49 protein-coding genes (1 of these 49 only partly in view) are annotated in these 56,868 nt (G+C 71.5%); 26 read left to right on the top strand and 23 right to left on the bottom strand.

The annotated features are described in order from the left end of the window. The 4 genes in view from ACIBI5_RS46765 to ACIBI5_RS46750 are tightly spaced (each overlapping or abutting the next) and all read left to right on the top strand, a layout consistent with a single transcriptional unit that may run on beyond the window. Positions 1-2,368, top strand: partial view of an amino acid adenylation domain-containing protein gene (locus ACIBI5_RS46765; protein ID WP_397257142.1) — the 3' portion only. The gene continues 716 nt to the left of window position 1, outside the view; only the last 2,368 of its 3,084 coding nucleotides appear in the window; its start codon lies beyond the left edge, outside the window; its stop codon occupies positions 2,366-2,368. Then, a complete protein-coding gene (locus tag ACIBI5_RS46760; protein ID WP_397257140.1) occupies positions 2,365-8,736 on the top strand; it encodes an amino acid adenylation domain-containing protein in 6,372 nt (2,123 codons plus the stop codon). The genes ACIBI5_RS46765 and ACIBI5_RS46760 overlap by 4 nt, the downstream gene beginning before the upstream one ends. Beyond that, positions 8,733-12,599, top strand: coding sequence for an amino acid adenylation domain-containing protein (locus tag ACIBI5_RS46755; protein WP_397257138.1), 3,867 nt, complete (start codon positions 8,733-8,735; stop codon positions 12,597-12,599). Before ACIBI5_RS46760 ends, ACIBI5_RS46755 begins: the two co-directional genes overlap by 4 nt. Continuing rightward, entirely contained in the window at positions 12,577-13,848 is a 1,272-nt protein-coding gene (locus ACIBI5_RS46750) for an MFS transporter (RefSeq protein ID WP_397257137.1), read from the top strand. Before ACIBI5_RS46755 ends, ACIBI5_RS46750 begins: the two co-directional genes overlap by 23 nt. Before the next feature lie 44 nt (positions 13,849-13,892). On the opposite strand, the gene ACIBI5_RS46745 is transcribed toward ACIBI5_RS46750, so the two are convergent. From ACIBI5_RS46745 to ACIBI5_RS46730, 4 genes are all read right to left on the bottom strand, one after another. After that, positions 13,893-14,870, bottom strand: a complete 978-nt coding sequence (locus tag ACIBI5_RS46745) for an LLM class flavin-dependent oxidoreductase (RefSeq protein ID WP_397257135.1) — start codon at positions 14,868-14,870, stop codon at positions 13,893-13,895. Between the two features lie 288 nt (positions 14,871-15,158). Continuing rightward, a complete protein-coding gene (locus ACIBI5_RS46740) occupies positions 15,159-16,544 on the bottom strand; it encodes a hypothetical protein (RefSeq protein ID WP_397257134.1) in 1,386 nt (461 codons plus the stop codon). Positions 16,545-16,627: 83 nt separating this feature from the next. Next, positions 16,628-18,133: a hypothetical protein gene (locus ACIBI5_RS46735; protein WP_397257132.1), complete on the bottom strand. Its 1,506-nt coding sequence runs from the start codon at positions 18,131-18,133 to the stop codon at positions 16,628-16,630. An 83-nt stretch (positions 18,134-18,216) separates the two neighbouring features. Further along, a complete protein-coding gene (locus tag ACIBI5_RS46730) occupies positions 18,217-19,434 on the bottom strand; it encodes an MFS transporter (RefSeq protein ID WP_397257131.1) in 1,218 nt (405 codons plus the stop codon). Between the two features lie 72 nt (positions 19,435-19,506). Between ACIBI5_RS46730 and ACIBI5_RS46725 the strand changes: the two genes are divergently transcribed. Beyond that, positions 19,507-20,349, top strand: coding sequence for a LysR family transcriptional regulator (locus ACIBI5_RS46725; protein WP_397257129.1), 843 nt, complete (start codon positions 19,507-19,509; stop codon positions 20,347-20,349). Positions 20,350-20,428: 79 nt separating this feature from the next. On the opposite strand, the gene ACIBI5_RS46720 is transcribed toward ACIBI5_RS46725, so the two are convergent. From ACIBI5_RS46720 to ACIBI5_RS46710, 3 genes are all read right to left on the bottom strand, one after another. Then, positions 20,429-21,022, bottom strand: coding sequence for a 2-phosphosulfolactate phosphatase (locus tag ACIBI5_RS46720; protein WP_397257127.1), 594 nt, complete (start codon positions 21,020-21,022; stop codon positions 20,429-20,431). Between the two features lie 26 nt (positions 21,023-21,048). Then, positions 21,049-21,855, bottom strand: a complete 807-nt coding sequence (locus ACIBI5_RS46715; protein ID WP_397257125.1) for a hypothetical protein — start codon at positions 21,853-21,855, stop codon at positions 21,049-21,051. Between the two features lie 124 nt (positions 21,856-21,979). Continuing rightward, a complete protein-coding gene (locus tag ACIBI5_RS46710) occupies positions 21,980-23,002 on the bottom strand; it encodes a zinc-dependent alcohol dehydrogenase family protein (RefSeq protein WP_397257311.1) in 1,023 nt (340 codons plus the stop codon). A 180-nt stretch (positions 23,003-23,182) separates the two neighbouring features. Here ACIBI5_RS46710 and ACIBI5_RS46705 point away from each other — a divergent pair, with 180 nt between their 5' ends. From ACIBI5_RS46705 to ACIBI5_RS46690, 4 genes are all read left to right on the top strand, one after another. Next, positions 23,183-24,124, top strand: coding sequence for a sulfite exporter TauE/SafE family protein (locus tag ACIBI5_RS46705; RefSeq protein WP_397257124.1), 942 nt, complete (start codon positions 23,183-23,185; stop codon positions 24,122-24,124). A gap of 360 nt (positions 24,125-24,484) precedes the next feature. Continuing rightward, entirely contained in the window at positions 24,485-24,889 is a 405-nt protein-coding gene (locus ACIBI5_RS46700; RefSeq protein ID WP_397257122.1) for an RrF2 family transcriptional regulator, read from the top strand. A gap of 226 nt (positions 24,890-25,115) precedes the next feature. Continuing rightward, a complete protein-coding gene (locus ACIBI5_RS46695) occupies positions 25,116-25,427 on the top strand; it encodes a hypothetical protein (protein ID WP_397257120.1) in 312 nt (103 codons plus the stop codon). Positions 25,428-25,538: 111 nt separating this feature from the next. Further along, positions 25,539-26,975, top strand: coding sequence for a Gfo/Idh/MocA family oxidoreductase (locus ACIBI5_RS46690; protein WP_397257118.1), 1,437 nt, complete (start codon positions 25,539-25,541; stop codon positions 26,973-26,975). A gap of 20 nt (positions 26,976-26,995) precedes the next feature. Here ACIBI5_RS46690 and ACIBI5_RS46685 read toward each other — a convergent pair whose 3' ends face one another. Next, on the bottom strand, positions 26,996-27,751 hold the full coding sequence (locus tag ACIBI5_RS46685) for a BTAD domain-containing putative transcriptional regulator (RefSeq protein WP_397257117.1): 756 nt from the start codon (positions 27,749-27,751) through the stop codon (positions 26,996-26,998). A gap of 101 nt (positions 27,752-27,852) precedes the next feature. Beyond that, entirely contained in the window at positions 27,853-28,791 is a 939-nt protein-coding gene (locus ACIBI5_RS46680; protein WP_397257115.1) for a LysR substrate-binding domain-containing protein, read from the bottom strand. Positions 28,792-28,904: 113 nt separating this feature from the next. Here ACIBI5_RS46680 and ACIBI5_RS46675 point away from each other — a divergent pair, with 113 nt between their 5' ends. Further along, a complete protein-coding gene (locus ACIBI5_RS46675; RefSeq protein ID WP_397257114.1) occupies positions 28,905-29,822 on the top strand; it encodes an NAD(P)H-binding protein in 918 nt (305 codons plus the stop codon). Positions 29,823-29,840: 18 nt separating this feature from the next. Here ACIBI5_RS46675 and ACIBI5_RS46670 read toward each other — a convergent pair whose 3' ends face one another. From ACIBI5_RS46670 to ACIBI5_RS46655, 4 genes are all read right to left on the bottom strand, one after another. After that, positions 29,841-31,088: a serine hydrolase domain-containing protein gene (locus ACIBI5_RS46670; protein ID WP_397257112.1), complete on the bottom strand. Its 1,248-nt coding sequence runs from the start codon at positions 31,086-31,088 to the stop codon at positions 29,841-29,843. 120 nt (positions 31,089-31,208) lie between these two features. Beyond that, positions 31,209-31,535 carry a DUF1048 domain-containing protein gene (locus ACIBI5_RS46665; protein ID WP_397257111.1) on the bottom strand — a complete coding sequence of 109 codons (327 nt, stop codon included), beginning with the start codon at positions 31,533-31,535 and terminating at the stop codon, positions 31,209-31,211. 1 nt (position 31,536) lies between these two features. Further along, positions 31,537-31,896, bottom strand: coding sequence for a DUF1048 domain-containing protein (locus tag ACIBI5_RS46660; RefSeq protein WP_397257109.1), 360 nt, complete (start codon positions 31,894-31,896; stop codon positions 31,537-31,539). Next, positions 31,893-32,219 (bottom strand): PadR family transcriptional regulator, encoded by a 327-nt coding sequence (locus ACIBI5_RS46655; protein ID WP_397257108.1) that lies wholly within the window; start codon positions 32,217-32,219, stop codon positions 31,893-31,895. Before ACIBI5_RS46655 ends, ACIBI5_RS46660 begins: the two co-directional genes overlap by 4 nt. A 153-nt stretch (positions 32,220-32,372) precedes the next feature. Between ACIBI5_RS46655 and ACIBI5_RS46650 the strand changes: the two genes are divergently transcribed. Both ACIBI5_RS46650 and ACIBI5_RS46645 read left to right on the top strand, forming a co-directional pair. Further along, positions 32,373-33,485, top strand: coding sequence for an MBL fold metallo-hydrolase (locus ACIBI5_RS46650; RefSeq protein WP_397257106.1), 1,113 nt, complete (start codon positions 32,373-32,375; stop codon positions 33,483-33,485). A gap of 64 nt (positions 33,486-33,549) precedes the next feature. Continuing rightward, positions 33,550-35,682, top strand: coding sequence for a prolyl oligopeptidase family serine peptidase (locus ACIBI5_RS46645; RefSeq protein ID WP_397257103.1), 2,133 nt, complete (start codon positions 33,550-33,552; stop codon positions 35,680-35,682). Here the strand turns inward: ACIBI5_RS46645 and ACIBI5_RS46640 are convergent. Continuing rightward, a complete protein-coding gene (locus ACIBI5_RS46640; protein WP_397257101.1) occupies positions 35,597-36,568 on the bottom strand; it encodes a transcriptional regulator in 972 nt (323 codons plus the stop codon). The genes ACIBI5_RS46645 and ACIBI5_RS46640 overlap by 86 nt on opposite strands. A 58-nt stretch (positions 36,569-36,626) precedes the next feature. On the opposite strand from ACIBI5_RS46640, the gene ACIBI5_RS46635 reads away from it, so the two are divergent. Then, positions 36,627-37,808, top strand: coding sequence for an MFS transporter (locus ACIBI5_RS46635; RefSeq protein ID WP_397257099.1), 1,182 nt, complete (start codon positions 36,627-36,629; stop codon positions 37,806-37,808). Between the two features lie 3 nt (positions 37,809-37,811). Here the strand turns inward: ACIBI5_RS46635 and ACIBI5_RS46630 are convergent, their stop codons facing one another. The 5 genes from ACIBI5_RS46630 to ACIBI5_RS46610 form a co-directional block, all read right to left on the bottom strand. Continuing rightward, positions 37,812-37,940 (bottom strand): hypothetical protein, encoded by a 129-nt coding sequence (locus tag ACIBI5_RS46630; RefSeq protein WP_397257098.1) that lies wholly within the window; start codon positions 37,938-37,940, stop codon positions 37,812-37,814. 76 nt (positions 37,941-38,016) lie between these two features. Next, positions 38,017-38,415: a hypothetical protein gene (locus ACIBI5_RS46625; protein WP_397257096.1), complete on the bottom strand. Its 399-nt coding sequence runs from the start codon at positions 38,413-38,415 to the stop codon at positions 38,017-38,019. 72 nt (positions 38,416-38,487) lie between these two features. Continuing rightward, positions 38,488-38,871 (bottom strand): class I SAM-dependent methyltransferase, encoded by a 384-nt coding sequence (locus ACIBI5_RS46620; protein ID WP_397257094.1) that lies wholly within the window; start codon positions 38,869-38,871, stop codon positions 38,488-38,490. A 34-nt stretch (positions 38,872-38,905) separates the two neighbouring features. Next, on the bottom strand, positions 38,906-40,531 hold the full coding sequence (locus ACIBI5_RS46615) for an FAD-dependent monooxygenase (RefSeq protein WP_397257092.1): 1,626 nt from the start codon (positions 40,529-40,531) through the stop codon (positions 38,906-38,908). Positions 40,532-40,614: 83 nt separating this feature from the next. Then, positions 40,615-41,223, bottom strand: coding sequence for a TetR/AcrR family transcriptional regulator (locus ACIBI5_RS46610; protein ID WP_397257090.1), 609 nt, complete (start codon positions 41,221-41,223; stop codon positions 40,615-40,617). A gap of 96 nt (positions 41,224-41,319) precedes the next feature. Between ACIBI5_RS46610 and ACIBI5_RS46605 the strand changes: the two genes are divergently transcribed. Next, a complete protein-coding gene (locus ACIBI5_RS46605; protein WP_397257088.1) occupies positions 41,320-41,688 on the top strand; it encodes a DoxX family protein in 369 nt (122 codons plus the stop codon). Positions 41,689-41,859: 171 nt separating this feature from the next. On the opposite strand, the gene ACIBI5_RS46600 is transcribed toward ACIBI5_RS46605, so the two are convergent. Next, the gene (locus ACIBI5_RS46600) at positions 41,860-42,321 is read right to left on the bottom strand and encodes a hypothetical protein (protein ID WP_397257086.1); all 462 of its coding nucleotides are present in this window, start codon (positions 42,319-42,321) and stop codon (positions 41,860-41,862) included. 134 nt (positions 42,322-42,455) lie between these two features. On the opposite strand from ACIBI5_RS46600, the gene ACIBI5_RS46595 reads away from it, so the two are divergent. The 4 genes from ACIBI5_RS46595 to ACIBI5_RS46580 all read left to right on the top strand — a co-directional run bounded on the left by ACIBI5_RS46595 (position 42,456) and on the right by ACIBI5_RS46580 (position 46,463). Then, positions 42,456-42,728 (top strand): hypothetical protein, encoded by a 273-nt coding sequence (locus ACIBI5_RS46595; RefSeq protein ID WP_397257084.1) that lies wholly within the window; start codon positions 42,456-42,458, stop codon positions 42,726-42,728. 70 nt (positions 42,729-42,798) lie between these two features. Next, positions 42,799-43,386 carry a dihydrofolate reductase family protein gene (locus ACIBI5_RS46590; protein ID WP_397257082.1) on the top strand — a complete coding sequence of 196 codons (588 nt, stop codon included), beginning with the start codon at positions 42,799-42,801 and terminating at the stop codon, positions 43,384-43,386. Between the two features lie 10 nt (positions 43,387-43,396). Beyond that, positions 43,397-44,503, top strand: coding sequence for a serine hydrolase domain-containing protein (locus tag ACIBI5_RS46585; protein ID WP_397257081.1), 1,107 nt, complete (start codon positions 43,397-43,399; stop codon positions 44,501-44,503). Positions 44,504-44,618: 115 nt separating this feature from the next. Continuing rightward, complete coding sequence (locus ACIBI5_RS46580; RefSeq protein WP_397257079.1) at positions 44,619-46,463, top strand: M4 family metallopeptidase; 1,845 nt, start codon at positions 44,619-44,621, stop codon at positions 46,461-46,463. Here the strand turns inward: ACIBI5_RS46580 and ACIBI5_RS46575 are convergent. After that, positions 46,453-47,391 (bottom strand): GntR family transcriptional regulator, encoded by a 939-nt coding sequence (locus tag ACIBI5_RS46575; protein ID WP_397257077.1) that lies wholly within the window; start codon positions 47,389-47,391, stop codon positions 46,453-46,455. The two genes, ACIBI5_RS46580 and ACIBI5_RS46575, sit on opposite strands and share 11 nt — an antisense overlap. A 156-nt stretch (positions 47,392-47,547) precedes the next feature. Here ACIBI5_RS46575 and ACIBI5_RS46570 point away from each other — a divergent pair, with 156 nt between their 5' ends. Beyond that, a complete protein-coding gene (locus tag ACIBI5_RS46570; protein WP_397257075.1) occupies positions 47,548-48,894 on the top strand; it encodes a carotenoid oxygenase family protein in 1,347 nt (448 codons plus the stop codon). Between the two features lie 4 nt (positions 48,895-48,898). Here ACIBI5_RS46570 and ACIBI5_RS46565 read toward each other — a convergent pair whose 3' ends face one another. Beyond that, positions 48,899-49,420, bottom strand: a complete 522-nt coding sequence (locus ACIBI5_RS46565; RefSeq protein WP_397257073.1) for a hypothetical protein — start codon at positions 49,418-49,420, stop codon at positions 48,899-48,901. 125 nt (positions 49,421-49,545) lie between these two features. On the opposite strand from ACIBI5_RS46565, the gene rph reads away from it, so the two are divergent. After that, positions 49,546-52,092 carry a rifamycin-inactivating phosphotransferase gene (rph, locus tag ACIBI5_RS46560; protein WP_397257310.1) on the top strand — a complete coding sequence of 849 codons (2,547 nt, stop codon included), beginning with the start codon at positions 49,546-49,548 and terminating at the stop codon, positions 52,090-52,092. A gap of 85 nt (positions 52,093-52,177) precedes the next feature. Further along, complete coding sequence (locus ACIBI5_RS46555; protein ID WP_397257071.1) at positions 52,178-52,549, top strand: MarR family transcriptional regulator; 372 nt, start codon at positions 52,178-52,180, stop codon at positions 52,547-52,549. On the opposite strand, the gene ACIBI5_RS46550 is transcribed toward ACIBI5_RS46555, so the two are convergent. Next, a complete protein-coding gene (locus ACIBI5_RS46550; protein ID WP_397257069.1) occupies positions 52,485-52,805 on the bottom strand; it encodes a hypothetical protein in 321 nt (106 codons plus the stop codon). The genes ACIBI5_RS46555 and ACIBI5_RS46550 overlap by 65 nt on opposite strands. 21 nt (positions 52,806-52,826) lie before the next feature. Here ACIBI5_RS46550 and ACIBI5_RS46545 point away from each other — a divergent pair, with 21 nt between their 5' ends. The 5 genes from ACIBI5_RS46545 (at position 52,827) to ACIBI5_RS46525 (ending at position 56,520) form a co-directional block, all read left to right on the top strand. After that, on the top strand, positions 52,827-52,973 hold the full coding sequence (locus tag ACIBI5_RS46545) for a hypothetical protein (protein ID WP_397257067.1): 147 nt from the start codon (positions 52,827-52,829) through the stop codon (positions 52,971-52,973). After that, on the top strand, positions 52,970-53,338 hold the full coding sequence (locus ACIBI5_RS46540) for a hypothetical protein (RefSeq protein WP_397257065.1): 369 nt from the start codon (positions 52,970-52,972) through the stop codon (positions 53,336-53,338). Before ACIBI5_RS46545 ends, ACIBI5_RS46540 begins: the two co-directional genes overlap by 4 nt. A 340-nt stretch (positions 53,339-53,678) precedes the next feature. Then, positions 53,679-54,665: an ArsR/SmtB family transcription factor gene (locus ACIBI5_RS46535; RefSeq protein WP_397257063.1), complete on the top strand. Its 987-nt coding sequence runs from the start codon at positions 53,679-53,681 to the stop codon at positions 54,663-54,665. A 28-nt stretch (positions 54,666-54,693) separates the two neighbouring features. After that, positions 54,694-55,041, top strand: a complete 348-nt coding sequence (locus ACIBI5_RS46530; protein WP_397257061.1) for a hypothetical protein — start codon at positions 54,694-54,696, stop codon at positions 55,039-55,041. 480 nt (positions 55,042-55,521) lie between these two features. Beyond that, a complete protein-coding gene (locus tag ACIBI5_RS46525; RefSeq protein WP_397257059.1) occupies positions 55,522-56,520 on the top strand; it encodes an aldo/keto reductase in 999 nt (332 codons plus the stop codon). The last annotated feature ends 348 nt before the right edge of the window (positions 56,521-56,868 follow it).

Genomic DNA, 56,868 nt, shown 5'->3' with positions numbered 1-56,868 from the left:
GGACGAGCTCGAAGCGCTGGCCAAGCGGCGCGGCGCGACCCTGTTCATGGTGCTGCTGGCCGCGCTGAAGGCCCTGCTCTCCCGGTACGCGGGCCAGGAGGACGTGGCGGTGGGCACGCCGGTGGCCGGGCGCGACCTGCCGGAGTTCGAGCCGGTGCTCGGCGTGTTCATCAACACCCTGGTGCTGCGCGGCGACCTGAGCGGGGACCCGTCGTTCGGCACGCTGCTGGAGCGGGTGCGCGAGACCGTCCTCGACGCGCTGGACCACGCCGAGGTGCCGTTCGACCGGCTGGTCGAGGCGCTCCAGCCGGTCCGTGACACCAGCCGCACACCGCTCTACCAGGTGGGCTTCAACCTGCTGCCGATGAGCGCGCGCGGGCAGTTCCCGAACGGCACCGCCCAGCTGGACCTGAACCTGGACATCGTCAGGACGGCCGACGGCGCCGGCGTCTACTTCGAGTACAGCACCGACCTGTTCGACCCCGGCACGATCGAGCGCCTGGCCGGCTCCTACCGGCTGATCCTGGAGGCGGCCGCCGCCGAGCCCGGCACGCGGCTGTCGCAGCTGCCGCTGATGACGCCCGCTCAGCGGACCGAGCTGCTGACCGGGTGGAACGACACCGCCGCGCCGTACCCGGACAAGACCCTGCACGAGCTCGTCGGCGAGCAGGCGGCGCGTACGCCCGGCGCGGTGGCGGTGCGCGCGCCGGACGGTGAGGAGCTCACCTACGCCGAGCTCGACGACCGCACGGAAGCGCTGGCCGGGCGGCTGGTGGCGGAAGGCGTTCGGGTCGAGTCGCGGGTGGCGCTGTGCCTGCCGCGTGGCGTGCGCCAGGTCGTCGCGCTGCTCGCGGTGCTGCGGGCGGGCGCGTGTTATGTGCCGCTGGACGCGGCGTACCCGGTGGAACGGCTGGCGTATCTGCTGGCCGACTCCGGCGCCGCCCTGCTGCTCACGGACTCCGCCCACCTCGACCGGCTGCCGGCGCAGCGTCCCCCGGAGCTGCTGCTCGACCAGGTCTCCGGGAGCGCCGGGCCGCTGCCGCCGGTGCGGCCGGACCATCTGGCGTACACGATCTACACCTCCGGCTCCACCGGCCGCCCCAAAGGCGTGCAGGTGCCGCATCGCGGCGTGGTCAACCTGGTCACCGAGGTGATCCGGCGGCTGGGCGGCGGCAGCGCGCTGTACATGACCTCGCTCTCGTTCGACATCGCGGCGCTGGAGATCTTCACGCCGCTGCTGTCCGGTGGGACGCTCGTGATCGCTCCCGAGGACGCCGCCCGCACGCCCAAGGAGCTCCGCCGGGCGGCCGAGGACGCGGACCTGGTCCAGCTCACGCCGTCGGTGGCGAGCCTGGCGGTCGAGCACCTGCCGTCCGGGCTCCCCCGCGTGATCCTCGGCGGCGAGCCGCTGCCCCTCGGCCTGGCCGCGCGCCTGCTCACGGTCACCGACGAGCTGTGGAACTTCTACGGGCCCACGGAGACGACGATCTGGTCGACGGCGTACCGGGTGCCGCACTCCCCCGCCACGATGCTCATCGGCGCGCCGGTGGCCAACACGAGCGCGTACGTGGTCGACCGCGACCTGCGTCCGGTCCCGGTGGGCGTGCCGGGTGAGCTGCTGCTCGGCGGCGCCGGAGTGACCCGCGGCTACCACGGCCGGGCCGCGCTGACCGCCGAACGCTTCGTGCCCGACCCCTTCGGCCCGCCCGGCGGCCGCCTCTACCGCACCGGCGACCTGGCCCGCCGGCGCCCCGACGGAACCCTCGAATGCCTCGGCCGTCTCGACGACCAGGTGAAGGTGCGCGGCGTGCGCATCGAACTCGACGAGGTCGCCGCCGTCCTCGGCGAACACCCCACCGTACGACGAGCCGTCATAGCCGTACGCGACGACGCCCCCGGCGGACGCGGCCTCGTCGCCTACACCACCGGCACCACCCAAGAAACAGAACTCCGCGCACACCTGCGCGCCCGCCTGCCCGACGCCATGATCCCCACCGCCTTCGTCACCGTCACCGACCTCCCCGTCCTGCCCAGCGGCAAACTCAACCGCGCCGCCCTCCCCCCACCCCAAAACACCACCACCACCACGTTCACCCCACCGCGCACCCCGATGGAGGAGGGCATCGCCAGGATCTGGGCCGAGTTGCTCGGCCGCGAGCGCGTCGGGATGACCGACGACTTCTTCGCCCTGGGCGGCCACTCACTGCTGGTGGTCCGCCTCATCGGCCGGATCGACGAGGAGTTCGGCGTGGAGCTGCCGCTGCGGCGCTGCTTCGACGCCACGACCGTCGAGGAGCAGGCGCTCGCGGTGCTCGAAGAGGGACTCACGGATGCCGACCTGCTGGATCTCCTGGAGGAGGAGCAGTGAGCGACGGGAACGGGGTACGCGCGCGGCTGGCCGGGCTCAGCCCGGAACGGCGCGCCGCGCTGGAGGCCCGCCTCGCCCGCACCCGGGCGGCGGACAAGGGGGCGTCGTCCATCCCGCCCCGCCCGGCCTCGGACGCCGGGGCCCTGTCGGCCGCCCAGCGCCGCCTGTGGGTGGTCGACCAGCTCGACCCGGGCAACCCCGCCTACACCTTGTCGTGGGCGTACCGGATCGAGGGCGACCTGGACGCCGCCGCGCTGGCCAAGGCGTTCGACGCGCTCGTGGACCGGCATCCGATCCTCGGCCACGTGATCGAGACCCGCGACGGCGAGCCCCGCCAGGCTCCCGGCCATCTCCGCCCCGCGTTGAGCGTCGAGACGATGCCGGCCGGGGAGGCCGACGCCGTCGCCCGCGAAGAGGCCCGCTTCGCCTTCGACCTGAGCGCCGGACCGCTGACCAGGGCCCGCCTGGTGCGCGTGGCGCCTCGGGAACACCGTCTGTTCCTGACCCTGCACCACATCCTGGCCGACCGCTGGTCGGTGGAGATCCTGTTCGGCGACCTCTTCCGGCTCTACTCCGGTGAACCGATGCCCGAGCGGCCGGTGGAGTACGCCGACTACGTGGCCTGGCAGCAGGGCCGGCCGTCCGGGGAAGGCGACCTGGACTACTGGCGCAAGGCCCTCGACGACCTGCCCGACGTGCTCGACCTGCCGGCCGACCGGCCGCGCCCGCCCATGCAGTCGAACCGGGGCCGCCGCCTGGTGTTCGAGCTGGACGACACCCTGGCCACCGGGTTGCGCGAGCTGGCCGCCGGGCAGCGCGCCACCCCGTTCATGGTCCTCGTCGCCGCGCTGCAGGCGCTGCTCGCCCGCTACACCGGCCGGGCCGACATCCCGGTCGGCACGCCGATGTCGGCCCGGCCGCATCCCTCCCTGGACCAGACCGTCGGGCTGTTCCTGAACACGGTGGTGCTGCGCGGCGACCTGTCCGGCGACCCTGACTTCGCCGAGCTGGTACGGCGGACCAAGGAGCGGACGCTGGCCGCGTTCGAGCATGCGGGCCTGCCGTTCGAGACGCTGGTGGAGGAACTTTCCAGCGGGCGGGACCTGTCCCGCAACCCGTTCTTCCAGGTGATGCTCGCCTACCAGAACGTGCCGCAGGCGCCGCCCGGCGGTCCGCGCGGGCTGCGCCTGGAGCGGCTGGGCGTGCGCTCCGGGACCGCCATGTTCGATCTGGACTTCATCGTGGAGGAGCGCGCGGACGGGTCGCTGGTGTGCGTGCTCGACTACGCCACCGATCTGTTCGACGAGGACCGCGCGCGGCGCCTGACCACGCATCTGCGCACCTTGCTGGGGGCGGCGGTCGCCGATCCCGGCCTGCGGCTGTCGGAGCTGCCGCTCATGGACGCGGCCGAGCTCGGGAACACCCTGCGCGCCTGGAACGAGACCGCGCGGCCGTACCCGGAAGGCGGCATCCACCACCTGGTGGCCGAGCAGGCCGCCCGCACCCCCGAGGCCACCGCGGTCGAGGGCCGGGACGGCGTCTCGCTGACCTACGCCGAGCTGGAGTCGCGCGCGGACGACCTGGCCGCGGAACTGCGGGCGCTCGGCGTCGGCCGCGAGGACAGGGTCGCCGTCTGCCTGCCCCGGCACCCGGACGTGGTGGTGGCGTTGCTGGGCGTGCTCAAGTCCGGCGGCAGCTTCGTCCCCATGGATCCCGGCTACCCGCCCGAACGGCAGCGGCAGATCCTCGACGACTCCGGCGCCGCCCTGACGGTCACCGTCACCTCGCTCAGGGACAGTCTGCCGGCGGCCGCGCGCGTGCTCCTGCTCGACGAGGGCATCGGGAGGGCCGCTCCCGTGGCGGAGCCCGCGTTCCATCCGGACCAGTGCGCGTACCTGATCTACACCTCCGGCTCCACCGGCCGGCCCAAAGGCGTGGTGGTGCCGCACAGGGGTCTGGTCAATCTGCTCTGCGACCTGCGCGAAAGCCCCGGCCTGGCGCCCGGCGCGCGCTACCTGTTCCTGACGTCGGTGTCGTTCGACATCTCGATGGCCGAGATCTTCGGACCGCTGGTCAGCGGCGGCACGGTCGTCGTCGGCTCGGTCACCGCCATCGAAGACGTCCACGAACTCCTCCGGAACGGCGACCTGCACACCGTCCAGGCCACTCCCTCCGTGCTGGAGGGGTTGCTGCCCGCGCTGGCCCACCGGGTCCCGCGGGTGGTCAGCTCGGGCGAGGCGCTTCCCGGCCCGCTGGCCGCGCGCCTGCTCACCGTCACCGACGAGCTGTGGGACCTGTACGGCCCGACCGAGACCACCGTGTGGTCCACCAGGCTCCACGTCACCGACGGCAGGGGCGGCTCGATCGGCCGCCCGGTCGCCAACACCACGACCTATGTGGTGGACGACGATCTGCGTCCGGTCCCGGTGGGCGTGCCGGGTGAGCTGCTGCTCGGCGGCGCCGGGGTGACCCGCGGCTACCACGGCCGGGCCGCGCTGACCGCCGAGCGCTTCGTGCCCGACCCCTTCGGCCCGCCCGGCGGCCGCCTCTACCGCACCGGCGACCTGGCCCGCTGGCGCCCCGACGGAACCCTCGAATGCCTCGGCCGTCTCGACGACCAGGTGAAGGTGCGCGGCGTGCGCATCGAACTCGACGAGGTCGCCGCCGTCCTCAGCGAACACCCCACCGTACGACGAGCCGTCATAGCCGTACGCGACGACGCCCCCGGCGGACGCGGCCTCGTCGCCTACACCACCGGCACCACCCAAGAAACAGAACTCCGCGCACACCTGCGCGCCCGCCTGCCCGACGCCATGATCCCCACCGCCTTCGTCACCGTCACCGACCTCCCCGTCCTGCCCAGCGGCAAACTCAACCGCGCCGCCCTCCCCCCACCCCAAAACACCACCACCACCACGTTCACCCCACCGCGCACCCCCGCGGAACACGTCCTGCACGCCCTCTGGAGCGAACTGCTTGACCGCGGCGACTTCGGCGTCGAGGACGACTTCTTCACCCTGGGCGGCCACTCCCTGCTGGCCATGCGCCTGGTGGTCAGGCTCAGGGAGGCCCACGGCGCGGACGTGACGCTGCGCCGCTGCTTCGCGACCCCGACGATCGCGGGCCTGGCCCCGCTCCTCCCCTCCGGCGGGGCCGTCACCGGAGGCATCCCCCTCGCCGGGCAGGCCGTCGCGCGGCCCTCCCACGCGCAGGCCCGCCTCTGGTTCCTCGACCAGCTGGACCCCGGCAACCCCGCCTACAACGTCGCCTGGGCCGAGCGGCTGACCGGACCGCTGGACGTGGCCGCGCTGAGCGCCGCCTTCGACGACCTGGTGGCCAGGCACGAGGCCCTGCGCCTGGTCATCGTGGCCGACGACGGCGAACCCGCCCTGCGCGAGGGCGCCCGGAGGGCGCGGCTGACCGTGCGAGAAGGTCCTGACGTGGGGCTGGAGGAGGCGCGTCACCGCTTCGACCTGGCCGAAGGTCCGCTGGCGCGGGCCGCCCTGGTACGGCGCGGCCCGGCCGAGCACGAGCTGTACCTCACCCTGCACCACGTCATCACCGACCGGTGGAGCCTGTCGATCCTGCTGCGCGACCTGATGGAGCTCTACCGCGCACGGGTCACCGGCGCCCCGGCCGAGCTGCCCGCGCTCAGGGCCGGCTACCGGGACTTCGCCGCCTGGCATCGGGCGCGGGTCTCCGGGCGGGCGGCCGGCCTGGCGTACTGGAAGGACGCGCTCGCCGGCCTGCCCGCCTCCCTGGACCTGCCGGCCGACCGGCACCGTCACGGGCCGGCGAGCATGGCCGGGCGGCGGCTGACGTTCCCGATCGACGCCGCGACGACGGCGGCGGTGCACGCGCTGGCGCTGGAACGGCAGGCGACGCCGTTCATGGTGCTGCTGGCCGCGCTCCAGGCGGTGCTGGCCCGCTACACCGGACGGGCCGACATCCCGGTCGGCACCCCGGTCTCCGGCCGCGCGCATCCGGACGTGGAGGAGATGGCCGGGCTGTTCCTGAACACGCTCGTGCTGCGCGGCGACCTGTCCGGCGAACCGAGCTTCGCCGAACTGCTCGCGCGCACCCGCGAACGCGTCCTGGACGGGCACGAGCACGCCGAGCTGCCGTTCGAGGTGCTGGTGCAGGAGCTGGCCCAGGACCGTGACCTGGCCCGCAACCCGCTGTTCCAGGTGATGCTGGCCTACCAGAACGTGCCTCCCGCGCCGCCGGACGTGGCGGGGCTGGCCCTGCGCACCCTGAACATCGATCCGGGGGTGACGCAGGCGGACCTGCACCTGGTGATCGAGGAGGGCGGCGACCGGCTCACCGGAGTGCTGCACTACGCGACGGACCTGTTCGAGCACGACCGGATGGAGCGCTTCGCCGACCACTTCCGCGCTTTCCTGACGGCCGCGGTGGCCGAGCCGGAGCGGCCGGTCGCCGACCTGCCCCTGCTCACCCCGGCCGAGCTCGACGCCGTTCACCAGGCCAACGACACCGGCACGCCCGTCGCGGACGGCACGCTGCCGGAGCTGGTGGCCGCGCAGGCGGTCCGTTCGCCGCACGCGCCCGCGCTGGGATACGAGGCTCCGGACGGAACCCGGGCCTGGCTCACCTACGCCGAGTTTACCGGCCGGGTGAACCGCCTGGCCAGGCGGCTGCGCGCGCTCGGGGCCGGGCCGGGCCAGGTCGTCGGGGTGTGCCTGGAGCGTGGGGCGGACCTGGTCGTCGCCGTGCACGCGGTGGTCGCCACCGGGGCGGCGTACCTGCCGCTGGAGCCCGACCACCCGGCCGAGCGCCTGGCGGGCATGATGGCCGACGCGGGCGCCCGGCTGGCCGTCTCCGCCGAACGTTTCGCCGATCTCGTCACCGATCCCGCTACCGGTCTCGGCGGCGTGGCGGCGGTGCTGCTCGATCGCGACGCCGGGGCCGTCGCCGCGGAGGACGGCGGGCCGCTCGGGATCCGGCCGCACCCGGACTCGCTCGCGTACGTGCTCTTCACCTCCGGTTCCACCGGCCGGCCCAAGGGCGTGGGGATCTCGCACCGGGCGATCGTGAACCGGCTGGACTGGATGCAGGACGCCTTCCGGCTGACCGGGGACGACCGGGTGCTGCACAAGACGCCCTTCTCGTTCGACGTGTCGGTGTGGGAACTGTTCTGGCCGCTGCTGACCGGGGCGGGGCTGGTCGTCGCGCGGCCCGGCGGGCAGGCCGACCCCGCCCACCTGGCCGCTCTGATGGCCGGCGAGTCGGTCACGACCGTGCATTTCGTACCGTCGATGCTCGACTTCTTCCTGGCCGAGCCCGAGCTGGAGGCGCGGCTCGGCGCGCTGCGCACCGTGGTGTGCTCGGGGGAGGCGCTCGGCGCCGACCTGGCCGCCCGCTTCGCCGCCGCGCTGCCCGCCGCCGGCCTGCACAACCTGTACGGGCCGACCGAGGCGGCGGTGGACGTGTCGTGGCACGTGTGCCGCGCGGGCGAGGGCACGATCCCGATCGGGCGGCCGGTGGCCAACACCCGGCTGGAGATCCTCGACGCCCGCATGAACCGCGTGCCCGTCGGCATCCCGGGCGCGCTGTGGATCGGCGGCGTGCAACTCGCCCGGGGGTACGCGGCCCGTCCCGCGCTGACCGCCGAGCGCTTCGTCCCCGACCCGTACGGTCCCCCGGGCGGCCGCCTGTACGACACCGGCGACCTGGCCCGATGGCGCCCCGACGGCGAGATCGAGTACCTCGGCAGGTCCGACCACCAGGTCAAGATCCGCGGCATGCGGGTCGAACCGGGCGAGATCGAGGCGGCCCTGGCGGCCCTGCCCGGCGTGCGCGCCGCGGCCGTGCGCGCCATCGAGGACGGCGCAGGGCTGCGCCTGGCCGGATACGTGGTCCCGGTCACGGAGGAGGCGGCGGGCACCTGGGAGCGCCTGCTGCGCGACACCCTGCCCGACCACATGATCCCCCGGACCTGGACCGTCCTCGCCGAACTGCCGCTCAACCGCAGCGGCAAGCTCGACAGGAACGCCCTGCCCGATCCCCGGGCCCCCGAGACCGCCGCGCACGCCGAGCCGGAGGGGCCGGCCGAACGGGCCGTCGCCGCCGCCTGGCAGGGAGTGCTCGGGCTGGAGCGGGTCTCGGCCCACGACAACTTCTTCGCCGTAGGCGGCGACTCCATCCGCAGCCTCAAGGTGGTCTCCCGCCTGCGTGAGGCCGGTTACGCGGTCCGGCTGGAGCAACTCTTCCTCCACCAGACCGTCAGAGATCTGGCCGGACGGCTCCTGCCCGCACCGGCGGCCGAACCACCCGAGGCGCCCGAGACGCCGTTCGGCCTGCTCAATCCCGAGGACCTGGCACGACTGCTGGAAGGCGAGGCGCGATGACCGTGACGACGGGAGCCGCACGCGGCCTGGAGGACGCCTATCCTCTGGCCGCGCTGCAGGCGGGAATGCTCTACCACAGCGCGTACGAGCCGGATGCGGCCACCTACCACGACCTGACCACGATCACCTTGCGCGGCCGGTTCGACGCCGGGGCGTTCGAGGGGGCGCTGGCCGAGGTGACCGCCCGGCATCCCGTCCTGCGCACCTCGATCGACGTGAGCGGGTTCAGCGAGCCGTTGCAGCTCGTGCACCGTACGGCCACGCTGCCGCTGGAGGTGACGGACCTGTCGGGCGATCCGGCGGCCGCCGGGCGGCTGGCCGCGTGGTCGGAGGCGGAGAAGCGGCGGCCGTTCGACTGGGCCTCGCCGCCGCTGGCCCGCGCGCACGTGCATGTGCTGCCCGGTGAGCTGTTCGCGTTCAGCCTGAGCTTCCACCACGCCATCCTCGACGGGTGGAGCGTGGCGTCCCTGGTCACCGAGCTGCTCCAGCGCTACCACGGGCAACTGAGCGGTGAACGGCTGCCGCTCACCCCGCCCGCCGCGGCCTTCCGCGAACTGGTGGCCGCCGAGCGCGCCGCGGTGGCCGCGCCCGAGACGCGCGGCTTCTGGCACGCCCAGGTGGCCGGCGCCCCCGACACCCGGCTGCCCCGCCTGCCCGGCGAGCACGGCGAGCCGGGGGCGGAGGAACTGCGGCTGCCGCTGGCGGCGGAACTGCTGGAACGGCTCGGCGCGGCGGCCAGAGAGCTGGCGGTGCCGTTGCGCACCCTGCTGCTCGCCGCCCACCTGCGCGTGCTCGCCCTGCTCACCGGCGAGAACGAGGTGATGACCGGCCTGGTCACCCACAGCCGTCCGGAGAGCGAGGCCGGTGAGGAGGTCCTCGGCCTGTTCCTCAACACCGTGCCGCTGCGCCTGGACGTGAACGCCCCGACCTGGGCGGAGCTGGCGCGCGGGGTGTTCGACGCGGAGGTGGCGCTGCTGCCGCACCGGCGGTATCCGCTGTTCGAGATCCAGCGGGCGGCGGGCCGTTCCCCGCTGCTGGACGTGTTGTTCGACTTCCGCGACTTCCACGTCTACCGCGAGCTGCCCGGGATCGAGATCGTCGGCCAGGAGTTCTTCGAGCAGACCGACGTGCCGTTCGCGGCCGCGTTCAGCCGCTCGCGTGAGCACGGCGGATTCGACCTGACCCTCACCTATGACCGGGCCCAGTTCGGCGCTGAGCAGATCGGGCGGATCGGTGAGTTCTATCTCATCGCGCTGGACCAGGCCGCCGATCCCGCCGCCGATCCGCGACCCGCCGATCCCTACCTCTCCCTCGACGCCGCCGCCATCGACGGGTGGAACGGCACAGCACGGCCGTACCCGGGCGGGGTGCTCCATGAGCTGATCGGGGAGCAGGCCGCGCGCACGCCCGGCGCGCCCGCCGTCGGCTACGACGGGGCGTGGATCACCTACGGCGAGCTGGCCGGGCGGGCGGATGCCGTCACGGCCCGGCTGCTCGCCGCCGGTACGCGGCCGGGCGACGTCGTGGGCGTCTGCCTCGAACGCGGGCCCGACCTGCTGCCCGCGCTGCTCGGAGTGCTCGGCGCCGGGGCCGCCTACCTGCCGCTGGAGCCCGATCTGCCGCCGGAGCGGCTGGCGTACATGATCGAGGACGCGCGGGCGCGCACGGTGCTGACCGGTCCGGCGGGAACGTCCTCGCTACCGGACGGCGTCGCCCTCCCGCTCGACGGGCCCGTCCCCGCCCTCGCCTCCGCGCCGCCGCGCGTGCATCCCGACGCGCTGGCGTACGTGATCTTCACCTCCGGCTCCACCGGCCGGCCCAAGGGGGTCGGCGTCTCCCACCGGGCGATCGTCAACCGGCTGCGGTGGATGCAGGAGGCGTTCGGGCTGGGCGCGGACGAGAGGGTGCTGCACAAGACGCCGCTGTCGTTCGACGTCTCGGTGTGGGAACTGTTCTGGCCGCTCATGGTCGGCGCCGGGCTGGTGGTCGCCGAGCCTGGCGCCCACCGCGACAGTGCCCGCCTGGCCGCCTTCGACGTCACCACCATGCATTTCGTGCCGTCCATGCTGGAGCTGTTCCTCGACGAGCCCGCCCTGCCGGCGCTGCGCCGCCTCATCTGCTCCGGCGAGGCGCTCGGGGCCGAGCTCGCCGCGCGCTGCCACGAGCGCCTCCCCCAGACCGAGCTGCACAATCTGTACGGCCCCACGGAGGCGGCCGTCGACGTCACCTGGCATCCCTGCGAGCCGGGCGAACGGCTGGTGCCCATCGGCCGGCCCGTCGCCAACACCCGCCTGGAGGTCCTCGGCGCCGACGGCCACCGGGTCCCCGTCGGCACCCCGGGCGAGCTGTGCCTGGGCGGCGTCCAGCTCGCCCGCGGCTACGTCAACCGGCCGGAGCTCACCGCCGAACGGTTCGTCCCCGACCCGTACGGCCCGCCTGGCGAACGCCTGTACCGCACCGGCGACGTGGCCCGCTGGCTGCCCACCGGCGAGGTCCAGTACCTCGGCAGGACCGACTTCCAGGTCAAGATCCGCGGCCAGCGGGTGGAGCTCGGCGAGATCGAGGGGCTGCTGGCCGCCGATCCGGCCGTACGCGCCGCCGTCGTCGTGCTGCGCGGCGAACGGCTGGTCGGCTACGTCGTCCCCGAGGGCGGCGACCTGCCCGATCTCACCCCGGCGCTGCGCGAGAAGCTGCCCGAGCACATGGTCCCGGCCACCTGGGTACGCCTCGACGCGCTGCCGGTCACCGCCAACGGCAAGCTCGACCGTGCCGCCCTGCCGGAGCCCGGTGACGCCGGGCGGGCGCCGTACATGCCGCCGCGCGACCCGTTCGAGGCCAAGCTGGGCACGCTGTGGGAGGAGACGCTCGGCGTCGACGACGTCGGCGTGCACGACGACTTCTTCGCCCTCGGCGGCCACTCGCTGCTGGCCCTGCGCCTGACCATGCGGCTGCGCAAGGAGCTGGGCCGCGACGTGCCGCTGTCGACCGTGCTCACCGCGCCGACCGTCGCCCAGCTCGCCGTCGAGCTGCGCCGTCCCCAGGACAACGACGGCGCCCCCGAACGGATCGTGCCGCTGCGGCCCACCGGCGAGCGCGACCCGATCTTCCTGTTCCACGCACTGGGCGGCCAGGTCTTCCGCTACCTGCCGCTGACCCGCCACCTCGGCTCCGACCAGCCCGTCTACGCCATCCAGGCGGCAGGCCTGTCCCCCGGCGAGGAGCCGCACGCCACGCTGGCGGAGATGGTCGACGACTACACCGCCCACCTGCTCAAGCTCCGGCCGCACGGCCCGTACGTGCTGGGCGGGTACTGCATCGGCGGCAACATCGCCCTGGAGACCGCCCGCCGGCTGCGGGAGATGGGCGAGGAGGTGCCGCTCCTCGTCCTGTTCTACTCCGACGCCGGCGAGCCGGTGCTGCGCGCCTCGCTCGAGGACGACGCCGTCCTGCTCACCCACGCCCTCGCCGGCGGCAAGGTGCAGGTCGACCTCGACGACCTGCACCGGATGAGCCCGGACGAGCGGCTGCTGGCCGTGATCGACGCCGCCGCCCGCGCCGACACCCTGCAGCCCGACACCGCCGACCTGCGCCAGGCCCGCCGCTTCGTCGACGTCTTCCGCGCCAACGCGCACGCCGTCGGCCACTTCCGGCACGCCCCCTACGACGGGGACGTCCTGTTGTTCTCGCCCGCCGCCGAGGGCGTCCCGCCCGACGACATGGGATGGAGCGACGTCGTCACCGGCCGCCTGCGCATCTCGCCCATCCACGGCGAGCGTTTCACCGTCATGTACGAGCCCCGGGTCGCCCTGGCGGCCGCCGAATTGAGGAGCAGCATCGACCATGGCATCACCCCCCACGACTGAGCCGCCCGCGACGCTGTGGAAGAACCGCGACTTCCTCAAGCTATGGAGCGGCGAGAGCCTGTCACTGGTCGGCTCCCAGGTGACGGTGCTCGCCATGCCGATCGTCGCGTACCTGTGGCTGCACGCCTCCGTCGCCGAGATGGGCGTGCTCGGCGCGCTGTCCAGGCTGCCCATGGTGCTGTTCTTCGTCGTGGGCGTCTGGGTGGACCGGATGCGGCGCCGTCCCGTGCTCATCTGGAGCGACGTCATCCGCGCGCTCATGCTGGCGACCGTGCCGGTGCTGTTCGTCATGGACATGCTGACGCTGTGGTGGCTGTACGTGGTCGTGCTCGTGATGGGCGTGTTCGGGGTGCTCTTCGAGATCGCCTACCGGTCGTACCTGCCGGTGCTGGTGGCCCCCGAGCACCTCGGTGACGGCAACAGCAAGCTGCAGCTCAGCGACTCGGTCTCCAAGGCGGTCGGGCCCAGCCTGGCCGGGTTCCTCATCGCCACCCGCTCGGCGCCGCTGGTCATCCTGGTGGACGCGATCAGTTACGTCCTGTCGGCGCTCTGCCTGATCTCCATCCGCAAGCGCGAGGACCCGCCGCCGCCCGACGAGGGCGGCAGCATGATCGCGGCCATCCGCGCGGGGTTCGGATGGGTGATGAGCCACCCGGTCGTCCGCCCGCTGGCCATCGCCAGCGCGGTCTACTCCTTCTTCGACATCGGCATCCTGCAGACGCTCTACATCCCGTACGTGATCGACGGGGCCGGGGTGCCCGCCGGTTGGGTCGGGGCCGTGCTGGCCGTCGGCGGGGTCGGGGCGGTGGCCGGAGCGTGGTTGTCGGTGCGGCTCATGAAGGGGGCGGGGCCTGGGCCCACCATGTTCTGGTCCACGGTGATCGGCAACAGCGCGCTGATCCTGGTGCCGCTGGCCGGGGGGCCGGTGTGGCTGGCGATCGCGATGCTGGCGTTCTCGCAGCTGCTGGTCGGGTTGTGCACGCAGGTGTTCGTGGTCAACAACATCACCGTGCTGCAGTCGGCCACGCCCCGGGAGCTCATGGGACGGGTCATCGCGACCATCTGGGCGATGGGGCTGGTGCCCGCGCCGCTGGGCGCGCTGGTGGCCGGGTTCCTCGGCCAGGCCGTGGGGATGCGGCCGGTGGTGCTGGTGGCGGCGGTGATCGGCGCGGTCGTGCCGATGATCGTGCTGGCGATGTCGCCGATCCCCCGGATGCGCGAACTCCCCCAGGCACCGGCCACGGCCTGACCCCGGCCGGGCGCGGGCTCCGTCACGGGCCCGCGCCCGCCCGGTCACGTGTTGAGTTCGGCCAGCCAGCCGAGTTGTTCGGCGCGGTCGTCCACGGTGGGCGCGTTCAGGCCGACGATCAGCCGGGTGGCGCCCGCCTTGCGGTAGGCCGCCAGCCGCTCGCGTACCCGATCGGGCGTGCCGCACAAGGCCAGGGCGTCGACGAGATCGTCGGGGACCTCCTCCATCGCCTCGCCCAGGTCACCGTCGAAGTAGGCGTCCCGCACCCGTCCCGCCGCCGATCCGAACCCGAGCCGATGCGCGAGCCGGTTGTAGAAGTTGACCCCTCGCGTGCCCATCCCGCCCAGGTACAGCGCCAGCATCGGCCGGATCAGGTCACGGGCGTAGTCGGCGTCGTCGTCCACCATGGCCATGACCATCGGCGAGACCTCCACCTCGGCCACGTCCCGTCCGGCGCGGGCCGCCCCGGACCGCAGGTGCGTCATCGTCTCGGCGAGGTGCTCGGGCGGGAAATGGATCGGCAGCCACCCGTCGGCGATCTCCCCGGCCAGTTCCACCGCCTTGGGCCCCATGGCCGCCAGATGGATGGGCAACGGCTGCCGCGTGGGCGAAACGGTCATGCTCAGCGCCTTGCCCCGGCTGTCCGGCAGCGGCAGCACGATCTCCGGCCCCGGGTGCTCGACCGGCCGTCCCTCCAGTGCCTTGCGGACCACGGCCACATAGTCGCGTAAGTGGGCCAGCGGCCGCGCGTACCTCTGCCCGTGCCAGCCCTCGGCCACCTGCGGGCCCGACGCGCCGAGCCCGAGCAGGAACCGCCCGCCCGACACCCGGTCGACCGTGGTCGCCGCCATGGCCGCCGAGATCGCGGTGCGCCCCGTCACCTGGATCACGCCCGTGCCCAGCCCGATCCGCTCGGTACCGGCCGCCAGCCAGGCCAGGGTGGTCGCCGGATCGACCCCGTAGCCCTCCGAGGCCCACGCCGAGTCGTAGCCGAGCCGCTCCGCCTCACGTACCAGAGCCACCTGGGCATCATGACCGGCCGCCACGGGACCGAGAGTGCCGATACTGAATCCGAGCCGCACTGCCCGCCTCCTCGTAGGCCGATTTCGGGCTTACTCTCCCGCAGAAGCCACGCCGAAACCAGAGCCGCCGCCCGATAAGGGCCCACCCGCCAATCACCGAGGGGCGGGTGAGCCCCTTCGACGCCCAGGGCCGTGCGGCCCGGGTCCCTAGCGCGCCTGCGGGCTCAAGCGATTCCCGAGGCGTTCTGTCACCGTACGCTCACGCGACCGGCGCGGACAGGCCCAGAGTCAGCACACGAGGTTGACGCAGGTGAGCGACAACACCTGCCGGTTGCTGCCGTAGGAGCCGGTGGTGTCACCGCGGTACTCGTTGACCAGCCACAGCTCATTGCTGGCCGGCCAGAAGGACAGGTTCTGCGCGTTGCCGGGCGCGGTGGTCAGATAGCTGGTGGTGATCCGCGATCGGTCCGCCGAGATGATCACCTGGTGCAGGCATGATTTGCGGTACTGCGTGCCGCCGGTGCTGACGATCGACTGGGACACCCCACCCACGGTGACGTGCGGCATGTAGGAGACCGCGGGGTAGCCGTTCGGGCACAGACCTTCCATGACGCCCATGTCGTTGTAGAACACCGCGCCCTGCATGTCCCACACCGGGCTGAACCAGGCCTCCCGGGGCCGGACCAGGCCGTCGGCGTCCTCTCCCAGCCGGGCGGTGACGAAGTCGAGCGGCCAGCGGACGACCCGTCCGGAGGCGGCCTGCACGTGCTCCACCGTGATCAGGCTGTCGACGCCCGACCTGTCGAGGGAGACTCCGCTGAAGCAGGGCCGCGGCCCGGTGACACCGGCGCAGCCGCCCGCGTCCCGGAATTGGTAGTAGCCGATCTGCGGCAGCGCGAAGCTCGACCAGGCCGCGGAGCAGACCCCGCCCACGCAGCCGACGTTGCCGGAGGAGGTGGAGTTCATCCGCCAGAACTGGGTGAGGTCGAAGACGCGGATGACCCGCCCGGCCGGGTCGCCTCCGGCGAACAGGAACAGCTTGTTGCCGTACCACGTGAGACCGTCGGCGTGGCTGTTGATCTCACGGAACCCCTCGGCCGAGCCGTCGGGCTCGACGAGCAGGGCGTGGCGGTAGTTCTCCGCCGTCGCGCCGGAGAAGCCGGTGAAGCTCACCCTGGCCAGCTGGTTCGCCTGCCAGCGCGGGACCGCGTTCGCGGGGAAGGTCCCGTTGCGCCAGCTGACCGCGGTGATCTTCCTGCCGGGACAGCCGGGGCACGGCGGGTAGTTCACCGAGCCGTTCATGGCGTCGCCGCTGCCGGTCATGCCCTGGGGGTACCAGTTGGCGGTGGTGGTGTCGGTCGCGTCCCAGCAGTTGCCGGTGTAGGCGATGTTCGCCTGCAGGTTGGTCCCGTTGTTCCAGGCCGCGCCGTGGCAGAGCGGCCTTGCCGCATGACCCCCGGGGGCCAGGAGGTCGTTCAGGGTCGTCTTGACCACGGGGAACCTGGCGGCGACGTCGTCGCGGTCGCCGAGGGTCTCGTGGTAGCGCAGGGGGCTGATCTGGGCGAGTTCGGTGTCGGTGAGCGCCCGTCCGGTGGCCGCGGCCTGGGCGGGAACGGGCAGGCCCAGGAAGCCGGCTAAGAGCAGGACGACGATGACGGCAGAGGTGCGTCTCATGTTCGCGATCTTGCCTGCGGCCGTCCGGGCAGTCATCGCACCGATTCCCGTAGTTCGTCCGAAATCCCCCAGGTGCTCGGGGCCTACCAGGCGATCGCGGTAAGGGGCTCCTCCCCCTGCCAGACCCGCCGGCGAGGGAGAGCCGGGTCGGCCTGCCCGGCCGGCGGGCTCGCCTGGAGGTCGACGCGGTACAGCTCGCCAGGGTGCTCGGCGCACTCGCGCACCGTGCCCTCCATGCCGTGCTGATCGGTGTTCATGACCGAGACCAGCAGGTGGCGGCCCGACGGGTCCGTGCCGTAGCCCATGACGGCCGCGCAGCCCGGACTGAAGGCCACCCGGGCCGTCCGCAGCCGCGGGAGATCCACCACGGTGATCGACTCACCGTAGGAGTCGCCGTCGCTCGTCCACATCGCCACGCGTCCGTCGGGAAGCGTGAGCGCGCTGCCGTCCATCAGCGACCCGAATCTGTGCAGCTTCCTGGCGGCCAGCAGGTCGCCGCCGGGGTGGCCGATGTCCAGCGCGACGATGTGGGGTCCGCCACCGGCCGTGACCGCGCGGAAGGCGAGGGTGCCGGTGTTCCTCCAGTGCAGGGCCAGCCCGCCGGCGCCGTAGGGGCCTTCCTGAGGGGCTCGGGTCAACCATTCGCGCTTCTGGCCGATCAGGCCGACCACGGTCGTGGCGACCTCGCCGCTGTCCTGCGGGTCGGGCAGGAGTCTGGAATAGGCGATCGTGCCCGTCCCGGAGACCGCCAGGTCCATGACCCAACCCTCCAGGTCCCCGCCCACCTGGTCGCCGACGGTCGCGCCGCCGTCACCGTCCATCCGGACACGATGGACGCGGGACGTCCGCTCGCCGAACGCGCCGTCGCCCCGCGTGGTGACCGCGGCCAGGTAGGCGCCCGGGGTCACGTCTCTGGCGACCGCGGTGAACCGGTAGAACGCCGGGTCCGGCGCCTGGACGCGGGTCGTGCCGCCGTCGTCGAGGTCCACGACCGTGAGGGTGGAGCCGGTGATCGCCAGGACGTGCCGGGGCGTCCCGTCGGAGGAACGGCTCGCCACGGGTTCGGCGGGCGGCAGCCGTACGAGGAAGACCGCGAAGGCGGCGGCGGCCGTCACCGCGGCGGCCGCCGCGATCGGGCGCCACGGCAGGCGCGGCAGGTCAAGGGCGGCGCGCGCCCCGAACAGGACCAGCACGGCAGGGGCGAGCGTCCAGGCGAGCTCCGCCCAGGGCGTCGTCTCGAAGGTGGCGGGGTCGATCGAGCAGGCGGCGCCCGCGGGCAGGGAGCTGACCGCGCGGGCGGCCTGCAGCAGGGTGTGGGTGAGCGCGATCAGGACGACGACCGTGGTGGTGGCGAGACGCGGGGCGCCGGAACGCCGGACGCTGACCCAGCCGAGCAGCAGTGCCGTGGCGATGGCGGTGGCGTTCGCGGCGGAGAGCAGGTAACCGGGCAGGACCATTTCCCACGGAGGCCTGGGCTCGAAGCCGGACCACGAGCAGAACACCGTCTGACCGTCATCGGCGGGCAGCCATTGCCTGACCAGGCTCGACACGACCACCAGAAAGGCACCGAACCACCATAAGCGCGACACAGCGTGATCCTTTCGGCATCACACGCTCGCGTCAACGAACCGATCTGATCGACGAGCGCTTCCCCGTCAAGAAGAACCCCGGCTCACTTTGCTGCTCGGCCGGCGTGCGGGACGCGTGGGGAGGTCGCCGTGGCGGGTGAGCGGCGTGAGAGCAGGTATCCCGTCAGCGCGGCGGCCAGGCCGGCCAGGCCCGCGGCCGCGAAGCCGCCCGCGGGCGCCGACGCGTCGATCGCCATCCCCACGACCGGGGCGCCGAGTGCGAAGCCCGCGCTCGCGGCCGAGGCCTGCAGGCCGGTCGCCTCGCCGCGCACGCCGGCCGGCGCCAGCCGGCTCACCGCGTCGGAGACGGTGGAGAGGGCCGGCGCGGTGAGCAGCCCGGCACCGATCATGGCCGCACACAACCACCGCCAATCGTGGGCGAGCCCGGCCGGAATCGTCACCAGCCCGAGCAGGCCGAGCAGCAGCCAGGTGGGCATCGGCCGCGGCAGCGCTCCGTACACGAGACCGCCCACGACGGACGTCACCCCGAACACGGCGACGACCACGGCCGCCCACGAGAGCTGACCGGTTTCTTCGAGCGTGGCGACGATGGCCAGGTCGACGCCGCTGAGCAGCATCGCGAGGCCGAACCCCATCGTCAGGACGGCGAGCATGCGCGCGCCCAGCCACTCCCGGCGCCGGGGCCGTTCCGCCGCCTCGCCCGCCGTCTCCCCCGACGCCTCGTCCGCGGCCCGCAGCGGCGGGTTGAGCAGGGCGATGCCCGCTCCCCCCGCGACGATCACGGCGCCCAGGCCCCACGCCACCACGCCGGGGGACATGCTCGCCGCGCAGACGATCACCACCGCCGGTCCCACCACGTACGACAGCTCGCCCACCACCGACTCCAGCGCGAACGCCGCCTGCCGTTGCCCGGCCGTCGTCATCGCGGCGACCGCCTGCCGGGTGACCGCCTGGATGGGCACCATCAACAGCCCGGCGGCGAAGGAGGCGGCCGGCAGGATCACGTACGGCAGCATCGGCACGGTCAGCCAGAAGACGATCTGCGGCACGATCGTGACCACCAGCACGGTACGCAGGCCCCGCCGGTCGACCATCCGGCCCAGCAGCGGCCCGCCCAGCGCGACACCGGCGGTGAGCGCCGCCACCACGCCTCCCGCGGCCGCGTAGCTCATCTCGAGGGCGAGCACGACGTACATCGTCAGCGCCATCGCGTCGGCCGTGATCGCGGTACGAGCGAGCAGCGAGATGCCCAGCAGCGGCGACATCCCCCGCACCGCGAGCACCTGGCGGAATCTCGTCATTGATCTGACGGTAGGTCGTCCGTGAGGCTATAGGAAGTCGTTAATTCGTTGTGCCAGATATAATGAACGCTTATGGCACGCGATCTCGAGACCGCATTGCTGCGGACGTTCGTCACCGCCGTGCGAGCGGGCAGCATCAGCCGCGCGGCGGCGGCGCTCGGCAACACCCAGCCCGCGCTCAGCCAGCAGTTGCGCAGGCTGGAGAGCGTCGTCGGCCGCCCGCTGCTGCACCGGGCGCCGTCCGGCGTGTGGCCGACCCGGACCGGTGAGGAGCTCCTGCCCTACGCCGAGCGCATTCTCGCGCTGTCGGCACAGGCGCTCGCCGAAACCGGAGGCGCGCTCACCGGGCACTGCGGTGTGGGACTCCTCGAAGACCTCGCCGTCTCCCGCCTTCCGCAGGCGCTCGCCGACCTCGCGCGGCTGCATCCCGAGGCGACGCTGGAGGTCCTTGTTCTTTCCGACGCGGCGATGCGGCAGGCCTACGACACCGGGCGCGTCCAGCTCGTGCTCGACGAGGTGCCGGACCTGCCCTGGCCGCCGCGCTGGACGGTGCGCCTGCCGCTGGTCTGGGCGGTCGGGCCCGGCGTCGCCGTCGACGCCGATCCGCTGCCGGTGGTGCTGTTCTCCAACACCTGCGCCTGGCGTACGGCGGTGCTGGAAGCGATGGAGGGCAGCGGGCGGCGCTGGCGGGTGGCGTTCGAGAGCAACAGCCTGGCCGGAGTTCTCGCCGCGCTGCGTGCCGGGCTCGGGGTCGCGGCGCTCATGCCCGCCAACCTTGAGCCGGCCATGGCCTGTCATGACGCGGCGGCGTTGCCCGCCCTGCCGGACGTCGAACTCGGCCTTGCCCGCCGTCCGGGCACCGAGGGCGACGCTCTCATCGACGCTGTGGAGACCGCTCTGCGCCGGATGATCTGAGCTCGGGCTGCGGCCGCAGGACCATGAGCGAGTCTTCCGGGGTCGCCACCATGGCGAAGGGGAACCGGTCGAGCTCAAGTCAGAGCGCGACGTCATCGGGATGAACTCCCTGACGTACCCCCTGCGCCAGTTCGGCGGCGGCGCGCGAGCCGGCGGCGCGGCGGAGGTACTCGGCGGCGTCCGCCCCGGTCTCGGTGACCCTCCGGGCGATGTACTGAGCGCAGGCCAGATCTTCGTCGGCCCGCCCGTCTTCGCCGGTGACCACGAACGTGACGCCGTCGCTCTCGCGTGTCCGCAGGAGCCGGGCGGTCGCCTCCGCCACCACGAAACCGGCGCACAGCACCAGCGACGCCTCCTTGACCGCGAGCGCGCCGACCGTCCCCGCCGTGGTCTTCTGCACGATGGTCCGTCCGCCGAGGTCGGCGGACCGCAGCAGGCCCGGCGAGTTGACGGCGTCGAACCCGGGCGCGGCCGGGCCGTCCTTAAGCGCCACCCAATCCGGGTGCCGAGCCTTGAGCGCCAGGGCCTCGTCCAGGGACTCGGCGAGAACGATCTTTTCGGCTCCCCGGGCGAAGGCCCAGGCGGCCACGGTGAACGCACGCATGACGTCGACGACGACCGCCACGGACGGCGCTTCGCCCAGATCGGGGATACCAAGGAAACGGGCGTACATTCCGGACATGTTTGCACATGTCCGGCCTAGGAGCGCAGGGCGCCGATCTTCCTGAGCCACTGGTCGCAGTTGGCGCAGGCGGCCCTGGGCTGCCAGCGCTGCGAGGTCACCTTGCCCTCCCAGTTGCCGCCGGGGTGCCACACCAGGGCGTTGAAGACCAGCGTGTTGCGCGGGATCTGGTTGAGCGCGGTGACCGGCATGGGCTGCGCGTGCAGGTACTTCTTCAGCGCGTCCACCTCAGCGCACGACTCCTGCGGCCAGTCCATCGCCTGGTGGGTGCCCTCCAGGAGCCGGGCGATGAGCGGGTGGTCGGGGAAGCCGTGTTTGTCCTTGCCGCTGATGCCGGTGTAGAGCTGCGTGGCGTCGCCGACGACGGCCAGTCCGGCGATGACCCGGCCGTTCTTCTTGTCCAGCGACATCATCCCGGCGGCGTTCTGCCTGCTGAGCGCCAGCGCGCCGCCACTGGCCCGGTTCTTGGCGTCGTTGATCGCGGCCGCGTTCATGGCCTGGGCCTGCCGGTCGCTCTCGATGAGGTCCTTCGCCTGCTGGTCGGCGACGTAGTAGTCCCAGGCCCCGTAGTCGCTGTTGCTCGCGAGCCATTTCCCGAACTCGTCGACGGCGGTCGCCGGTGCGCCCTTGTTGGCGAGGAAGCTCTCCATCGACCTGAGCTTCTTCTCCAGCGCCTCCATCGCGTCCTGGCTGAAGGTCGAGTGCGGCGTGTACGACACGGCCAGCGCCGACACCTGCGTGCGCCTGCGGTAGAACCAGTCCTTGATGGCCTGCGCGGAGGCGGTGGAGGCGGGGATGGGCGCGTAGAACTGGTACGGCTCCATGACCGGGTCCTTCCTCGAAGGAGACGCCGCCCTCGGGACCGTTCCAAGGCGGCGGGTCAGCTCAACGTATGTCGCGGACCGTCCGGGAAGAACCCCTTCCGCCTGTCCTGAAGCGGACGGCGGGTCACGGCCGCAGCAGCACCTTGACGGCGCGGCGCTCGTCCATGGCCCGGTAGCCCTCGGCCGCCTGGTCGAGCGGGAGGGTCAGGTCGAAGACCTTGCCGGGATCGATCCGGCGCTCGCAGATCAGCTCGATCAGCTGGGGAAGGTACTGGCGTACCGGCGCGGGACCGCCGTGCAGGTGCACGAGGGAGAAGAACAGCTCGTCGCCCGGCAGGGCGACGTCGTGCGCGACGCCGACGTATCCGACGTGACCGCCGCGGCGGGTGGAGCGGATGGCCTGCATCATGGATTCCTGGGTGCCGACGGCCTCGATGACGCTGTGGGCGCCGAGCCCGCCGGTGAGTTCCTTGATCAGGGCCACGCCCTCGTCGCCGCGCTCGGTGACGATGTCGGTGGCGCCGAACGCCATGGCGAGGCGCTGCCGGGTCTCGTGGCGGCTCATCGCGATGACGCGCTCAGCGCCCAGTTGCCTGGCGGCGAGCACCGCGCACAGCCCGACGGCCCCGTCACCGACGACGGCGACGATCTTGCCGGGGCCCGCCTGGGCGGCGACGGCGCCGAACCAGCCGGTGCCCAGCACGTCGGAGGCGGCCAGCAGGCTCGGAACCAGATCCGGGTCGGGCGGACCGGGGGTGGCGACGAGCGTGCCGTCGGCGAGCGGGATGCGCGCCAGCTCGGACTGGGTGCCGATGGCTCCCATCATGACCCTGTGGACGCACCCGCTCTGGTAGCCCGACCGGCAGATCTCGCAGGTGTTGTCGCTTGCCACGAAGGAGCCGACCACGAACTGGCCCGGCCGGACGGTGCTCACCTGGCCGCCGGTCTCTTCGACGACGCCGACGTACTCGTGCCCCATCGGGGCGGGTCCGTCCGTCTTCTCGATGCCGCGATACGGCCAGAGGTCGGAGCCGCAGATACAGGTCGCCGCCAGGCGGATGATCGCGTCGGTGGGCTCGATGATCGCCGGGTCCGGGCGCTGTTCGACGCGGACGTCGCCTGGGGCGTGCAGCACTGCTCCCCGCATGGTGGGCTCCTTCATGGGCGGCTCCTTCCTTCCCTGTTTCCGCGGACGGGCCGGGGCACCTGAGCCCGGGAGGTTTCTTTGCCTCGGCAGGCGGTGTCCGAACCGTGACTTGACGTCCGCCCTTCCCACATTCACGCTTATATCTACTTGTTTAGTAGGAATTACAGGAAAGGGGATGTGGTGCGCGCACTCATCCTGCTCGGCCTGGTGGGATTAGCGGCCCAGCTCGTCGACGGCAGCCTGGGCATGGCCTATGGCGTCACCTCCACCACGCTGCTGCTGGCCATCGGCACCAACGCCGCAGCCGCGTCGGCGACCGTCCACCTGGCCGAGATCGGTACCACGCTGGCCTCCGGCATCTCCCACTGGCGCTTCAACAACGTCGACTGGAAGGTCGTCGCCAAGATCGGCGTCCCGGGCGCGATCGGCGCCTTCGCCGGGGCGACGTTCCTGTCGAGCCTGTCGACCGAGATCGCGGCGCCGATCATGTCGATCATCCTGCTCAGCCTGGGCGTCTACATCATCGTCCGCTTCACCGCCTTCGGGCTGCCGAAGGGCAATCTGGGCAAGCCGCTGCGCAAGCGCTTCCTGGCCCCGCTCGGCCTGGTCGCCGGATTCGTGGACGCCACCGGCGGCGGCGGCTGGGGACCCGTCGGCACGCCGGCCATTCTGGCCAGCGGCCGCATCCCGCCGCGCAAGGTGATCGGCTCGATCGACGCCAGCGAGTTCCTGGTCGCCATCGCGGCCAGCGTCGGCTTCCTGATCGGCATCGGCTCGGAGAACATCAACTTCGCCTGGGTCGGCGTCCTGCTGCTCGGCGGCGTGATCGCCGCACCCATCGCCGCCTGGCTGGTCCGGCACATCCCGCCGCGCATCCTGGGCTCGGCCGTGGGTGGCGTGATCGTGCTGACGAACGTGCGTACCCTGCTGCGCAGCGACTGGATCGACGCGCCCGGCAACGTCCAGGCCATCGCCTACATCGTCATCGCCGTCATCTGGGTTGCCGCGATCGTCTACTCGGTACGCGAGTACCGGCGCGACAAGGAAAACGAGTCGGTCGAGGCCATCGAAGCCGAACTGCGGCAGCGCGCGGCCGAAGAAGGGGAGAAGAGCCCCGCCTGATCATGCCAGTGACGCTTCCCGGCCGTGTCACCGGCCGGGACCGCGGGACCCGGCCGTCATACGACGCGCGGCCCCGCGATCGGGGACAAGCCGCGGGGGCGGTGATGATGAGGATGACACCGGCGGTACCGGCCGGTTTCGTGATGGCCGCGCCCGGCACGCCGAGCGCGGTCTTTCTGCTGCCGGTGGGGATGAGCGCGCCACGGCCACCCCCCACCGCCCCGGCCCCGCTCGTGAAGCACCGACCGCCACCCCCTTTGGCCCCTCACGACACCCGCACACCCCGTCAAGGACACCCCGACACCAAGGAGCCCCTTTCGTGAAGCCGAGCCATCACCCGCTCAGGCACCGGAGCGGCACATGACGCGCACCTCCGCCCGCACCCAGTACGCCCTGCGAGCCATGGTCACCCTCGCCGCGGCCGACGGACCCCTGACGGCCGGGCGCATCGCGGCCGGCCAGGACATCCCCCGCCGGTTCTGCGACAACATCCTGCTCCAGCTGCGCCGCGGCGGCCTCGTGATCAGCATGCGCGGCCCCGAAGGCGGCTACCGCCTGGCCCGCCCGCCCGAGACGATCTCCCTGGCCGACGTCATCGTGGTCGTCGAGGGCATCGACCAGGACCACGACCACTTCCCCGGCGCGGCCGCGCCCCTGGCCGCGGTCTGGAGCGAGATCCGCGAGCACGAAACCCGGCTCCTCGGCGAGATCACCCTCGCCCAGATCGTCACCACCTTCCGCGGTCACAGCACCCGCGCCTCCTGACCCCGCCACCGGCGGCCCGGAGACCGGGCCGCCGCGACGGCGCACGCGCGGGCGGGTCCGGCCACGAGCCGGAGAGGTTTGCCGGGACGCGCAGGGTTGACGTGCCACCACAGGCACGTATCTTTCGCTTAGGAAAGTTTCCTAAGAATTCCCTCTGCCGTACGCACCCGGAGTCAGGCCTGCACCGGGCGTACGGAAACATCCGCCACCAGCACGAGGAGAGGGTATGAGAAGAACCCTGCGCGCCTTGGCCGCGACCGCGCTCGCCGCGGGAGCCATCACCGTCGCGTCGGGCGCGCTGAGCCCGGCGTCGGCCCAAGCCGGTGACTGTGAGTACGCCATCGGCCAGAACTCGTTCTCCGCCCGATGCGCGACCAGCGGCCCCGCCTACGAGTTCCGCGCGTGGGTCCAGTGCGTCAACGGCCGCAGGGACGGCGGCTGGACGACGACCAACAGCGGCCAGTGGAGCAGCGCCGGTTGCGGACCATGGTGGATCGACCGCCTGAGCTACGGCCTGGACACGCGCCCGATCCCCTGACATCGACGAGGCGGTACCGCCGCGGCGATCGCCTTGCTCTCTGACACGCGACAGTTGACACTGCTCACTATCGGGGAAAAGTCGCTGTCCGCCCTCCAGGGAGTGATCGCCGTGGCCCCTCCGCATGCTCACACCCCCTCCCGCCGCCGATTACTGAAGTCCGGCATCGTCCTGGGTGCCGCCACGGGCATCGGCGGCACCACCGCCGCCGGCTCGACCGCCTGGGAACCCGTTCGCGACCCGCGCGAGAAGAGCATGGTCAACGTGCCGTTCGAGGGTTTCGAGAAGGTACGGACCGGGCTCATCGGGCTCGGCAACCGCGGCGGCGGCCAGGATCTGCGGTTCGCCGCCGTCTCCACGGTCACCGCCGTGTGCGACATCCGGCCCGAACGGGTCAGCCGCACCATCACCCGGATCATGGACCAGGGCTTCCAGGACGTCGAGCCGGTCGGCTACTCGGCGGGCGAGGAGGACTTCCTCAAGCTCGTCCAGCGCGACGACATCGACCTGATCTACGTCGCCACCCCCTGGGAGTGGCACTACCGCCAGGCCAAGGCGGCCATGGAACACGGCAAGCACGTCGCCGTCGAGTTGCCGATCTCCCCGCACCTGGACGAGATCTGGAACCTCGTCCGCACCTCGGAACGTACCCGCAAGCACTGCATGCTCCTGGAGAACGTCAACTACTTCCGGCCCGAACTGCAGATGTTCAACATGGTCCGGGCGGGCCTGTTCGGCGACCTGCAGCACGGTTCCGGGGGCTATGTCCACGATCTGCGCTGGCCGTACCTGTTCGGCGGCGCCTACCACCCCGAGCACTGGCGGCGGCGCTGGCAGACCCGGATGAACGCCCTGCACTACCCCATGCACGGCCTGGGACCGGTGTCGGCGTCCATGGGCATCAACCGCGGCGACCGCTTCGACGAACTGGTCGCCGTGGCGTCCCTGCCCAAGGCGCTGGCCCTGTTCCGCGAGGAGGACTCCCGGGTGGGCCCGGACCACTCGTCCTGGCAGGACAGACCGTACATCTCGGGTGACCGGCACACCTGCTTCGTCACCACCGCCGGCGGCCGGTTCATCCGGGTCGAGCATGACGTGAACTCCCCGCACCCGTACACCAGGGAGACCACGCTCACCGGGACCAGGGGATCGATCGAGCTCGACAACGCCCGGGTCTACCTGGAGTCACTCGGCCACAACGACCACGCGTGGCGGACCGGCGGCGCGTACACCGGCATCCTGAAGCAGCACGACCACTGGCTGTGGCCTTTGCTGGAACGGCTGGCCGGCCAGTACGGCGGGCACGGCGGCGGCGACTTCGTCTCCATCTTCCGCCTCATCCAGCTGATGCGGCTCGGCATGACCCCCGACATCGACGTCTACGACTCGGCGGCGTGGTGCTCGGTGATCCCGCTCAGCCACGAGTCGCTGAAGACCGAGCGGCTCCACGCGGTCAAGGTGCCCGACTTCACCCGCGGCCGGTGGAAGGAGCCACGGCCCACGTTCGACCGCCCCCAGCCGGAGGACCCGCAACTCCAGGGCAGATAGGCCGGCCGGCACTCACAGGGTTACCCGCGTGCGTCCAGAGCCGGGTCTCGCCTCAGCACCGCCTGGTGCAGGGTGCGCAGCGCCGTTCCCGGCTCGATGCCCAGCTCGTCGGCCATGACGCGGCGAATGTCCCGGTAGACGTCGAGCGCTTCCGAGGGGCGCGAGGCCCGGTAGAGCGCCAGCATCAGCTGCTCACGCGGTCGTTCCCGCAGCGGATGCGCGGTGACGTGACCGGCCAGCATCGGCATCAGCCCGTGGTGGTCGCCGACGGCCAGGCGCAGGTCGGCGTGGTCCTCCTGGGCGGCCAGGCGTTCCTCGTCCAGGCGGGCGGCCTCGGCACGGGCCCACGGAGCGCGGATGCCCGCCAGCGCCTCCCCCCGCCACAGGGTCAGAGCCCGGTGGAACAGGCCGTCCGCCGCCGTCAGGTCTCCCTGCGCCTTCGCGGCACGCGCCCGGCGCACCAGGAGCGAGAACAGCAGGGCGTCCACGTGCTCACGGGGAACGTTGAGCTGATATCCGCCGGAAACGGTGGCGATTCCCGCGTGCGGTGAGAGCAGGCCACGCAGTTTCGACACCACGATCTGTAACTGCTTGGCCGCCGTCGTCGCGGTGCTCTCGCCCCAGACCTGGGCGAGCAGGTGGTCCGCTGAAACCGGCTGCCCGGCGCTCAGCGCCAACCTGGTCAGGACTCCGACCCGTCGCGCGCCTGCCAGCGGGAGCCGCGTACCGCCTGCGCTGATCTCCCAGGGTCCCAGGACGTTGATCTGCATTCCCATCAGAGCGTGCTACCGCGACCTTTCCGTCCGCCTCCCGGTTGATTCCACTGTAAGGACGGGACGGGACGGGCAATGTCCGGTGAACGCCCGACATCGGCATCTCATGGCCCACCGGCGCGACGGAGTACGCGGCGCACGGCGCCCCGTAGCCACTGGTGGCCCCCGTCGGCGGTGTGGCGCGGGTGCCAGGCCATGCCGATCGTCAGGGGTGGCAACGGCAGCGGGATCTCCAGCAGACACAGCCCCAGAGCGTGCGCCGCGTCGCTGAGCGGTGAGGGAGGTTCGCCCGGCAGCGCGGCCGGAACCAGGCAGACCACGTCGCCGGCCGCGGCCAGCGCCATCGCCGCCAGATGTCCGGGCAGGACGGCGCTGACCCGCCGGGTCAGCCCCTCCTCGGCCAGGGCCGCGTCCAGCGGGCCGGTGAAGCGTCCCCGGCGGCTGACCGCCACGTGCTCGGCCCCGGCCAGCCTGGCGGGCGTCAGGGTTCCGTCGGCCAGCGGGTGCCCGGCCCTGACGCCGGCCGCCATTCGCAGCGTGACCAGCTCTTCGACCCTGGTCTCCGGGTCGACGTGGTCGATGGCCCCGATCTCCAGATCGATCCGGCCTTCGCGCAGCGCGGGGCCCGCCTCCCACTCCTCGGCCAGCACCCGCAGGGAGACGCCCGGCGCCCGGCGGCGGGCCAGGTCGAGCAGTCCCGGCGCGAGCGCCGTACCGACCAGGTCCGAGGCCTGCACGGTGAAGGTGCGCCGCAGTGCGGCGGGGTCGATCCCGCCGCTCGGGGTGAGCAACGCCTCCAACCGGCGCACCACCGCGGCGGCCTCGTCTTTCAGGGCCTCGGCGCGAGGTGTGGGCACCATCTTCTGTCCTGCCCGCACAAGGAGCGGATCCTGGAGCACCCGGCGCAGCCGGGCCAGGGTACGGCTCATCGCCGCGGGGGAGGTGCGCAGCCTCGCGGCGGCCCGGGTGACGCTCTGCTCGGTCAGCAAGGCGTCGAGGGCGACGGCGAGGTTGGCGTCGAGGTTCGGGTCCGGGCTGCTCACCGGCATCATTCCGTTTCAGGCAATGATTGGATGCTGAAGTTCCCATTGTGGCAATACCGGTGGGGTCCTCACGATGGGGGCTGTATCCATCCGGCACCCACCGCGAGGTTTTCATGATCGTCATTACCGCTCCCACCGGGAACATCGGCCGGCGGCTGCTGTCGCTGCTGGTCGAGGCCGCGCCCGCACGCGGAGAGGAGGTACGCGTCGTCGTCCGCGATCCCACCCGGCTCCCCGAGACCGTGCGCGGAAAGGTCAAGGTGGTCACCGGCTCGCACGGCGACGCGGCGACCGTCGAGCGCGCCTTCGCCGGGGCCGACGCCGTCTTCTGGCTGGTGCCGCCGGACGCCTCGCGCACGCCCGACGAGGCGTACAGCGGCTTCACCCGCCCGGCCGCGCGGGCGTTCGCCGCTCACGGCGTCGGCCATGTCGTCGGCGTCTCGGCGCTCGGCCGCGGCACGCCGCAGGCCGCCCAGGCCGGGCTGGTCACCGCCTCCCTGGCCATGGACGACCTGATCGCCGGCTCCGGCGTCGCCTACCGGGCCCTGGCATGCCCGTCATTCTTCGAGAACCTGCTGGAGGAGGCCGATGCGATCCGCGAGAACGGCGTCTTCACCGACACCGTCGCCGCGGACCGTCCGGCCCCGATGGTGGCCGTCGCCGACATCGCCGCGGCGGCGGCCGGGCTGCTGCTGGACCGTTCCTGGACCGGCGTCGGCAGCGTCCCGGTGCTCGGCCCGCAGGACCTGTCGCCCAACGACCTGGCCCGCATCATGACCGAGGAGCTGGGCCGTCCGGTCCGCTACGAGCGCCGGCCGCTCGACGAACTGCGGTCCACCATGCTCGGCCACGGCCTCAACGAGGCGTTCGTCGAGGGCATGGTCGACATGAAGCGTGCCAAGGACCAGGGTCTCGACGCGGGCGCCGGCCGCTCGCCGCAGGCGGGCCCGGCCACGGGATTCGCGCAGTGGTGCGCGCAGACCCTCAAGCCCGCCGTCCTCGCCGGGGCCGAGGCGGTCGATGCCCCCTGACGGAACGGGCCGTAGATTTCAGCCGAGGCAGGACCGGACGGCCTTGGCCAGGTTGGCCGCCCTCGGGTCGTCGGGCCGGAAGTTCCAGAGGTTCGTGACGTAGCAGAAGCCGACCTCGCTCTCGGGGTCGGCGAGGGCGATCGATCCGCCGGAGCCCGGGTGGCCGAACGACCCCGGCCCGATCATCGGCGCCGGCGGGCATGCTCGCCAGAACCCCAGCGACATGGAGAAGGAGCGGTCGGCCGGGATGTCCAGGCCGGGCGGCAGCCCGTACATCCGCGTCCTGTCGGTCTGGACCTCTGTCATCGTCTCGACCGCGGGCGGATCGAGCAGCCGTACCCCGTCGACGTCGCTGACCGTGGCGGCGTACATCCGCGCCAGGGAATGCGCGTCGGCGAGCATGTTCGCGGCCGGGAACTCGGCCGCGCGCCAGGCCCGCGTGGCGTGATAGCCGGAGGTGTTGTCCAGGGCCCCGCCGAGCTCGCCGGCGCGCATCTGGATCGAGCCCGGACTCCACATGGACTCGACCCACGCGGTGACCGTCGCCGCGTCGAGGCCGGTGGCCGCGATCATCCCGGCGAGCAGTTCCTCCACGCTGAACGCGTCGGCGTAGTGGAGGGCGGCCACCCGTTCCTCGTGCTCTTCCGGCAGCCCGATCCAGGCGCTCAGCCCGAGAGGGGCGGCCACCTCCTCGGCGAAGAACGTGCCGAGTGACTTGCCGGTGATGCGGCGCACGACCTCCCCGACCAGGAAGCCGTAGGTGACGGCGTGGTAGACATGCTCGGTGCCCGGCTGCCACAGCGGCTTCTGCGCCTCGATCGCACGGATGACCGGGTGCCACGCGCACGCCTGCTCGAACGTCAGCGGTCCGTCGAGGAGCGGGAGGCCGGCCTGGTGGGACAGCAGCCAGCGCACTTTGATCTCTTCCTTGCCGTGGGCGCCGAACTCCGGCCAGTACCGGGTGACCGGGGCGTCCAGATCCAGCTCACCGCGCTGTGCCAGCATGTGGGCGCAGATCGCGGTGGCGCCCTTCGTCGTGGACGCGACCTGGACGATCGTGTCCTCGCGCCACGGCCGGTTCGCCTCGCGATCGGCGAGGCCGCGCCACAGGTTGACGACGGGGCGGCCGCCCGCGTAGACGCTGCACGCCGCGCCGACCTCGCCGGGGGCGTCGAAGTTCGCGTGGAACGCGTCAGCGACCTTTCCCCAGCCTTCCTCGACGCCGCCGCCTTCGGTGGCGTGGTCGTTGCCCTGGTTGGTGGTCATGCGGATGTCCGTTCTCTCGTTCGGGGTTGTCTCTCGCTCTGACCTACGGCAGGCGCGCTCGTCCCAGGCGACGCCACGTCGTGGCCGGTCACCTGGGAGACGCGAGTCAGGCGATGGGGGTTACTTCCCGGTCGTGCCGTGTTCGCCGGTGAGAGATTCCTGGTAGATGTCGGCGTAGGTGGGCGTGTCCTTGATCAGGTCGTCGCAGAAGGCGGCCACGTCGTTGCCGATGAGCTGCAGGACGCCCTTGCCCGCCGCGACGCCTTCCTCGAAGAAGTCGACGATCCCGGGCAGCAGCGGCCCGTCGGGCAGGTCGACCGGCCCGACCTTGAAGAAGTACCGCTGCATCTCCTTGTAGACGATCTGGTAGTCCGGCGGCAGCGCCTTCACCCGCGCCAGGTGCGCCCGCCACTGCTTCTTGCCCTCGATGATGTCCTGGATGCCCACGTCAGCTACCTCCCAGCCGGCCCAGTTTCCTGGCCACGTTCCTGTTCAACTGCTCGCGCCAGCGATCGCGATAGCTGCGGGCCCGCTCGCCGCCGGCCAACGCCGCGCAGAAGCCCGCGATGTCGTCGCCCAGCACGTCGCCGACGCGCTGCCCCTCGGCCGCGGACTCTTCCAGCAGCCCCAGCACGCCATCGACGATCGGCATCAGGTTGCGCCCGGTGAAGTCCCCGTGCAGCATCAGATGCCCCTTGATCTCCTCCCACGCCGCCCGATAGTCGACCGGCAGCGTCTCGGCCCGAGCCTCGAACGCCTTCCATTCCCTGGTGAGATCACTGCCCGTGATGGTCTCCCAGAAGTTCATCTCCCACCCTCCTTGAGCGTGTCGATCCGTGATGTCACGTACTCCCACTTCACCCAGAACCTCGCCAACTCCGCGCGCCCGGAGTCGTTGAGCGCGTAGAACTTACGCGGCGGACCCTGTCCGGACGGCCGCTTCGTCACCACGACCAGCCCGTTCCTCTCCAGCCGCAGCAAGATGGTGTAAACCGTCCCCTCCACCACATCGGCGAAGCCCAGCTCGTTCAACCGGCGGGTGATGGCATACCCGTAGGTCTCCTCGCCGCCGATGATCTCCAGCACGCAGCCCTCGAGCGTGCCCTTCAACATCTCCGTCAGGTCGTCCATCGCGGTCCTCTTCGCTGCCTTGGTACTTTGTAGTACCGAGTACCACTACACAGTACCACAGAGTAGCGGCGTAGGTAGACATCACCGACGCGAAGGCGCGCGCAGTCGTGGAAGCGTCATCTCGTCGAGGTCACACCGAGGAGAGGAACTTCTGTGAACGATCACGAAAACGCCCGTACTCCAGGTCCGGTGACCCGGCGGACGCTCCTGCGCTCCAGCGCCATCGCCGCCGGCATCGCCTCGGTCGGAGCACTCTCCCAGCCGGCACCCGCGCGGGCACGTACGCCCTCCGGCGGAACCGACCTGGTACTCCTGGGAACCGCGGCCGGGCCGGCGCCTTCGAGCGGGCGCTTCGGCATCGCCAGCGCGCTCGTCGTCCGGGGCAACGTGTACATGGTCGACTGCGGCCGCGGGGCGGTGTCGCAGTACATGCGCGCGGGCCTGGACCCGGCCCGGCTCAAGGGCGTCTTCGTCACCCACCTCCACGCCGACCACATCGCCGACTACTTCAACCTCGCGATGTACATGGCTCCCGCGATCCTGTCCCAGACCGGCGCCATGCCGCGCATCGACGTCTACGGCCCGCCCAGCGCGGGCGCCCTGCCCGACGTTCCCGGCGCGCAATGGGTCGCCCCGCACCGCCCGACCCCCGGCCTCGCCGACCTGACCAGGCTCTCCAACGAAGCCTTCGCCTACTCCAGCAACACCTTCATCGCCGAGAAGATCGGATTCGACCCGGCCGCCGCCCTCCGCGTCCATGAGATCGAACTGCCGGACGTGGGCGCGTCCCCCATCGGCGACACGGCACCGGCCATGCGGCCCTTCCCCGTGATGAGCAACGACGACGTCAGGGTGACGGCCATCCTGGTCTCCCACGGCGTCGTCTTCCCCAGCCTGGCGTACAGGTTCGAGACCGAACACGGCAGCGTGGTCTTCTCCGGGGACACCACGCTGACGCCGAACATCCCCACCCTCGCCGACGGCGCGGACATCCTGGTCCACGAGGCCAACGATCCCCAGTGGTGGCACGAGCACGGAGCGTCGGAGCACTTCGTGGAGCACATGCGCGCGACGCACACGGACGTCCTCGACCTGGGCACGGTGGCCCGGCAGTCGGGCGTCGGCTCCCTTGTGCTGAGCCATATCGGAGATTTCCAGCCGCACGCGCAGTGGCAGGAGCGCGCCCGTACCGGCGCGCAGAAGGCGGGATACCGCGGCAAGATGATCGTGGGGAAGGACCTCATGCGCCTGCACGCGCGGCGCTGACCTCACCTTTCGCCCTCCCGCGAAACCTTACCGCCCGGGCCCGGGAACCCGATGAGATCCCCGCATGGACACGCTCCCCGCACAGCTCGCCCGGACCATGCGGTTCACCCTCGGCTCCCCGCGCCACATCACGGTCCGCCCCGACGGCCGCTCCGTGTACTTCGTCCGGAGCAAGGCGGGCGACGATCCGGTCTCCTGCCTGTGGGCCCTCGACTGCGCGACCGGCGAGGAACGCCTCCTCGTGGACCCCGCCGACCACGACGCGCCCCCTCCTGCGGCGGAACTGGCCCTGCGCAGGCGTAGCAGGGAGACGTCCTCCGGAATCGTCGCCTTCGCCGCCGACGGCGCGGGCGAACTGCTGGCGTTCGCGCTGGCGGGCGAGCTGTGGACGGTACGCCCGGCCACCGGCGAGGTACGCCTCCTGAACACCCCCGGCCAGGTCGTGGCCCCGCGCCCCGACCCGGCGGGCCGGCGGATCGCCTACGTCAGCCGGGGCGCGCTGCGGGTCCACCACGACGGCCACGACCACGCGGTGGCCGAGCCGGACGGCGAGGAGATCACCTTCGGCCTGCCCGAGTTCGTGGCGGCCGAGGAGATGGGCCGCGACCGGGGCTACTGGTGGGCGCCGGACGGCCGATCGCTGCTGGTCGCCCGCGTCGACAACACACCCGTCCAGCGGTGGTACCTCGCCGATCCCACCGACCCCGCCGCCCCGCCCGTCACCGTCCGCTACCCGGTCGTCGGCACGGCCAACGCCGACGTCACCCTGTGGCTGGCACGTCTCGACGGCGCCCTCGTCCCCGTGGCCTGGGACACCGGGGCCTTCGAGTACCTGACCGCCGCCGGATGGGACGCCTTCGGCCCGTACGCCGCCGTGCAAAGCCGTGACCAGCGGCGCCTGCGGATCCTCGGCATCGACGGCGAGACCGGCGCCACCGAGGTGCTGGCCGAGCAGCACGACGACGCATGGGTACGGCTCGTGCCCGGACTTCCCGCCCGCACCGCGGCCGGCGTCCTCGTGACCAGCGCCGACGTGGAGGACACCCGGCGGCTCCTGCTCGCCGGGCAGCCGGTCACCCCGGCCGGTCTGCAACTGGACGAGGTGGTCGCGATCGACGGCGAGACGATCCTGTTCACCGCCTCCGACGAGCCCACGCAGGTCCACCTGTGGGCGTACCGGCGGGACTCGGGGCTGCGGCGGCTGAGTGAGGAGCCCGGCGTGCACACCGGCACCTCGTCGGGGTCCACCACGGTCGTGATCTCCCAGACCCTGACCCACCACGGGGCCAAGATCATGGTTTGTCCGGCGGACGGGCCGCCCGTGGAGATCGCCTCGCGGGCCGAGCGACCCGTCCTCAAGCCTGATCCGCGCCTGCTGAAGCTCGGGCCGCGAGGGCTGCGCGCCGCCCTGTTCCTGCCCTCGTGGCACCGGCCGGGCGACGAACCGCTGCCGGTTCTCATGGACCCCTACGGCGGGCCGGCCATGCGCAAGGTCATGGCGGCGCGGACCTGGTGGACGTACGTGTCGCAGTGGTTCGCCGAGCAGGGTTTCGCGGTCCTGGCCGTCGACGGCCGCGGCACTCCGGGACGTGGGCCCGCCTGGGAGATGGAGCTGCGCCACGACCTGGCCGGGCCGGTGCTGGCCGACCAGGTGGAGGCGCTGCGCGAGGCGGCCGGGCAGGTGGCGGGGCTCGACCTGACCAGGGTGGGCGTTCGCGGCTGGTCCTTCGGCGGCTTCCTGGCCGCGACGGCCGTACTGCGCCGTCCTGACGTCTTCCACGCCGCCGTCGCCGGCGCCCCCGTCACCGACCAGCGGATGTACGACACGCATTTCCGTGAACGCCACCTCGGTCACCCCGCCGAACATCCGGAGGCCTACGACCGCTGCTCCCCCATCCTGGAGGCGGCCTCCCTGACCCGGCCGCTGCTGCTGATTCACGGGCTGGCCGACGACAACGTGGTCGCCGCCCACTCCCTGCGGCTGTCGGCGGCGCTGCTCGAAGCGGGCAGACCGCACGAGGTCCTGCCCCTGCCCCGGGCGAGCCACCTGGTCGTCCGGGAGAACGTGCTCCGCCACGAGCTGGACTTCCTGCGCCGGGCCCTGAACCTGCCTACGGATACTGGCTTTCGACCAGGGCCCGGCCAAGATCGGTGCGGGAGTAGAGGACCGAGCGGCCCACCCGCCGTCGCCGGATGAGGCGCGCGTCCAGGAGAACCTTGAGGTGGCGCCCCACCGAACCGAGTCCCTGCCCGGTCAGCGCCACGAGCTGGGTCGTGCTCTTGGGACCGGCGAGCAGGACGAGAACGCCGGCCCGAGCCTGTCCCAGCAGCTTGGTCAAGGCATCGGGCACCGGCACCCGCTCACCTTCGGCCAGCGCACCCCGGCAGGGGTAGATCACGGCATAGCGGTGGGGCAGGCGCCAGCTCACCCAGCGTCCGCAGCCCGGGGTCACCGGCACGAACAGCAACTGGACGCCGGACAGCTCCCGGGGCGGGTTGTCGTGCGCGTTGATCTGCAGGCGGCCCTCTCCCAGCCAGCGCATCCCGGGCCGCATGCCGTCCAGCACCGCGGCCCACCCGCCCTGGCTCAGCCGCTCCGATCTGACGGCGATGTCCGCCTCGACGACCCTGCGACGCCGCGGCCAGGAGGGCGACACCGTCTCCCGCCACACCCACGCCAGGAGGCCGGCGGCACGTTCTCCCAGGTCGGCGCGGTGCAGCGGGGTGGGAAGCGGCCCGCCGAGCGACACCTCCAGGTCCGCGTGGATGATCTCGGCGGGTGTCTCGCGCACGCGCTCCAGCTCGTCTTCGAACCTCGCCGCTCCGTCGTCGTCAGGCGTGGGGATGAGGAAGTCGGCGATCCAGTGACGTCCGAGCGCGGCGCGGAGCAGCAGCGCGCTGATCGGATCATCGGACATGCGGCGCCGGTAGGCGGGCCGGTGGGCATCCAGCCACGCGCGCTCACCCGGATGCGCCGCGCCGCCGTTCTCCAAGGTCAGCAGGCTCGCGGTGGTCTCGGCCAGCGCGGACACCACGAACCGGCTCCTGGCGAGGGTGTCGGCGTTGACTTCCCAGTAACCCATGTTTCGCTCCCCCGCGAAACCTTACCGGCCCGGCCGGCGGCACCGATGAGATTCCCCCATGCGTACGTATGGGGAGCTCTTCCGGGTGCCGGAGTTCACGCCGCTGTTCGCCGCCTCCGCCGCGCAGACGATGGCCTCGACGGTGAGCGGACTGGCGCTGGGCACGCTCGTCTACGCGGCGACCGGCTCGCCACTGCTCGCGGCCTTGAGCATGTTCGGTCCGTCGCTGGCCCAGGTGGTGGGCGCGACGGCGTTGATGTCCGCGGCCGACCGGCTGCCGCCGCGCGCGGCGCTGAGCGCCCTGGCCGTGGCCTACGGCATCGGCACGGCCGTCATGGCGGTTCCCGGCCTGCCGGTGTGGTCGATCTTCGCCGTCCTGTTCTGCCTCGGGCTGATCGCGTCGCTGAGCGGCGGGGTGCGTTTCGGGTTGCTGAACGAGATTCTTCCGGGGCACGGGTACCTGCTCGGCCGATCGGTGCTCAACATGTCGGTGGGCCTGACGCAGATCTGCGGGTTCGCCCTGGGCGGGCTGCTGGTGACCGTGGTGTCGCCGCGGGGCGCCTTGCTCGCCGCCGCGGTCCTCGCGCTGGCCGCCGCGCTGATCTCGGGTTCGGGACTGTCCCGGCGGCCGGCTCGTGCCCCCGGCCGCCCTTCGGTCGCCGCCACCTGGCGCACCAACGTGCGGCTGTGGTCATCGGCGCCTCGCCGGTACGTCTATCTGGCGCTCTGGGTGCCCAACGGGCTGATCGCCGGCTGTGAGGCGCTTTTCATCCCGTACGCGCCCGGGCACGCGGGCCTGCTCTTCGCCCTGGCCGCGTTCGGCATGCTGACCGGGGACATGCTCGTCGGGCGGTTGCTCGCCCCGCGGTGGCGGGAGCGGCTCGCCGTACCGCTGCGGCTGCTGATGGCCGTGCCGTACCTGATCTTCCTCCTGGAGCCCGCGCCGCTGCCGGCGGCGGTCGCCGTCACGCTGGCCTCGGCCGGCTTCGCGGCAAGCCTGCCGCTGCAGGAGCGGCTGATGGCCCTGACCCCCGCCGAGGTCCGGGGGCAGGCCCTGGGGCTGCACGCGTCGGGGATGACGACCCTGCAGGGTGCCGGGGCCGCGCTGGCCGGGGCCGTCGCTCAGCACACCTCTCCCGCTCTGGCCATGTCCGTGATGGCGATGGCGTCGGTCCTGGTGACGTTGTGCCTGGTACGCGGGCTGCGACCCGGCGTCGGAGACCTGGTCAGGCCCGCGTGACGCTCAGATCGGCGCCCGCGTGGAGATGGGGCCGATCGGCGCAGGCGCGGCCGGATCGTGCGGGGCTCGCCTGAGCACGGCCCCCGCCACCAGCGCCGCCATGCCGGTGCTCACCAGCGCGCCGACCGCCACCGCCGCCGTGAACCACGGCGACGCCTCCTCAGCCCTATCGCCAGGAGCGCCGCCACGGCCAGCCAGGCGATCGCGTTCAGGATGGCTGCCACCGCGAGTGACTTGCCGGCGGCGCGTAAGGCGTCCGCCAGCTGGGGAGATGCCGCCGCGACAAGGGGCACCCTGCCGGAACGGCGACCAGAGCCGCCGCCATGACCACCTGCCCTCTGATCGCCCGCGCCGCCGACCGGTCCGGGGCGTGCTTTCCCACGGCGCGTACCCTCACGGCGAGTTGCCAGAGCGACAGCAGCGCCAGAAGCACCGCCATGGCGAACAACGCCGTGCCCGTCCGGCGCAGTTCGGCGGCGATCGCGCCCGCTCCGGCCGCCTGCGCCCACACGCCGTGCAGGCCGGCCGCGTCGCGTACACCCGGATTCCACAACAACCACAGCACGCACGCGCCGACGGCCAGGATCGCCGGGAGTGGTACGCGCAAGGGCCTGGCGCCGGGAACGCGCCGGCCCCAGCACGACCTCCGCCACGATCCGCAGCATGCCCCTGCCCCGCCTCACGCCTGCCCCCAGGCCACTCGCCTGAACCCTGCCTGTTCGACCCGGCGCAGCGTGGCGAGCTGCTCACGCAGCGCGTCACGTCCGCTCTCGGTGATCCGGTACGGCTTGCGCCGCTCCTGCTCACATCCTCGTCCGGCGGCATCCAGGAGCGCGCGATCGAGGAACAGGGTGCGGACGGCGACCTGCTCGGCCATGACCTGCGGGAAACGTGCGGTTGCCGGAGAAGGCCCGGCGGCCCAAGGGGTGAACGCCGGATCGACGGCCCGGAAGAAGTGCCGCGCGTAGGGGTCATCGAACAGCCGGTCCGGTCGGCTGCTCTCCTGGGCGCGCAGGAGAGCCACGCCCAAGGCGGTCGCGCCGATTCCGGCCAGGCTCGTCACGGGGTTGTCCGGTTCCTCTTGTTGGCAGGCGGTGTCACGGGTGGGCGCCCAGGGCGCGGAAGTAGTCGTGCACGGGTGTGAGGCCGAGGTCGTCGCCGCGGAAGCCGACGTACTTGTCCGGGCGGATCAGATACAGGCTGGGGCGGCGCACGCCGTAGCGGTTGTGCGCCTCGCTGCGCAGGTCGGCGAAGACTCCGTCCAGGGGGTCGGGCGGCAGGTGGCCGCGGGTGATGAGGTGGACCTCGCCGTGCCCGGCCATCGCCTCGTGTGCGGAGGCCTGCCAGGCGGCCAGGGTGGTGGGGTCCGTCGTGTCCGCCGCGAACAGGATGAGGTGGTGGCCCGGCGGCCGGAGGATGTGGCGGAGCGCCACCGGCCCTTCATGGTTCTCGACGTAGGCGTCGCGTACCAGTTCGCCGGCTTCGGGTCCGGTGCGGGCGAGGTCGCTCCACGCTCTGGCTGGTGATTCGTGCCAGCGTTCGAAGACGAGGTCGCTGTCGCGGTAGTGGACGAGGTGTTCGCCGAAGGCGTTCGACAGCCGTTGCTGCACGGGGTTGAGCCGGCCGAACAGGCGCAGCGCGTGCCGCCTGGCCCTGCGGGCGATCAGCGTGCTGCCGGTGGCGACCTTCGTCGTGGCCGAGGTCGCCTCGACCACGGCCTTGATCACGGGCAGGCGTTCGGCCTGATAGCTGTCCAGGAGGGACTCCTCGGCGCGCCCGGTGACGACGAGCGCGAGTTTCCAGCCCAGGTTGTAGGCGTCCTGCATGCCCGTGTTCATGCCCTGGCCGCCCACCGGGCTGTGGCTGTGCGCGGCGTCGCCGGCCAGCAGGACCCGGCCCTGGCGCAGGCGGTCGGCCAGGCTCTCGCGGGCCACGAACGACGAGCTCCACTGCAGATCGCGTACGCGAGAGTCCAGCGGCGTGCGTTCGGCGACGTAGGCGGCGAAGTCGTCCAGCCCCGGAGTCTGCGGCGGCCGGTCGTCCGGCGTGTTGGCCAGGATGCGCCAGTAGCCCCCGACCATGGGGAAGACGGCCACGAGGCCAGACGTGCCGAAGTAGACATGGAAGCGGTCGCGGGTGAGCGGCCAGTCCACGGCGACGTCGCCCAGGATGAACCCCCACTTCAGGTCGGCTTTCTGCCGGGTGATGCCCGCCGTTTCTCGCACGGTGCTGTGGGCGCCGTCGGCGCCGATCAGCCATCCGGTTTCGTACCGTTCGCCGCGTCCGTCCTCGTGGCTGAGCTCCACGCTGACGCCCTTTTCGCCGGCCCGCAGCCCGGCCAGGCGGGTGCCCCATTCGATGGTGACCCCCAGCTCCTGCGCGCGCTCGCGCAGCAGCGCGACCGTCTGCCACTGCGGGATGCACAGGTCCAGCGGGAACGGGGAGTCCACGGCCGTCACGTCCATCTCGGCCAGGGCGGTCGTGCCCTGGTAGAAGTTCAGCGTGTGCAGGGGTATGCCACGTTCGATGGCGGTTTGGGCCAGCCCGAGATCGTCCAGCATCTCCAGCGTTCTGGCAACGATCGACACCGCGCGGCTCTCCCGATGGTCGGCGCGCCCGGCGTCGATGATCCGTGGGATCACTCCCCGCCGTGCCAGGTCGATGGCCAGCACCAGGCCGGTCGGCCCCGCGCCGACGATGAGAACATCCGCTTTCGCCGTCACAAACCCACCCTCTTAGAACGAATGATCGTTCTTTTTAGAAGAGCACGGCTGGGTCGTGACCGTCAAGAGCGAATGTTCGTTCTCTATGGTACGGCTTGCGCGGGCGCCGACATCAGGGCCCGCATACCGTTCCTGAAAGCCGCCGAATCCGCGTAGCCGTACACCGCGCGACGCACCAGGAACCCGTCGACCAGAGCCATCAGGACATCGGCCACCTGCTCGGCGGGGACGTCGGCGGGAAGCAGGCCGCGCCGCTGATGCCGCGCCACGAGGCCGCCGACCACGCCGCGGGCCTCCGCCATGACCTCCTTCAGCTTCGTGCCCAGCGACGGCGACCGCAGCGCCTCCGACCAGACCTGGACCAGCAGCTGAGCCGACTCCCGCGACCCGGACAGCGGCGGGCGCTCGACCCCCAGCACCAGATCGACGATGCTGTCCAGATCCGGCGGCCGCGCACCGTCGTCCGCCTCGAACGCCGACGCGACCTCGGCCAGCGCCTCGGCCGCGGTCGCCGCGATGATGTCATCCTTGCTCTTGAAATAGCGATAGACGGCCCCGGCCGACAACGCGGCCTCGGCCAGCACGTCCTGCATGGACGTGGCATGGAAGCCGTTGCGGATGAAGCAGCGCCGGGCGGCGTCCAGGATCTGACGGCGGCGGGCTTCGAGGTGCTCCTTGGGCATGCGTGCCATGGCATCCAACGTAGAACGAACGTTCGCCCTTGACAAACGCGCCCCTCCAAGAATAGAGAAGGAACGTTCGCTTTCTTTGTTGTGAAGGGTTGCGCCATGTCGATTGCCACCAACACCTTGAGCGCCCTGATCGCTCTCGTCTTCCTGCTCGCCGGAGCGCAAAAGGTCCGGCTACAGGCTTCGGTGACGGCCAACCTGCTGAGGCTAGGAGTCGGCCCGGCGATGACCCGCTCGATCGGCACCCTGGAAATCACCGGCGCGCTCGGGCTCGCAGCCGGCCTCTGGTTCAAGCCGCTCGCCGTCACGGCCGCGACCGGCCTCACGCTGCTGCTGATCGGCGCCGTGGGATTCCACCTCCGCGCCCGCGACTTCACCCACCGGCGCCACCGCTCCCACGCCATGGCGCCGGTGGTGCTGGCCGTGGCCACCGGAACGACCACCGCCCTGCTGCTCGCGACTTCCTGAGCGAAGAACACGGTGACAGAGCGTCAAGATCGAGCTGGCGGGTGGCCGGCGAGGACCCGGCTGCGCGAAGGCGGCGCCGGCCTCGCCCAGATCCCCACCTCGCCGTACGGGCTGACCCGCAATGACGTGGGCCGCCTCGCTCATCGAGCGAGGCGGCCGTCTGACGATCGCTCAGACAATCCACCAATCACAGTCCGGGATTCCGTTGTCGTCATCGACGCATACCGTGACGACGACGGCGAACCCCAGATCGGTGACATAGACCGTGTACCTGCCCCACTCGAAGACCTTGCGCGCCATGTCGTCGAACGTCGTATCCGGGGTGAGCGGGCTGATCTCGCCCCGCCCCGGCAACTGGTCGAAGCGGCGCTCGGCGACGATCTGCTCGAACTTCTCCCTGGGCATCGACGCGTCGGCGGCATAGATGGTCGCCCGTACCGGGTCGCCGGTCGGCCGGCCGATCTGCTTTTCGACGATCTGCTGGAACTCCCGGATCGTCAGCCTGCCCTCGCGCAAGTTGATCGGGAACCCGTCCTCGGCGTGCGACGGGCTGATGGTGAGGGTGGCCAGTACGGCGATGCCGACGACCGCGGCGACACCCACCCGGATGATGTTGACGAGCATCTTGCGCATGTTCGGGACTCCCCTGTGTGGTCTGTTCTCGCCCGGCCAGGATGGCAACGGCTTCCGGTGCTCTACTCCTGGAGGCGTTCCATCCCGTTCCATCCAGGTGCCGCAGGGCCGCGACGGCGACACCGTCCGCGGCCGTGACCGCGTCTTCGACGGCCGCGGCCTCTGACACGGACCCGACCACGCCAAGGGCCGCGCCTGGCAGGATCGAGGCAGAGGGCGACGTCGCGGTGGCCCGCCGCCCCAGGTGCCGCATCGCCAAACAGCATCAGGCCCGCGTCCGCGAGAGCGCCGCCGTCGCCGCCCTCCTGGCCACGCGGGGCGTACCGCCCCAAGGCATGAGCGCCGAGCCGGCCGAACGGGTCGGACGAGCGTTCCACGCGACCGGCGGCACCGCCAGAGCCCCTTGAAGCCTTCGGCGGAGATGAGTTTCGCCGTGGCCGCGGGTCTGTACGTCCGACGGCACCCGAGGAGGGCATCATGACCGCTTCCTACACCTTCGACGTCTTCTCCAGCCTCGACGGCTTCGGCTCCGCCGGCGGCGACTGGGGCGGCTACTGGGGCAAGCAGGGCCCCGAACTGCTTGAGCGCCGATTCGCCCTGTACGGGCAGGAGCAGCGGATGGTCTTCGGCGCCACCACGCATCGGGCGTTCGCGCGGATGCTGGCCACGAGCGCCGAGGACTCGGGGGTCCATGACCCCTGGGTCACCCGGATGCTGAACCTGCCCGCGACGGTGGTGTCGGCCACGCTGCGGGGTCCGCTCGACCGGCCGGACGCGACCGTCGCGAGCGGCGACGCGGTCGACGTCGTCGCCGCGCTCAAGGAGACCTCCGGGGTGCCGTTGCGTTCGCACGGCAGCCTGTCGATGAACCGGGCGCTGATGGCCGCCGGCCTGGTCGACTACGTCCAGGTGACGCTCTTCCCCGTGATCACCGGCCAGACCGGGCAGGACCCCGTCTTCAAGGGCGCGCTCGACTTCGACCTCGAACTGATCGAGCACCGGACGCTCGACGGCCACACCCAGGAACTCATCTACCGGCCCACGCTGCATACCCCCATGGGGTAGCGTGAGTGACATGAGGACCCAAGGTTTCGCCGAACCCGGCTACGAACGCGTACGCGAGGTCTTCCAGGACCTCCTCGACAGCGGCCGCGAGACCGGCGCCGGCGTCTCGGTCTGGCGCGACGGCCGCGAGGTGGTGAACCTGTCCGGCGGGTGGGCCGACACCGCACGCACCCGGCCCTGGCGGTCCGACACCCTCGTCATGCCGTACTCCCTGTCCAAGGCCTTCGTCACCGTCGCCGCCCTGGTGGCGGTGCGCGACGGCGCCCTGAGCCTGGACGAGCCCCTCGCCGCACGCTGGCCCGAGTACGGCGTCAACGGCAAGCGGGCCACCACCCTCCGCCAGGTGCTCACCCATCGGGCCGGCCAGCCGCGCTTCCCCGCAGGGGCCGCCGACACGGACCTGCTGGACGAGGCGGCGCTGCGGGAGAGCCTGGTGCACGCGCCCCCGGAGTACACCCCCGGCACCAGACTGGGCGAACACGCACTGACCTATGGCCACCTGGTGGACGCCGCCCTGCGCGCGACGGCGGGCACGACCCTCGGCCAGATCCACAACGAGGTGGTACGCCCCGCGCTCGACCTGGACGCCTGGTTCGGCGTACCCGAGCGGCACCTGGATCGCGTCGCCGACCTGGAGTACGCCGACCCGGCCTGGCCCCGGCAGCTGCACGCCGCCCCCTGGCTCCAGATCCCCGCCGGTGCCCTCGACACCGCCCGCACCAACTCCACCATATGGCGCCAAACCGTCTTCGGCGCGGTCAACCTCCAGTCCACCGCCACCACCATCGCCCGCTTCTTCTCCCACCTCACCGACCCCGCGGGCCCGGTTCGCGAACTCCTGGGCCGCGAACTCCACGAGGAACTGCTGGCCGCCCAGGTCACCGACTTCGACGAGGTCTTCGGGACCCGGATCACCTGGACCCTCGGCTTCGTCCGCGACTCCGGCAAGATCGCCAAAGGCGGCATCGGCGGCTCGGCCGGCTGGTGGTCGCGTACCCACCGCCACGCCGCCGCCTACCTGACCCGCCGCCTGGCCGACCACTCCCGCGCCGCCGAAATCGCCAATGCCCTCGGCGACGACCTGCGCGTCGTGGGCGAGGACCAGCAGCCGTCCTGACTCGGACATTGACCGCGTGTGTCTCATCGGATCGAATGCAAGAGGCTCCTCCCCCATCCGCAGCCGGCAGCCCGGCACCTCCGCCGCTGCCGCCCAGCTCGAAGGAGCGCCTCCCGTGAGACGCCGTGTCGCGTTAGCCATGGTCACGGGCACCGTCAGTGTGCTCGTGACCCTCTCGATCCCACCCGCCTCCGCCGACCCGCCGAAGACATCGGATCGCGTCACCGCGGCCACCGACCACCTGGTGGCCTCCAGGCCCGCCCTGCTGCACAGCTCGCCCAAGGACGCCTACACCCGCCATCGAGTGATCGCCGGTCAGGGCGGCCTGCGCTACACCCCCTACACCCGCACCTACGCGGGCCTGCCGGTCCACGGCGGCGACTTCGTCGTGGTCACCGACGCCGCCGGCGGCGTACTGAGCACCTCGGTCTCGCAGGAGGCCGCCCTGCAAGTGGACACCACCCCCAAGCTCAGCGCGCAGGAGGCCGCCCGCCTGGCCGGGGCCCAGCTGAGCGAGGTCGCGTCGGTCGCCGCCCCCAAGCTGAGCGTCATGGCGGAAGGAAGCGGCCGCCTAGTCTACGAGGTCGTGGTCACCGGCGCCGACCGGGGCAGGCCGAGCAGGCTGCACGTCTTCGTCGACGCCCGTACCGGCGCGATCGCGCAGAAGTCCGACGAGGTCATGGCAGGGGTGGGCAACAGCTTCTACAACGGCGACCCCGTCACCATCCCGACGCGCCACTCCGGCGGCGTCTACTCCATGACCGACCTGATGCGCCCGGGGATGGGCTGCGGCGGGCAGAACGGCGTGGCCTACACCGGGTCCGACGACTCCTGGGGCAACGGCAGCGGCACCAACCTGGAGACCGCCTGCGTGGACACGCTGTACGCGGCCGACCAGGAGTGGCAGATGCTCGACGTCTGGCTGAACCGTGACGGCTTCGACGGCTTGGGGCGCGGTTTCCCCGCCCGCGTCGGCCTGAACGACGTCAACGCCTACTGGAACGGGACCTACACCAGCTTCGGCCGTACCGCCGACAGCCGCCGCCAGGCCACCTCGATGGACGTGGTGGCGCACGAGTACGGGCACGCCATCTTCGCCCACACCCCGGGCCAGGATTACGGCACCAACGAGAAGATGATCCTGAACGAGTCCTCCGGCGACATCTTCGGCGCGCTGACCGAGCACTACGCCAACCAGCCCGCCACCCTCGACCCGCCCGACTACATGGTCGGCGAGGAGGTCAACATCGCCGGCACCGGCCCGATCCGCTACATGTACCGGCCCTCCACGCTGAGCGGCCACCCGGACTGCTTCTCCAGCCAGGTGCCGCCCATGATGCCCCAGATCGGAGCCGGAGTTCAGAACCACTGGTTCTACCTGCTGGCCGAGGGCAGCAACCCGGCCAACAGCCGGCCGCCGAGCCCGACCTGCGACAACTCCATCATCGCCGGGCTCGGCATCCGCAAGGCCGGCCAGATCTTCATGGGCACGCTGCTGCGCAAGACCCAGATCTGGACTCACCAGCGGGCCCGCAGGGCCTCCCTGGACGCGGCCGCCCAGCTGTTCCCCGGCTCCTGCGTGGAGTTGAAGACCGTGCGGACCGCCTGGAACGCCGTGCGGGTTCCCTCCGTGGCCGGTGAGCCCCAGGGCTGCTCGAACACCTTCGGGATCACGCTCACCCCGGCCTCGGTGACCGTCCGGCCCGGCGACCAGGTGAGCGTCGCCGTCTCCACGGTGACCGCCGTGCCCCCCGCGCAGAACATCAGCCTGTACGCCACCGGCCTGCCCCCGGGCACGACGGCCGGGTTCGCCCCGCCCGCCATCACCTCCGGCGCCGGCTCCACGCTGACACTGACGGCCGGCGCCGCCACGGCACCGGGCACCTACCACATCCCGGTGCGCGCCAACGGCACCTCCACCGACCGCATCGCCGTCCTCACCCTGACCGTCACCGCGTGACCGTCCGCGCAGGGTTCCGCGCCTGGGGCCCTGCGCCTCGCCGGCCGACGAGCACGGCGATGCCGTCCAGCACGCGCTGCAGCCCGAACTCGAAGAACGCGGTCAGGTCGAACTCCTGGGGCGTCTCAGCCGCGGGAAGGGCGCCGGACGGCAGGCCGGCCTGGAAGATCGGCATGTGGGAGGTGAACCACTGGTCCGAGGTCAGGCCGGTGTCGCGTTCTGACTCCGCCTGCTGCTCCAGGTTGGTGGCGGTGCCCCTGACGTAGTTGGCGACCGTCCACCACGCCATCTGGCCGGCCTCGGGGTCGAGCCCGAGATCGTGCACGGCCTTCATCGCCCAGTCCGCGTAGAGGAACAGGTTCGGCATCGGCTGGGGATGGGTGAGCGAGACCAGCCGGGGCAGCCAGGGATGTCGCAGGTAGAGGCGCCATTGGAGGCAGGCGGCGAGCTCCAGCCTGGCCCGCCAGCCCGCCGGCGGCGGGACGGGGAACTCCAGTTCGCCGAAGGCGGCGTCGGTCATCAGCGCGGCCAGGTCCTCCTTGCCGCGCACGTGGCGGTACAGCGACATGGTGGGCAGGGCGAGGGCGGCGGCGACGCTGCGCATGGAGACCGCGTCGAAGCCCTGGGCGTCGGCTATGGCGATCGCCGCGCCGACGACGCGTTCGCGGCCCGGCTTCGGGGGTGACGGGGCGGGCGCCGGCCGTACGAGGCGGCCGTTGGTCTGCTCCGCCACCACGGTGCCGGCCCGCGCGACGGTCACCACCACGCCCTCCTGGCGCAGCGCGGTCAGCGCCTTGGCGGCGGTCGCGGTGGCCACGCCCCACTGCTCGGCGACCTGCCGGGTGGACGGGACGCGGTCGCCGGGACGCAGCTCGCCCTCGGCGACGCGCCGCTTGATGTCGGCCATGATCTGCCGGTACCGGTCCATTGTGCTAGTACACAGCACGATGGGCCAGGGTGCCAAGTCTTCGAGGTCGCGGGCGGGTTTCCGCTCGTGCGCTGGCCTAGCACACCTTGTCCGAGCGCCTGTCCGCTGTTCTGTACGGCGTACCGTCGTCCTCGTACACCGTACAAAGGAGTGAACATGAGCAACCGCTATCTGGAAGGCCCCTTCGCCCCGGTGAAGGAGGAGGTGACCGCCCTCGACCTGCCGGTGACCGGCAGCCTTCCCTCCGACCTGGACGGGCGCTACCTGCGGATGGGGCCCAACCCGCTCGGCGTGGAGGATCCCGCCACCCACTTCTGGGCCTTCGGCGCCGGGATGGTGCACGGGGTCAGGATCCGGGACGGCCGCGCCGAGTGGTACCGCAACCGCTGGGTCCGCTCGGCCGAGGTCGAGGACGGGCTGCGCAGGATGGAACGCGGGCAGGAGCCCGGGTTCGTCGTGCCCTCCCCCAACATCCACGTGATCGGGCACGCCGGGCGCACGCTCGCCCTCATCGAGGGTGGCGGGCTCCCCCACGAACTGGGCTACGAACTGGACACGATCGGGCCGTGCCCGATGGGCGCCACCCCGGAGGGCTTCAGCGCCAACGCGCATTCCAAGGTGGATCCGCGCACCGGTGACCTGCACTCCCTGGCGTACCTGATGGGGCAGCCGTTCGCGCAGCACATCGTCACCGACCCGTCCGGAACGGTCACCCGCGCGACGAACATCCCCCTACAGGGAGTCCAGACCCCGTTCCTCCACGACTTCGCCCTGTCGCAGAACTACGTCATCGTCTTCGACATCCCCCTGGTCTTCACCATGGAGGCGATGTCCTTCCAGTGGGACCCGGCGTACCAGGCCCGCGTGGGCGTCCTTCCCCGGACGGGCGGAGAGGTCCGCTGGCTGCCGGTCGGCCCCTTCTACGTCAGCCACGTCCTCAACGCCCACGACGACGGCTCCACGATCACCGTCGACTTCATCCGGTCGGACGGCCCGGTCGACATCCTCGACCCGGGCGCGATCGAGCCGACGCTCGACCGCTGGACCATCGACCCGGTCGCCGGCACCGTCGATCAGCGGCGTCTCGACGACCGCGCGCAGGACTTCCCGCGGGTCAACGACGCGTTCGCCTCTCTCCCTCACCGCTTCGGCTACTCCGCCGTCACTCCCGTGTACGGCATGCCGTTCACCCTCGACGGCCCCCACCCCGACCAGTCGTTCACCAACGCGCTCGTCAAGCACGATCTACGGCACGGCACGACCGAGGTCCACGGGTTCGCGCGCGACGCGGCGGTCGGGGAGGCGACGTTCGCGGCCAACCCGTCCGGTGGCGGCGAGGAGGACGACGGCTACCTGATGGCCTACGTCGCCGACCCCGACCGCGGCGCCTCCGACCTGGTGATCCTGTCCGCCCAGGACTTCACCGGCCCGCCGGTGGCCCGCGTCCACCTGCCGGTCCGCGTCCCCCTCGGCTTCCACGGCAACTGGATCCCCGACGCCTGAGCCCTCAGGCGAGAGTGAGGGTCGTCAGGCCGGTCGTGCCCGTGAGGCCCGTGGTGAGGCACTGCAGGAGCTGCGTCTGCGGCAGGGTGATCGTCTGGAGGACCGTGCGGCCCTGGAAGCGTCCCGCGGTGACGGTTCCGGTGATCGTGGTGACGACCTGGCCGAGGACGGCGGTCGTGGAGCCGGAGACGGTGAGCGTGCTGGAGTCCCCGGTGCTCCAGGCGACGACGCGCTCGGCCTGGAAGGAGTCGAGGAGGTTGTTGCATCCGGCGGCGATGGTGAACGTCTCCCCGTACGAGCCGCTCGTCACCTGGCCTTCGCTGTCCACGCATGAGGTGAACCCGCCGGAGGTGGTGATGGTGATGTCGCGCGGCGTGAGGATGATGCTCGGGCTGTAGCTCACGCTCTCCGTTCCCTGACACTGCAGCAGCCCAAGCGCCGCGGGGGCGGCTTGGGCTGTGCCGGTGAGCGTGCTCGCGGCGAGCACGCCGGCGGCCACGAGGGCCGGCAGGCGGATCCAGGCCATCACGTTCTCCCTCAGGGCGGCGGTAGTGCTGTCGCTGGAGCGTCCCTCCCGTGACCTTGGACCACCACTGCCCTGCCGGCCACAGATCGCATACCGCGGACATCCGGTTGGATGGTGCCATGGCAATGATCGAGGAGTACGTGAGGGATCTTCGGGAGGCCGACGAGACGAAGGCCGCGGTCGTGGGCGGCAAGGCCGCGCATCTGGGCGCGCTGTCGCGGATCGAGGGCATCCGCGTGCCGGCCGGGTTCTGCGTGACGACGGCCGCCTTCCGCCGGATCATGGCGGAGGCGTCGATCGGCGACCGGCTCGATCAGCTGTCGCGCCTGAACCCCGATGACCGGGAGGCGATCCGCACGCTGAGCGCGGAGGTCCGCCGGACCGTCGAAGGGCTGGCCGTCCCGGACGATCTGGCGGCGGCGATCACCCAGGCGCTCGCCCGGCTCGGCGAGGAGACCGCCTGCGCCGTGCGATCCAGCGCGACGGCCGAGGACCTGCCGACGGCGTCCTTCGCCGGCCAGCAGGACACGTACCTGAACGTCGTGGGACAGGCGGCGATCCTCCGGCACGTCAGCCGGTGCTGGGCGTCGCTGTTCACCGAGCGGGCCGTGACCTATCGCCTGCGCAACGGCATCGGCCACCGCACGGTCCACATGGCCGTGGTCGTGCAGCGGATGGTCTTCGCGGACGCGGCCGGCGTCCTGTTCACGGCCGACCCCGTCACGGGCAACCGGAAGGTCGCCACCGTGGACGCCGGCTTCGGCCTCGGCGAGGCCCTGGTCTCCGGCCTGGTGAACCCGGACGTCTTCAAGGTGCGCGACGACGAGATCGTCGCCAGGAAGGCGGCCGGGACACGGGATGTGACGATCGATCCGCGGCGGCAGGAGCAGCCGGCGCTGACGGATGCGCAGGTGGTACGGCTCGTGCGGCTCGGACGGCGGATCGAAGCGCATTTCGGCCGCCCGCAGGACATCGAATGGTGCCTGGCCGGCGACGACTTCCAGATCGTGCAGAGCCGGCCGATCACCACGCTCTTCCCCGTCCCCGCGGCCCGCGACGGGGAGAACCGCGTCTACCTCTCCGTCGGCCATCAGCAGATGATGACCGACCCCATGAAGCCGCTGGGGCTCTCCATGTGGCAACTGACGGCCATGGCGCCGATGCAGGAGGCCGGCGGGAGGCTGTTCGTCGACGCCACCCGGCGCCTGGCCGCACCCGGCTTCCTGGAGATGGTGGGCAGATCCGATCCGCTGACCAGGGACGCGGTGGAGACCGTACTCGAGCGCGACGACTTCGTCCCGGCGTTTCCCGACGCCGGCCCCGGCGGGCCGCCGCCCGGCGGCCCGCCCGCCGCGATCGAGACCGATCCGGCCATCGTCACCGGGCTGATCGAGCGCAGCCAGGCCGCCATCGCCAACCTGCGGCACGCCATCAGGACGAAGACCGGACCGGCGCTGTTCGACTTCCTGCTGGAGGCGTTCCAGGAGCACAAGCGCGACCTCGGCGACCCCCTGAGCATGCGGGCGATCATGGCGGGGATGGACGCCACCTGGTGGCTCAACGACCGGCTGCTGGAATGGCTGGGCGAGAAGAACGCGGCCGACACCCTCACGCTGTCGGCCCCCGGCAACATCACCTCGGAGATGGGACTGGCGCTGCTCGACGTCGCCGACGTGGTCCGCGCGCATCCGGAGGTGGTGGCGTTCCTGCGGGGCGTCCAAGACGACGGCTTCCTGGACGAGCTGCCGAGGTTCGCGGGCGGGAGCGACGTGCGCGACGCCTTCGAGGGCTACCTTCACCGGTACGGCATGCGCTGCGTCGGCGAGATCGACATCACGCGGCCGCGCTGGCGCGAAAGCCCCGCCACGCTCGTGCCCGTGATCCTCGACAACGTGAGGAACTTCGAGCCGGGCGCCGCCGGACGGCGTTTCGAGCAAGGACGGCGGAAGGCGCAGGAGAAGGCGCGGGAGGTGCTCGAACGCCTGCGGGCCCTGCCGGACGGGGAGCACAAGGCCGGCGAGACCCAGCGCATGATCGACCGGGTCCGGACCTTCATCGGCTACCGGGAGTACCCGAAGTACGGCATCATCAGCCGCTATTTCGTCTACAAGCAGGCCTTGCTGGGCGAGGCCGAGCGCCTCGTGCGGGCCGGCGTGCTCACCGAGAAGGAGGACGTCTTCTACCTCACGTTCCAGGAGTTCCACGACGTCGCGCGCTCGCACCAGGTGGATGACGAGCTCATCCGGCGGCGCAAGGAGGAGTTCCGGTCCTACCACGCGCTCACGCCGCCCCGGGTGCTCACCTCCGACGGCGAGGCCGTCACCGGGACGTACCGGCGCGACGACGTGCCGGGCGGCGCGCTGGTCGGCCTGCCGGTCTCCGCCGGGACCGTCGAAGGACGCGCCCGCGTCATCCTGGACATGGCCCAGGCCGATCTCGAACCGGGTGACATCCTCGTCACGGCCCACACGGACCCGAGCTGGACACCCCTCTTCGTCGCCGTCGCCGGCCTGGTGACGGAGGTCGGAGGCCTGATGACGCACGGCGCGGTGATCGCGCGGGAGTACGGCCTGCCGGCCGTCGTCAGCGTGGTCGACGCCACCCGGCTGATTCCCGATGGGCAACGGATCCGCGTACACGGAAGCGACGGGTACGTCGAGCTCCTGCCCTGACCGTTGGGTACGGCGGAATCCTCGCTGCCAGGGGATAGACGCATGCTCTAGGTATGCTCGTGTCAAGGACGCACCTGGAGCTGTGATGAACGACGACGACCAGGTACTGGCCGTGATGCCGCGCCTCGCGCAGCTGGGCGCGGAGCAGATGCGGCTCGTCCAGCCGCACGTCACGCGCCAGGTCCGGCAGCTGGAGCGGCGCGGCCCGATACGCCGCACGGGCGAGCCCGGCGACCGCCGCGTCAGCTTCATCGAGCCCACCGGCGAGGGCCAGGCGGCCGCCGAGCTATACGCGCGCTCCCTCATCGGCTGGTTCGCCGGCGCCATCGCCCACCGGCCGCACCAGGACCGCGCCGACCTGGGCCGCCTGCCGGCCCGCTTCGCCGACGACGTCACCGCCCACCTGCCGGCCGTGACGGAGCCGGCAGAGCGGTCACCCGCTCCAGACCACCCTTGATGAGCCGCGCGTACTCGTCGTCGCCAAGCGCGCCGATCGTGGCCCGCGCCTGCCGCAGATGCTCACGGGCGCTTGCGAGATCGCCCAGTTTGCGATGGCACTCGCTCACGTTGAGATGCAGGGACGGATACGGGCCGGCCACCGGAAGCGCCACCCCCGCCTCCGCCACCCGCTCACCGGTGATCAGCCCGGCGGCGGCGAGCGCGCGCAGATCCCACATCAGCTCCCGGCCCACGTCGTCCTGCACGTCGGCCATCGCGTGGGCAAGGACGCAGATGTGCAGCGGATCGCCTTGCTCAGCACCGATGTCTTCCCAGATCTGTGCGAACAGCTCGCGGGCCGCCGCGAACTGGTCGCCGAACCCGCCTCGGCGTCCCCGTTGTCCGGCGTCGTCCTGTCGCTGTTCATGGCGCTGCCCCGGTGAAGGCGAGTGACCTGCTCAGACAACGGCTCGCGGCGCTCTCCGCGGCCGCCGAGGAGATCAGCGCCACCATCCGGCGCGCCCACGACCAGGACCTGGCCTGGTGGTTCCTGATCGAGCAGGACTACCGGCCGGCGAAGGTCGAGGCCGAACGGGCCTTCGTCGAACGACTCGCCGCATCCGTCGCCGGCGACGACTACCACCAGGCGTGGAACCACCACGTCAAGGGGTTGCTTCCTCCCAGGCGGCATGACGACGGTGGTCTCCGGCGTGACATCGCGGCCTCGGCGGTGTTCCGATCGCGCGGATCAGAGCGGGTGGCTTCGGGCCTGATCAACCCCGACCATTGTTCGCGGTTGATTGATTGAGGCCGCCGCCCTGAATCCAATCAACCGCCGCGTGCTACATCGGCAATAGACAGCCACGCGCTGTCTTCTCGTTCCCTGGAAGGAGTTGCCCCGATGCGGAAGCCCATGTTCGTGGTCGCGGGCGCCGTTACCGATACACCGCCTCCAGAGCCACGGCAGAAGCGCTTACCCCAGCTTTGTCGTGCGCCGCCGGCCGAACTCGTCCACGTCCATTCCACCCTGCCAATCTGACTGCCCCCGGCCGCCGTCGTTGCGGCAGACGAACTCAGAATTCAATCGCGTGTGCCTGCGGCACGACACCCCAGGAAGGTCAATGCGTATCAGGCGCTACACCTTATCCGTGGAAGACCTGGCCAAGACCCGGCTGATCGGGACGCTGGGACCGCTTGCCGAGACGGCTTTCGCTCTTCAGACGCTGCAGCACACCGCGAGTCCCGCACTGTTCGAAGCGTGGCGGAAAACCGCGAGGAAACGTATTCCGCCGCAGGCCGCGGCCCTCACACGATTCATCGCCCCAGCCCACAGCGTCATTCTGGACGTGCCTTCGCTCGTGGGCGTACACGCGGAAATGGATGACGCGCTCGACCGGCTGCACGGCGTACCCCAGTGGATGCTGTACGCGGAGGTCGACTATGTGGTGGGCTCCCGCCGGGTACCCGATCCGGTCGGTCAGCTCGCCTACGGCGACGGGCCGGCACGTACGGCGCTGGTGCGGGCGCTCAAGACGGGATTCTCCGCCACGGTCGAGCCTTATTGGGACCGGGTCAAAGGGCATCTCGAGGCGCGGACTCTGGTTGCCTCGCGGGTTCTCGCCGCGCACGGTATCGCCGGGCTGCTGAGTTCGCATCCGTCGCTGACGTGGAATCCGCCGGTTCTGGAGCTTCGCAGAAGAACAGCCTCGAATGACCCCTGGAACGCGACGTTGAGCGACTTCTGCCTGGAGGGACGCGGACTCGACATCGCATTCTCCCTGTTTTCTCCTTGGCCCAGCATGCTCCATCCCGAAGACACGCAGCGGCCCTTCATTCTCGTTCTGCCGGCGCGGCCGACGTTGCAGGCGGGGGCCGACATCTGGTCCAAGGGTGAGCATGCCGATCATCGGCGCCTGGCCGCTTTGCTGGGCCGTACCCGCGCCGCGGTTCTGGAGTCCGTCGCCGAAGGACGCACGACCGGTGAGATCGCCCGCCACCTGAACATCTCCTCCGCGGGCGCCAGCCAGCACGCGACCGTACTGCGTGAGGCCGGGCTGATCACCACACAGAGACATCGCAACACCGTGATCCACACCCTGACCGCGTTGGGGGCCATGCTCCTCAACGGCGGGTGAAGAGAAACGCTCAAATGGAGGAAAGACCATGAGAAAGCCCGCAGCGCTCGCCCTCGCCGGCATCGCCATGATCGGCGCACTCGCCGCCACTCCCGCTCCCGCCGCCGCTGCTGCTGCCATCGGGCGACTTGTCCTGACAACGGACACCGGCTCCTCAAGCCAGCTCATCTACGGCGGCTGCGAGAACCCCGTGCTCACCCATGCTCCCTCCGGCTTGGCGACCTTCAACAACACGCCCGCGCCGGGCTGCGCCGTCTGGCTCAGCAACGGGAGCCAGCGCTTCGTACTGTGCGCGGGCCAAGGCACCGTGCCCGCCGTCTACGCCAACAACGCCCTCATCCACATCCGGCAAGGCACCAGCCTTCCCTGCCTTTAGGCCTCCCAGCAGCAATGCCGTTCCCCGCGCGGGCGGATCCAGACTGACCGGTGAAACCCGGATCGAGCCGCACCACCCGAGCCGACACACCCACCTACGGGGCCTGCCAACTTGCTGGGCGGTTCACCGCCCGTGCGGGAGCCAGGCTGACCCGCGAGACCCGGACCGACCCGCTGCAACCAGACCGACACGCACGACCCGAGTTCCCTCGCAGGTCTTGGGGTGACCAGGGGATCGTGAAGGCGGCAGGGCAGGACTTCTGGTGATCTTGACGATGGGCCTCGCAGCCGGGCCTGACGCCACCGGAGGCACAGGGCAGTGGCTGATTCCTGGGTGGCTGTCCGGCTGGGCCGGGCCGGGTCAGGCCGGGCCGAGTCGGGCCGGTTGGGTGGCCGAGATGGTCGGTTGGGCGGTCCGCGTCGCTTGGAAGTTGCGGTGACAGATTTTGAAATCTGTCATCCCATATGCCATAGTGAAGCCATGCGAACTCTGGGAAACAACGGACCGTCGGTGTCAGCGCTCGGTCTTGGGTGCATGGGCATGTCGGATCTGTATGGGCCGGCCGACGAGGCCGAGTCCGTCGCCACGATTCGGGCGGCGCTGGATGCCGGTGTCACCCTTCTCGACACCGGCGACTTCTACGGGATGGGGCACAACGAGCTGCTCATCCAGGAGGCGCTTCGGGGAAGGGACCGCGCCGCCGTACAGATCAGTGTGAAGTTCGGCGCGCAGCGCGACTTCGACGGGAACTGGCTCGGGTACGACGGGCGACCGGTGGCGGTCAAGACGTCGCTGGCGTATACGTTGCGGCGGTTGCGCACGGATCATGTGGATGTGTATCGGCTGTCGCGGGTGGATCCGGCGGTGCCCGTCGAGGAGACCATCGGGGCCATCGCGGACGAGGTCGCCAAGGGGCATGTGCGCTACATCGGACTGTCCGAGGCTGGAGTCGGGACGATTCGGCGGGCGCAGGCGGTGCATCCGATCGCGGATCTGCAGATCGAGTACTCGCTGCTTTCGCGTGGGATCGAGAACGAGATCCTGCCCGTCTGCCGAGAGCTGGGGATCGGGGTGACAGCTTACGGGGTGTTGTCGCGGGGCCTGCTCAGCGGCCGCTGGGACAAGGACCGTCAGTTGGCGGCGGGCGACTTCCGCTCCGTGAGCCCTCGGTTCTCCAGTGAGAACCTCGCCCACAATCTGGCGCTGGTCGACGCCCTCCGGGAACTCGCCGACGCCAAGGGGGCCACGGTGGCTCAGCTGGCGATCGCTTGGGTTCTGGCGCAGGGTGAGGACATTGTCCCGCTCATCGGGGCGCGTCGCCGGGATCGCCTGTCCGAGGCCATGGGCGCGCTGGACTTCGCCCTCACACCTGCCGACCTGGCAGCCATCGAGACCGCCGTCCCGCAGGGCTCGGCTGCCGGCGCACGGTACGCCGAACAGCAGATGGCCCACCTCGACAGCGAAATCACCACCTCCTGAACCCCCTCGCCCCACACCGCCTGCCGCTACGATGCGGCCCCGCCCGGGTCACAGGGCCTGCCACTGCGATGCGGCCCTGCCCGGATCACAGCGCCGCCCGTCCTGCAGACTCAGAACAACTTGTCCTGCAGACTCAGAACAACTTGTCCTGCAGACTCAGAACAACTTGTCCTGCAGACTCAGAACAAGTCCGCCCAGGCCGGGCACAAACCGAAACGATCACTCCAAGTGAGCACTCACCTCCTCTGCGCCGGGGAGTGTCAACTTAACGGCTGATCTTGGTTGTTGAAGGGGTCAGAAGTTGGCGGGGGTGAGGCGGCCCTCGAAGGCGATCTGGAAGGCGTTCAA

Origin of the sequence: Nonomuraea sp. NPDC050540 (assembly GCF_044457485.1) — a bacterium.
In the GTDB taxonomy this organism is placed as follows: Bacteria; Actinomycetota; Actinomycetes; order Streptosporangiales; family Streptosporangiaceae; genus Nonomuraea.
The sequence above is the reverse complement of the archived record's forward strand: the minus strand, read 5'-3'. Positions and strand labels throughout refer to the sequence as shown.

Excerpts from the sequence above, each read along its gene's own strand:
- ACIBI5_RS46685 (WP_397257117.1), bottom strand. The coding sequence starts at position 27,751 with ATGGGAATGCAGATCAACGTCCTGGGACCCTGGGAGATCAGCGCAGGC.
- ACIBI5_RS46695 (WP_397257120.1), top strand. The coding sequence starts at position 25,116 with ATGAGAAGAACCCTGCGCGCCTTGGCCGCGACCGCGCTCGCCGCGGGA.
- ACIBI5_RS46640 (WP_397257101.1), bottom strand. The coding sequence starts at position 36,568 with ATGGGTTACTGGGAAGTCAACGCCGACACCCTCGCCAGGAGCCGGTTC.
- ACIBI5_RS46585 (WP_397257081.1), top strand. The coding sequence starts at position 43,397 with ATGAGGACCCAAGGTTTCGCCGAACCCGGCTACGAACGCGTACGCGAG.
- ACIBI5_RS46590 (WP_397257082.1), top strand. The coding sequence starts at position 42,799 with ATGACCGCTTCCTACACCTTCGACGTCTTCTCCAGCCTCGACGGCTTC.
- ACIBI5_RS46655 (WP_397257108.1), bottom strand. The coding sequence starts at position 32,219 with ATGGACGACCTGACGGAGATGTTGAAGGGCACGCTCGAGGGCTGCGTG.
- ACIBI5_RS46555 (WP_397257071.1), top strand. The coding sequence starts at position 52,178 with ATGAACGACGACGACCAGGTACTGGCCGTGATGCCGCGCCTCGCGCAG.
- ACIBI5_RS46710 (WP_397257311.1), bottom strand. The coding sequence starts at position 23,002 with ATGCGGGGAGCAGTGCTGCACGCCCCAGGCGACGTCCGCGTCGAACAG.
- ACIBI5_RS46575 (WP_397257077.1), bottom strand. The coding sequence starts at position 47,391 with ATGGACCGGTACCGGCAGATCATGGCCGACATCAAGCGGCGCGTCGCC.
- rph (WP_397257310.1), top strand. The coding sequence starts at position 49,546 with ATGATCGAGGAGTACGTGAGGGATCTTCGGGAGGCCGACGAGACGAAG.
- ACIBI5_RS46610 (WP_397257090.1), bottom strand. The coding sequence starts at position 41,223 with ATGGCACGCATGCCCAAGGAGCACCTCGAAGCCCGCCGCCGTCAGATC.
- ACIBI5_RS46565 (WP_397257073.1), bottom strand. The coding sequence starts at position 49,420 with ATGGCCTGGATCCGCCTGCCGGCCCTCGTGGCCGCCGGCGTGCTCGCC.
- ACIBI5_RS46660 (WP_397257109.1), bottom strand. The coding sequence starts at position 31,896 with ATGAACTTCTGGGAGACCATCACGGGCAGTGATCTCACCAGGGAATGG.
- ACIBI5_RS46740 (WP_397257134.1), bottom strand. The coding sequence starts at position 16,544 with ATGAGACGCACCTCTGCCGTCATCGTCGTCCTGCTCTTAGCCGGCTTC.
- ACIBI5_RS46700 (WP_397257122.1), top strand. The coding sequence starts at position 24,485 with ATGACGCGCACCTCCGCCCGCACCCAGTACGCCCTGCGAGCCATGGTC.
- ACIBI5_RS46570 (WP_397257075.1), top strand. The coding sequence starts at position 47,548 with ATGAGCAACCGCTATCTGGAAGGCCCCTTCGCCCCGGTGAAGGAGGAG.
- ACIBI5_RS46600 (WP_397257086.1), bottom strand. The coding sequence starts at position 42,321 with ATGCGCAAGATGCTCGTCAACATCATCCGGGTGGGTGTCGCCGCGGTC.
- ACIBI5_RS46725 (WP_397257129.1), top strand. The coding sequence starts at position 19,507 with ATGGCACGCGATCTCGAGACCGCATTGCTGCGGACGTTCGTCACCGCC.
- ACIBI5_RS46605 (WP_397257088.1), top strand. The coding sequence starts at position 41,320 with ATGTCGATTGCCACCAACACCTTGAGCGCCCTGATCGCTCTCGTCTTC.
- ACIBI5_RS46635 (WP_397257099.1), top strand. The coding sequence starts at position 36,627 with ATGCGTACGTATGGGGAGCTCTTCCGGGTGCCGGAGTTCACGCCGCTG.
- ACIBI5_RS46755 (WP_397257138.1), top strand. The coding sequence starts at position 8,733 with ATGACCGTGACGACGGGAGCCGCACGCGGCCTGGAGGACGCCTATCCT.
- ACIBI5_RS46675 (WP_397257114.1), top strand. The coding sequence starts at position 28,905 with ATGATCGTCATTACCGCTCCCACCGGGAACATCGGCCGGCGGCTGCTG.
- ACIBI5_RS46750 (WP_397257137.1), top strand. The coding sequence starts at position 12,577 with ATGGCATCACCCCCCACGACTGAGCCGCCCGCGACGCTGTGGAAGAAC.
- ACIBI5_RS46550 (WP_397257069.1), bottom strand. The coding sequence starts at position 52,805 with ATGGCCGACGTGCAGGACGACGTGGGCCGGGAGCTGATGTGGGATCTG.
- ACIBI5_RS46525 (WP_397257059.1), top strand. The coding sequence starts at position 55,522 with ATGCGAACTCTGGGAAACAACGGACCGTCGGTGTCAGCGCTCGGTCTT.
- ACIBI5_RS46645 (WP_397257103.1), top strand. The coding sequence starts at position 33,550 with ATGGACACGCTCCCCGCACAGCTCGCCCGGACCATGCGGTTCACCCTC.
- ACIBI5_RS46670 (WP_397257112.1), bottom strand. The coding sequence starts at position 31,088 with ATGACCACCAACCAGGGCAACGACCACGCCACCGAAGGCGGCGGCGTC.
- ACIBI5_RS46730 (WP_397257131.1), bottom strand. The coding sequence starts at position 19,434 with ATGACGAGATTCCGCCAGGTGCTCGCGGTGCGGGGGATGTCGCCGCTG.
- ACIBI5_RS46720 (WP_397257127.1), bottom strand. The coding sequence starts at position 21,022 with ATGTACGCCCGTTTCCTTGGTATCCCCGATCTGGGCGAAGCGCCGTCC.
- ACIBI5_RS46715 (WP_397257125.1), bottom strand. The coding sequence starts at position 21,855 with ATGGAGCCGTACCAGTTCTACGCGCCCATCCCCGCCTCCACCGCCTCC.
- ACIBI5_RS46530 (WP_397257061.1), top strand. The coding sequence starts at position 54,694 with ATGAGAAAGCCCGCAGCGCTCGCCCTCGCCGGCATCGCCATGATCGGC.